The 44,510-nt window shown below is 64.5% G+C and carries 42 protein-coding genes; 24 read left to right on the top strand and 18 right to left on the bottom strand.

What is annotated here, in order from left to right; all coding sequences use genetic code 11:
* Positions 1-313: 313 nt before the first annotated feature.
* From D1604_RS14485 to D1604_RS14510, 6 genes are all read left to right on the top strand, one after another.
* Positions 314-949, top strand: coding sequence for a hypothetical protein (locus D1604_RS14485; RefSeq protein WP_199683802.1), 636 nt, complete (start codon positions 314-316; stop codon positions 947-949).
* A gap of 110 nt (positions 950-1,059) precedes the next feature.
* On the top strand, positions 1,060-2,136 hold the full coding sequence (locus tag D1604_RS14490; protein WP_158584947.1) for an AbrB family transcriptional regulator: 1,077 nt from the start codon (positions 1,060-1,062) through the stop codon (positions 2,134-2,136).
* Positions 2,137-2,380: 244 nt separating this feature from the next.
* A complete protein-coding gene (locus D1604_RS14495) occupies positions 2,381-3,004 on the top strand; it encodes a 2-keto-4-pentenoate hydratase (RefSeq protein WP_199683811.1) in 624 nt (207 codons plus the stop codon).
* Entirely contained in the window at positions 3,001-3,942 is a 942-nt protein-coding gene (locus D1604_RS14500) for an acetaldehyde dehydrogenase (acetylating) (RefSeq protein ID WP_119413868.1), read from the top strand. Before D1604_RS14495 ends, D1604_RS14500 begins: the two co-directional genes overlap by 4 nt.
* 2 nt (positions 3,943-3,944) lie before the next feature.
* On the top strand, positions 3,945-4,985 hold the full coding sequence (gene dmpG, locus D1604_RS14505) for a 4-hydroxy-2-oxovalerate aldolase (RefSeq protein ID WP_119413869.1): 1,041 nt from the start codon (positions 3,945-3,947) through the stop codon (positions 4,983-4,985).
* Between the two features lie 24 nt (positions 4,986-5,009).
* Positions 5,010-6,596 carry a tannase/feruloyl esterase family alpha/beta hydrolase gene (locus D1604_RS14510; RefSeq protein WP_199683820.1) on the top strand — a complete coding sequence of 529 codons (1,587 nt, stop codon included), beginning with the start codon at positions 5,010-5,012 and terminating at the stop codon, positions 6,594-6,596.
* A 99-nt stretch (positions 6,597-6,695) separates the two neighbouring features.
* On the opposite strand, the gene D1604_RS14515 is transcribed toward D1604_RS14510, so the two are convergent.
* Positions 6,696-7,700: a bile acid:sodium symporter family protein gene (locus D1604_RS14515; protein WP_119413870.1), complete on the bottom strand. Its 1,005-nt coding sequence runs from the start codon at positions 7,698-7,700 to the stop codon at positions 6,696-6,698.
* Between the two features lie 71 nt (positions 7,701-7,771).
* Here D1604_RS14515 and D1604_RS14520 point away from each other — a divergent pair, with 71 nt between their 5' ends.
* Positions 7,772-9,562 (top strand): gamma-glutamyltransferase family protein, encoded by a 1,791-nt coding sequence (locus D1604_RS14520; protein ID WP_119413871.1) that lies wholly within the window; start codon positions 7,772-7,774, stop codon positions 9,560-9,562.
* 10 nt (positions 9,563-9,572) lie between these two features.
* Here D1604_RS14520 and D1604_RS14525 read toward each other — a convergent pair whose 3' ends face one another.
* A complete protein-coding gene (locus tag D1604_RS14525) occupies positions 9,573-9,887 on the bottom strand; it encodes a non-heme iron oxygenase ferredoxin subunit (protein WP_233552120.1) in 315 nt (104 codons plus the stop codon).
* Positions 9,888-9,944: 57 nt separating this feature from the next.
* Between D1604_RS14525 and D1604_RS14530 the strand changes: the two genes are divergently transcribed.
* A complete protein-coding gene (locus D1604_RS14530) occupies positions 9,945-10,907 on the top strand; it encodes an asparaginase (RefSeq protein WP_119413873.1) in 963 nt (320 codons plus the stop codon).
* Here the strand turns inward: D1604_RS14530 and D1604_RS14535 are convergent.
* Positions 10,904-11,896, bottom strand: coding sequence for an FAD-binding oxidoreductase (locus D1604_RS14535; RefSeq protein WP_158584948.1), 993 nt, complete (start codon positions 11,894-11,896; stop codon positions 10,904-10,906). The two genes, D1604_RS14530 and D1604_RS14535, sit on opposite strands and share 4 nt — an antisense overlap.
* A gap of 98 nt (positions 11,897-11,994) precedes the next feature.
* Between D1604_RS14535 and D1604_RS14540 the strand changes: the two genes are divergently transcribed.
* The 4 genes from D1604_RS14540 to D1604_RS14555 are packed head-to-tail and all read left to right on the top strand — an operon-like array spanning position 11,995 to position 15,063.
* The gene (locus D1604_RS14540) at positions 11,995-13,155 is read left to right on the top strand and encodes a Rieske 2Fe-2S domain-containing protein (RefSeq protein WP_119413875.1); all 1,161 of its coding nucleotides are present in this window, start codon (positions 11,995-11,997) and stop codon (positions 13,153-13,155) included.
* A gap of 14 nt (positions 13,156-13,169) precedes the next feature.
* A complete protein-coding gene (locus D1604_RS14545) occupies positions 13,170-13,985 on the top strand; it encodes an alpha/beta fold hydrolase (RefSeq protein WP_119413876.1) in 816 nt (271 codons plus the stop codon).
* A 2-nt stretch (positions 13,986-13,987) separates the two neighbouring features.
* Positions 13,988-14,263: a hypothetical protein gene (locus D1604_RS14550; protein WP_119413877.1), complete on the top strand. Its 276-nt coding sequence runs from the start codon at positions 13,988-13,990 to the stop codon at positions 14,261-14,263.
* On the top strand, positions 14,263-15,063 hold the full coding sequence (locus D1604_RS14555) for a protocatechuate 3,4-dioxygenase (protein WP_119413878.1): 801 nt from the start codon (positions 14,263-14,265) through the stop codon (positions 15,061-15,063). Before D1604_RS14550 ends, D1604_RS14555 begins: the two co-directional genes overlap by 1 nt.
* A gap of 75 nt (positions 15,064-15,138) precedes the next feature.
* Here D1604_RS14555 and D1604_RS14560 read toward each other — a convergent pair whose 3' ends face one another.
* The 5 genes from D1604_RS14560 to D1604_RS14580 all read right to left on the bottom strand — a co-directional run bounded on the left by D1604_RS14560 (position 15,139) and on the right by D1604_RS14580 (position 19,205).
* Positions 15,139-15,666, bottom strand: coding sequence for a cupin domain-containing protein (locus tag D1604_RS14560; RefSeq protein WP_119413879.1), 528 nt, complete (start codon positions 15,664-15,666; stop codon positions 15,139-15,141).
* Positions 15,667-15,679: 13 nt separating this feature from the next.
* Positions 15,680-16,903: an FAD-dependent oxidoreductase gene (locus D1604_RS14565; RefSeq protein WP_119413880.1), complete on the bottom strand. Its 1,224-nt coding sequence runs from the start codon at positions 16,901-16,903 to the stop codon at positions 15,680-15,682.
* A 62-nt stretch (positions 16,904-16,965) separates the two neighbouring features.
* Positions 16,966-17,649 carry a GntR family transcriptional regulator gene (locus tag D1604_RS14570; RefSeq protein ID WP_119413881.1) on the bottom strand — a complete coding sequence of 228 codons (684 nt, stop codon included), beginning with the start codon at positions 17,647-17,649 and terminating at the stop codon, positions 16,966-16,968.
* A 9-nt stretch (positions 17,650-17,658) separates the two neighbouring features.
* The gene (locus tag D1604_RS14575; protein WP_119413882.1) at positions 17,659-18,516 is read right to left on the bottom strand and encodes an aspartate dehydrogenase; all 858 of its coding nucleotides are present in this window, start codon (positions 18,514-18,516) and stop codon (positions 17,659-17,661) included.
* A gap of 32 nt (positions 18,517-18,548) precedes the next feature.
* A complete protein-coding gene (locus D1604_RS14580; RefSeq protein WP_119413883.1) occupies positions 18,549-19,205 on the bottom strand; it encodes a GntR family transcriptional regulator in 657 nt (218 codons plus the stop codon).
* A gap of 154 nt (positions 19,206-19,359) precedes the next feature.
* On the opposite strand from D1604_RS14580, the gene D1604_RS14585 reads away from it, so the two are divergent.
* Positions 19,360-20,163, top strand: coding sequence for a TauD/TfdA dioxygenase family protein (locus D1604_RS14585; protein ID WP_119413884.1), 804 nt, complete (start codon positions 19,360-19,362; stop codon positions 20,161-20,163).
* A gap of 76 nt (positions 20,164-20,239) precedes the next feature.
* On the opposite strand, the gene D1604_RS14590 is transcribed toward D1604_RS14585, so the two are convergent.
* Positions 20,240-21,013: an IclR family transcriptional regulator gene (locus D1604_RS14590; RefSeq protein ID WP_119413885.1), complete on the bottom strand. Its 774-nt coding sequence runs from the start codon at positions 21,011-21,013 to the stop codon at positions 20,240-20,242.
* Between the two features lie 221 nt (positions 21,014-21,234).
* Here D1604_RS14590 and D1604_RS14595 point away from each other — a divergent pair, with 221 nt between their 5' ends.
* Together D1604_RS14595 and D1604_RS14600 are read left to right on the top strand one after the other, a co-directional pair.
* Positions 21,235-23,562 carry a TonB-dependent receptor gene (locus tag D1604_RS14595; protein WP_199683822.1) on the top strand — a complete coding sequence of 776 codons (2,328 nt, stop codon included), beginning with the start codon at positions 21,235-21,237 and terminating at the stop codon, positions 23,560-23,562.
* Positions 23,563-23,643: 81 nt separating this feature from the next.
* Positions 23,644-24,906, top strand: coding sequence for an MFS transporter (locus D1604_RS14600; RefSeq protein ID WP_119413903.1), 1,263 nt, complete (start codon positions 23,644-23,646; stop codon positions 24,904-24,906).
* 102 nt (positions 24,907-25,008) lie between these two features.
* Here D1604_RS14600 and D1604_RS14605 read toward each other — a convergent pair whose 3' ends face one another.
* Together D1604_RS14605 and D1604_RS16100 are read right to left on the bottom strand one after the other, a co-directional pair.
* Positions 25,009-25,527 (bottom strand): hypothetical protein, encoded by a 519-nt coding sequence (locus D1604_RS14605; RefSeq protein WP_158584949.1) that lies wholly within the window; start codon positions 25,525-25,527, stop codon positions 25,009-25,011.
* Complete coding sequence (locus D1604_RS16100; protein WP_373561217.1) at positions 25,476-25,676, bottom strand: recombinase zinc beta ribbon domain-containing protein; 201 nt, start codon at positions 25,674-25,676, stop codon at positions 25,476-25,478. The genes D1604_RS14605 and D1604_RS16100 overlap by 52 nt, the downstream gene beginning before the upstream one ends.
* Before the next feature lie 1,175 nt (positions 25,677-26,851).
* Between D1604_RS16100 and D1604_RS14620 the strand changes: the two genes are divergently transcribed.
* Positions 26,852-27,823, top strand: a complete 972-nt coding sequence (locus D1604_RS14620) for a hypothetical protein (protein ID WP_147399932.1) — start codon at positions 26,852-26,854, stop codon at positions 27,821-27,823.
* A 13-nt stretch (positions 27,824-27,836) separates the two neighbouring features.
* Here D1604_RS14620 and D1604_RS14625 read toward each other — a convergent pair whose 3' ends face one another.
* Genes D1604_RS14625 through D1604_RS14650 form a run of 6 tightly spaced genes read right to left on the bottom strand, consistent with a single transcriptional unit; the run spans position 27,837 to position 33,814 of the window.
* Positions 27,837-28,718, bottom strand: a complete 882-nt coding sequence (locus tag D1604_RS14625) for an RDD family protein (RefSeq protein ID WP_233552123.1) — start codon at positions 28,716-28,718, stop codon at positions 27,837-27,839.
* Positions 28,708-29,712, bottom strand: a complete 1,005-nt coding sequence (locus D1604_RS14630) for a stage II sporulation protein M (RefSeq protein ID WP_233552125.1) — start codon at positions 29,710-29,712, stop codon at positions 28,708-28,710. Before D1604_RS14630 ends, D1604_RS14625 begins: the two co-directional genes overlap by 11 nt.
* Positions 29,709-31,025: a DUF58 domain-containing protein gene (locus D1604_RS14635; RefSeq protein ID WP_119413892.1), complete on the bottom strand. Its 1,317-nt coding sequence runs from the start codon at positions 31,023-31,025 to the stop codon at positions 29,709-29,711. The genes D1604_RS14630 and D1604_RS14635 overlap by 4 nt, the downstream gene beginning before the upstream one ends.
* The gene (locus tag D1604_RS14640) at positions 31,022-31,978 is read right to left on the bottom strand and encodes an AAA family ATPase (protein ID WP_119413893.1); all 957 of its coding nucleotides are present in this window, start codon (positions 31,976-31,978) and stop codon (positions 31,022-31,024) included. The genes D1604_RS14635 and D1604_RS14640 overlap by 4 nt, the downstream gene beginning before the upstream one ends.
* Positions 31,965-33,191, bottom strand: a complete 1,227-nt coding sequence (locus D1604_RS14645) for a DUF4350 domain-containing protein (RefSeq protein WP_233552127.1) — start codon at positions 33,189-33,191, stop codon at positions 31,965-31,967. The genes D1604_RS14640 and D1604_RS14645 overlap by 14 nt, the downstream gene beginning before the upstream one ends.
* Positions 33,188-33,814: a DUF4129 domain-containing protein gene (locus D1604_RS14650; protein ID WP_119413895.1), complete on the bottom strand. Its 627-nt coding sequence runs from the start codon at positions 33,812-33,814 to the stop codon at positions 33,188-33,190. Before D1604_RS14650 ends, D1604_RS14645 begins: the two co-directional genes overlap by 4 nt.
* Positions 33,815-34,448: 634 nt before the next feature.
* Here D1604_RS14650 and D1604_RS14655 point away from each other — a divergent pair.
* The 6 genes from D1604_RS14655 (at position 34,449) to D1604_RS14680 (ending at position 41,762) form a co-directional block, all read left to right on the top strand.
* Positions 34,449-34,949, top strand: a complete 501-nt coding sequence (locus D1604_RS14655; RefSeq protein WP_158584950.1) for an RNA polymerase sigma factor — start codon at positions 34,449-34,451, stop codon at positions 34,947-34,949.
* Entirely contained in the window at positions 34,946-35,935 is a 990-nt protein-coding gene (locus tag D1604_RS14660) for a FecR family protein (protein ID WP_119413897.1), read from the top strand. The genes D1604_RS14655 and D1604_RS14660 overlap by 4 nt, the downstream gene beginning before the upstream one ends.
* 130 nt (positions 35,936-36,065) lie before the next feature.
* Complete coding sequence (locus D1604_RS14665) at positions 36,066-38,762, top strand: TonB-dependent siderophore receptor (RefSeq protein WP_119413898.1); 2,697 nt, start codon at positions 36,066-36,068, stop codon at positions 38,760-38,762.
* Between the two features lie 98 nt (positions 38,763-38,860).
* A complete protein-coding gene (locus tag D1604_RS14670; protein WP_119413899.1) occupies positions 38,861-40,537 on the top strand; it encodes an alkaline phosphatase D family protein in 1,677 nt (558 codons plus the stop codon).
* A 7-nt stretch (positions 40,538-40,544) separates the two neighbouring features.
* Positions 40,545-41,159: an acid phosphatase gene (locus D1604_RS14675; protein ID WP_119413905.1), complete on the top strand. Its 615-nt coding sequence runs from the start codon at positions 40,545-40,547 to the stop codon at positions 41,157-41,159.
* A gap of 318 nt (positions 41,160-41,477) precedes the next feature.
* Positions 41,478-41,762 (top strand): hypothetical protein, encoded by a 285-nt coding sequence (locus tag D1604_RS14680; protein ID WP_147399933.1) that lies wholly within the window; start codon positions 41,478-41,480, stop codon positions 41,760-41,762.
* 418 nt (positions 41,763-42,180) lie between these two features.
* Here the strand turns inward: D1604_RS14680 and D1604_RS15695 are convergent, their stop codons facing one another.
* Positions 42,181-42,384: a hypothetical protein gene (locus tag D1604_RS15695; RefSeq protein WP_147399934.1), complete on the bottom strand. Its 204-nt coding sequence runs from the start codon at positions 42,382-42,384 to the stop codon at positions 42,181-42,183.
* A gap of 202 nt (positions 42,385-42,586) precedes the next feature.
* On the opposite strand from D1604_RS15695, the gene D1604_RS14685 reads away from it, so the two are divergent.
* Positions 42,587-43,144 carry a hypothetical protein gene (locus D1604_RS14685; protein ID WP_119413901.1) on the top strand — a complete coding sequence of 186 codons (558 nt, stop codon included), beginning with the start codon at positions 42,587-42,589 and terminating at the stop codon, positions 43,142-43,144.
* 19 nt (positions 43,145-43,163) lie between these two features.
* The coding region (locus D1604_RS15700) for an RHS repeat domain-containing protein (protein WP_147399935.1) at positions 43,164-44,510 on the top strand (1,347 nt) is incomplete at its 3' end.

Here is a 44,510-nt window from a genome sequence, read left to right on the forward strand (position 1 = left end):
ACCGTTCGTATAACCTCCTTGGTTATACCAATCTAAGGCAATAGAAACCCCGTAAGCTCAATGGCTTGCGGGGTTTTTCTTTCTGGCTTTCGACTCCATTTCTACCGACGCTCACGGCTGATCTTTTGACGAGTTGTCGAATGGCTCAGGATCCCCCCCCAAAAAAAAAGCGCGTCGCGGGCCGCACATCCATCGGCGCCGTTCGCGCTCTATTAATTTGGATATGCAATAAGTCCTATTGAACTATGGCGGCTAATAAAAAATTCCCGCCGTGATTATGTTCTCATGCAGCCCATCAATGTGAAGGGATTGCGTGACCTTGAGAATTCGACCCCGACCAGATCGCATTTTGCCGATTGCTTTCGCTGTCGGGGTCATTGCGTCGTCGCCGGCTTCCGCTCAATCGACGAACCTCTCCGAGCCTTTAACGATCGAGGCGCAAGGTAGCTTCACCGTCGGCGGGCGCGTGGCGCGGACGCCTGGTGTCTACGAGAACAACGCGCCGACCGCCGCCGGACAGAGTTTTCACGGCGATCATCTTTACGCCTTCTACCAGATTCCTGAGTCTCCAAGGGCGCTGCCGATTGTCATGCTGCACGGCGCCTTTCAGTCGGCGCGAAGTTGGGAAACCACGCCTGACGGCCGCGAAGGCTTCCAGACGCTGTTCCTGCGTCGCGGCTTCCCGGTTTATCTGGTCGACCAGCCCCGGCGCGGCCGCGCAGGCGCCAGCACCGTCGCAGCGACGATTGAACCGACGCCCAACGACCAGTTGTTCTTTGATCAATTCCGTATCGGCCGGTGGCCGAAACTTTCGGCGCTCACAACCTTTTCTTCTGACCGCAAAAGTATCGTTTGGCATCCGACGGAAGCAGCGAATCCTGCGATCGCTAATCTAATTCTCAAGAGCCATTCTGATGGATGCCTCTGCGCTGCGTGTCTCAAGATGTGAGAGCAATCACCCTCGCGTTGGTGGCGAAGAGACAGCGTCGCAATCAAACTGAGCTCGACCTTGGCCTTACGAACAGGCCTGCGCCCGGTTTTATTGGATTTGGCACCCTGGTGAGCTTTCGCCGCAGTATTGGTCTAGCCGGCTTGATCGCCTTGACGGTCATTCTCGTGCTCGGCCTACAAGCAGCCCGGGCGCCTGCGGCGGTTCTGGCGGGGCCTCTGCTCGCCGGCTTGGTGTTCGCGCTCGGCGGATTGGCATGGCGGCCGGGGCCCAGCCTGTTGCTTCTCAGTCAGGCCGTTATCGGTTGCGCGATCGGAAGCGTGATGGCCCCGGCGCTGGCGGATGCAGCCCTTTGGAGCCGGGGCGGCGCGATCATGGTCGCCGGTCTCGCTCCATTGCTCTTGGGCATGCTCATGAGCGGCTTCGCGGCGCGGATGACCCGCATGTCGAGCGCGACGGCGGTATGGGGGCTGACGCCCGGCGGCGCATCAGCGATGATCGGATTGGCTGCGGCGGCAGGCGCCGATATCCAGAAGGTCGCCCTTTTTCAATATTTGCGTCTGCTCCTGGCGGCGCTGACGGCGCTGGCAGTCGCCCAAGCCCTGGTCGGACCTACCCCCGCTTCGACGCCCAAGGACTGGACCCCGGCTCTCGAGTTGTGCGGCGTAGTGATCATGGCCATTGCTGTGGGGATCAGCGCCTGGAGCGCGCAGGTTCTAAGGCGTCCGTCGCTCGCCATCCTCTTGCCGATCGGCTTTTCAGGCGTGCTCACAGCCCTCCAGGCGCCGTCTCTTCAGACGCCCCCGACCTTGGCGGCGGCGGCCTATGCCGTGGTCGGTTGGCGGATCGGTCTGAGCTTCACGCGTGCGACCGTGCTTGAGAACGCGCGGGCGCTGCCGATGATGACGAGCCTGGTTCTGGCGCTGGTCGCAGGGTGCGCCCTCATCGGTCTGGGCCTAGGTTGGGCTTTCGATATGGATCCGCTGACGGCCCATCTGGCGACCAACCCTGGCGGCGTCGATACAGTGATGATCATCGCCTTCGGAGGAGAGGGTGATGTCCCCTTTGTTCTGGCCGCCCATCTGCTGCGCTTTCTGGCCATCCTTCTGCTGGCGCGCTCGGTCGCGCAATGGATCGAGGCGCGCGGAGCCGTTCGAGCCTCAGCGCGGCGAGCTCCCAAGGCGTGAGAGATCGGGATGAGCGCGCCATCGCTTCTCCGATCAAGGGGCGCGATAACGGTTCGCAGAAATTGCGCGAGATATGAGAACGATGCCGACACCTCATGATGCGGCCGCGGCGCGGTTGAGGGCCGCCTATGCAGGTTCGCCGACGGCGCCGCTGCGGGACGCATTGGAGCCCACTGACATCGAGGGGGCTTATGCGGTCCAATCGATCAATACGCGGCTATGGCGTTCGGAGGGCCGAACTGTCGTGGGACGCAAGATCGGGCTGACCGCCGAGGCTGTTCAGAAGCAACTCGGCGTGGATCGGCCGGATTTCGGCGTCCTGTTTGCGGACATGCAGCTCGAGAATGGCGGCGCCCTGGACTGGGCGCGGGTTATCCAGCCGAAAGCCGAAGCCGAAGTCGCGCTGATCATGGCGCGCGACCTCGACCGGGTCGACGCCTCGCCTGAAGATGTCGCGGAGGCCGTCGGCGGCGTCGTCGCAGCGATCGAGATCGTCGACAGCCGCATCGCGGACTGGAAAATCACCTTCGCTGATACGGTGGCGGATAACGGGTCTTCCGCCTTTTTTGTTCTGGGACGGCAAGTCAGGCCTCTGGACGGATTGGATCTCGCCGCCGCCGCTATGACGCTGGAACTTGACGGTCGGACTGCTTCCGAGGGTGTCGGGGCGGCCTGCCTGGGGCATCCGTTGAACGCCGCCGCCTGGCTTGCGCGGACGCTTGCCGAACGCGGCGAGCCGCTGCGCGCCGGCGACCTCGTCCTGACCGGCGCGCTGGGACCGATGGTCGCCCTTACCCCGGGGGGGCATGTCAGGGCGACGATTGAGGGGCTGGGATCCGTAGAATTTCGGGTGGGAGAAACGGGATGAGCCGCACCAAGGTCGCCATCATAGGGTCGGGCAATATCGGCACAGACCTGATGATCAAGATACTGCGCCTATCGAAGGTTCTGGAGATGGGCGCCCTGGTGGGCATTGATCCGGAATCCGACGGCCTGAAGCGCGCCGAACGTCTGGGCGTGCCGACGACCTCGGGCGGGGTCGACGGGCTCATCGCCATGCCGGCCTTCGACGAGATCGAGATCGTCTTTGACGCGACGTCGGCCGGCGCCCACGCCGAGCACGACCGCAAGCTGAGGGCGCTGGGCAAGATCGTGATTGATCTGACGCCGGCGGCCATCGGCCCCTACACCATCCCGCCGGTCAATCTGGACGCCAATCTGGGCGCGCAGAATGTGAACATGGTCACTTGCGGCGGCCAGGCGACGATCCCGATCGTCGCGGCGGTCAATCGGGTCAGCCCCGTGCGCTATGCCGAAATCGTGGCGTCGATCGCGTCCAAGTCGGCGGGGCCGGGCACACGCGCAAACATCGACGAGTTCACGGAGACGACTTCTCGCGCCATCGAGGCGGTGGGAGGCGCGGGACGAGGCAAGGCTATCATCGTTCTGAACCCGGCCGAGCCGCCTCTGATCATGCGCGACACCGTCTATTGCCTGTGCGACGCCGCTGACGTTGAGCAGGTTCGTGCTTCGGTCGAGGCCATGGTCGCCGAGGTCCAGACCTATGTGCCGGGCTATCGTTTGAAGCAGGCGGTGCAGTTCGAGGCCATCGGCGACAATGATCCGCTCTACATCCCGGATCTGGACGCGCATTTTGCCGGTCTGAAGGTGACCGTCTTCCTCGAGGTGGAGGGCGCGGCGCACTACCTGCCGGCCTACGCCGGGAATCTGGACATCATGACATCGGCCGCCCTGAAGACCGCCGAGCGCATCGTGTTGGCGCGCGCCGAGAGGGAGGCTGCGTAAAGATGACAATCGCTCCTGAGAACAAGCTCTATATCCAGGACGTCACCCTGCGCGACGGCATGCACGCCATCCGGCACCGCTACGGACTGGATCATGTCAGGGCGATCGCCCGGGCCTTGGACGAGGCCAAGGTCGACGCGATCGAGATCGCCCATGGCGATGGCCTGTCGGGCTCCTCCTTCAACTACGGTTTTGGCGCGCACACGGATTGGGATTGGATCGAAGCCGTCGCGGAGGTGGTCCGTCATGCGCGACTGACGACCTTGCTTCTTCCTGGGATCGGCACGGTCCATGACCTGAGGCGGGCCTATGATCTCGGCGTCCGCTCCGTCCGCATCGCCACCCATTGCACCGAAGCGGATGTGTCGAAGCAGCATATCGAATACGCCCGCAACCTCGGCATGGATGTCGCAGGTTTTCTGATGATGAGTCACATGAGCGCGCCGGAGCCGCTGGCGGCCCAGGCCGGGCTGATGGAAGCCTACGGCGCCCATTGCGTCTACGTCACGGATTCAGGCGGCGCGATGACCATGGACGACGTGGCCGCTCGCCTTCAAGCCTATGATCGGGTGCTGAAGCCCGAGACGGAACGCGGCATCCATGCCCATCACAATCTGTCGCTCGGCATCGCAAACTCGATCGCGGCGGTGCAGAACGGCGCCGTGCGCGTGGACGCCTCCTTGACCGGCATGGGGGCGGGGGCGGGGAATGCGCCGCTCGAGGTCTTCATCGCCGCCGCCGATCTCTACGGATGGGATCACGGCGCGGATCTGTTCAAACTGATGGACGCGGCGGAGGACCTGGTACGGCCGCTCCAGGATCGTCCCGTTCGCGTGGATCGGGAGACGCTGAGCCTCGGCTACGCGGGGGTCTATTCCAGCTTCCTGCGCCACGCTGAAAAGGCGGCCGCGGACCATGGTCTGGACGTCCGGCGGATTCTGCTGGAGCTGGGGCGCAGGCGGATGGTGGGCGGTCAGGAAGACATGATCGTGGACGTCGCCTTGGATCTGGCGAACGGCCGCGATGTCGCGGCGCCGGTCTAGAGTTCAAGAGTGGAGGGAATAAGAATGCGCCGTTGGATCACCGGTCTTGTGGGAACCGCCTTCTGGCTGGGCGCAGCGTCGTCCAGCGCGCTGGCGCAAGCGATGGAGCCCCCGGGCGCGTCGGCCGATCCGGCCGCCGCATGCTCCGCCTTGGCGCGGCTGGATCTGACCCGAACCGCAGATGCGCCCGCCACCATCCTGTCCGCTAAGATCGACGAGGCGGCGAACGGCGGAAAGCCCTTCTGCAAGGTCAACGGCGTGATCATGCCGCAGATTCAGTTCGAAGTGCGGCTGCCCCTCGGCGAGGCTTGGAACGGGCGCTATTTCCAGACCGGCTGCGGCGGCTTCTGCGGCGCTGTGCCGGTTGAGAACTTCGCCGACGCCCAGCGTATGGGCTTCGCGGTCGCGGCCCAGGACATGGGTCATGTCGGCTCCGTGCTCAGCGATCCGCTTTGGGGAGAGAGCCTGGAGATGCGCCGCGACTACGGGCGTCGCTCTTCTGAGGTCGTCGCCGTGACGGCGAAGAAGGTGGTGGAGGCATTTTACGGGCGAGCGCCGGACTACAGCTATTTCCGGGGGTGCTCCACGGGTGGTCGTGAAGCCCTGAGCATCGCCCAGTACCTGCCCGAAGCGTTCGATGGCGTCATCGCCGGCGACCCGGCCTTTCCGGCTCGCCAGGGAGGCATCGCCAACCTGTGGGACACGCGCCAGTTGCTGCGGCGAGATGGATCGGAGGTCCTTCCCGCCCCGGCGTTGACGCTGCTGCATAAGGCGGTGATGGATAAATGCGACATGCTGGACGGGGCGGCGGACGGCATCCTGACGGATCCGCGGATGTGCGATTTCGACGTGCGGACTCTGGTCTGCGCCGACGGGGAGCGGGCGGCCTGTCTGGACGCCGAACAGGTTCTGGCGGTTCAGCGACTCTATGACGGACCGCGTAACAGCGACGGACGGCGCCTCGCCCCTAGCGGACGAATGTTCGGCAGCGAATTGTCCTGGGAAACCAAGGCGCGTGCAGGTCTGGCTGAAGGTTACGTCCGCTTCCTGGCGTTCGATCAGAATCCCGAGCCCGACTACACGATCTGGGATTTCGACTTCGATCAGGATGTCGAACGACTTGAGACGTGGGCCGCCGTCTATGACTCCGTCGCGCCCTATAAAGCGCCCGATCTGACGGCGTTCGAAGCGCGCGGCGGCAAGCTGATCATCTATCACGGCTTCGCTGATGCGACGGTCTCGCCGATCAACATGATCGATTTCTACGCCCAGGTCCGGCAACGCCAGGGCGGCGACGCCGTGGGAAACTGGGCGAGATTGTTCATGGTCCCCGGCATGTTCCACTGTCGCGGCGGCGATGCGCCCAATCAGTTCGACATGCTGGGGCCGATTATGGCCTGGGTCGAGCGCGATCAGGCGCCCGATCGCATCGTGGCGACGCAGATCGCTGATGGTCAGGTCAAGCGCACGCTGCCGCTCACGCCTTATCCGGAACTGCCGCGCTACACGGGGCAGGGGGATGTGAACGACGCCGCCAACTGGGCTGGGACGACCACGCCAGCCGCAAAGGCGGACGAGCGAGTCGATTGGAACTGGGCGCCGCGCGACTGACGTTGCGGTTTCGGCGTCCAAAAGCCGGGGCTCAGGCCCCGGCTTTTTTTGATTCTGGAGGTAGACTTCAGGCGAAGGCGGTCCGGGCGGGCGCGAGCCTCAGGCCGGGGCGTCCTGCTGAAGCCCTTCGAGCGGCTCATTTTCCTGACGTGCGGCGTAGCGTTGGGCCATGACGGCGCAGACCAGCAGCTGGATCTGATGGAAGATCATCAGGGGCAGGAGAATCGCGCCCGCCTGGGCGGCCGGAAAGATGGCCCCGGCGATCGGCACGCCAGAGGCCAGGCTTTTCTTGGAGCCGCAGAACACCAGAGCGGCTTCGTCGGCGCGGCAGAGCCCGGCGCGCCGGGCGATCCAGGTTGTCAGGCCCATGATGAAGGCCAGGAGGGCGCAGCAAAGAACGATCAGGATGCCCAGGTCGAGCGCTGACACCTGAGACCAGAGACCTTCGACGACCGAGGCGCTGAAAGCCCCGTAGACGACGAGCAGAATGGAGCCACGATCGACCTGCGTGGTGAGGGCCTTGTGCTTACGAATCCAGGCGCCGACCCATGGCTGAAGCAACTGACCGGCGACGAAGGGGGCCAGGAGCTGCAGCATAATCTTCCAGATTGCGTCGATCGAGACGCCGGCTTTTCCCCCGGCGGACATCAGCACGGCGACCAGCAACGGGGTCAGGAACACGCCCAGAATGTTGGACAGCGAGGCGGCGCAGACCGCCGCCGGCACATTGCCCCCGGCCATGGAGGTGAAGGCGATCGAGGATTGTACGGTCGAGGGCAACAGCGTGAGAAACAGCAGTCCGCCCGCCAAGGCGCTTCCGAGCAGGACCGCCGCCAGCGGCTGAAGCGCGAGCCCGGCCAGCGGAAAGATGACGAATGTCGCCGCCAGTACGATCAGATGAAGCCGCCAGTGCAGGAGGCCGGCCACAACGGCTTCACGCGACAGCTTGGCTCCATGCAGGAAGAAGAGAAGGGCGATGGCCGCCGTGGTCACAAGGCCCAGACCCTCGGCGAATGCGCCCCGCGCCGGCAGAAGGGAGGCGAGGACGACTGTGCCCATCAGCGCAAGGCTGTAACGGTCGATGTAGGAAAGAACGCGACGCATCGCTCACCTCCAATTGCGTATTTTCTGTAATATTGTCATACAAAGATAATAGCAACACGACGGGGTGGGACATGTTCACGACGCGGCCGGATATCTACGGCGTATTCGGAATGGCGTCGTCGACGCACTGGATTGCGTCCCAGACCGCAATGGCCATGCTCGAGCGCGGCGGAAACGCCTTCGACGGCGCCGTGGCGGCGGCGTTCGCTCTTTTGGTGGTCGAGCCGCACCTATGCGGCCCGGCAGGCGAGGTTCCAATCCTGTTCCGCCCGGCGGGCGAGGACGAGCCCCAGGTGCTCTGCGGCCAGGGTGTTGCTCCGCGCGCGGCGACGATTGAAGCCTTCGCCCGCCTGGGCCTGGACATGGTGCCCGGTTCAGGATTGATCGCGGCGGTGACCCCGGGCGCGTTCGACGCCTGGATGAAGCTGCTTCGTGATTACGGAACGCTTGAACCGACGACCGTCCTCGAACCGGCCATGGGATACGCGCTTCAAGGTTTCCCCATGAGCGCGGGCGCCGCCGCCGCGTTGGCGGACGTGGCCGATGCGCTGCGCACCCATTGGACTTCATCCTTGCCGGTTTGGCTGCCTGGAGGCCGGCCGCCCGAGGCGGGCGGCTGGTTCCGAAATCCGGTTCTGGCGGAAACATGGAGGCGACTCCTCGGCGCGCAAGGCTATGGAAGCCGGGAAACCCGCATCGATCGCATGCGCCGGGCCTGGAGCCAGGGTTTCGTGGCGGAAGCAATTGACCGTTTCGCCTCGGCCGCTCCGCTCATGGACGCCAGCGGACGTCCTCACAAGGGTCTGATCACCGGCCAGGACATGGCCGAATGGGAGGCGACCTATGAAACTCCGGTGTCGATCGATTACGCCGGGTGGCGCATCTACAAGACGGCGACCTGGGGGCAGGGACCGGTCCTTTTGCAGACTCTGTCCATTCTCAAGGCGTTCGATCTCGACAAGATCGACCTGGAGACGGCCGAGGGCGTCCATCTGATCCTTGAAGCGCTCAAGCTCGCCTTCGCCGACCGGGAGGCCTATTACGGGGATCCCAAATTCGTCGATGTTCCGCTCGAGACGCTGTTGTCCGACGCCTATGGACGGGAGCGGGCTGCGCTGGTCGCGCCGACGGCTTCGAGCGTCATCCGGCCCGGACTGATCCGGGGGTTTGAAGATCAGGCGCGTCGGGCCCTGGGGCAGGTGAGGGAGGCTTCCGATCTTAGCGGCGGCATCGGCGTCGGAGAGCCGACGATGATCCACCTCCAGCCCACGCGGCGACCGGGCGACACCGTGCATCTCGATGTGATCGACCGGTGGGGTAATGTGGTCAGCGCCACGCCGTCAGGCGGGTGGCCCCAGTCGTCTCCCATGGTGCCGGAGCTCGGCTTCGCCCTGAACACGCGGGCGCAAATGTTCTGGCTGGAAGACGGCCTGCCCGGCTCTTTGGCTCCAGGAAAGCGGCCGCGGACGACGCTGACGCCGACCTTGGCGCGCGGGCCGGACGGCCGGTGGCTGAGTTGCGGCACGCCCGGCGGCGACCAGCAGGATCAGTGGCAGGCGGCCCTGATCTTGAGGTATCTGCATGGCGGCAAGACCTTGCAGCAGGCGATCGACCAGCCGCTGTTCCATAGCCTGCATTTCCCGTCCTCCTTCTTCCCGCGCGAAGCGCTTCCCGGACTGGCCGTGGTGGAGGAAAGCTATGGATCCGAGCTCATCGCGGATCTGCGCCGTCGAGGCCACGAGGTGCAGACGACGGCGGCGTGGACGGCGGGGCGCCTGACGGCGGCGCTGCGGGAGCCCGACGGCGTGCTGCGGGGCGCCGCGACGCCCCGGCTGATGCAGGCTTACGCCGTCGGGCGCTGAGCGCAGACGTTCAGCCGCGTCGAAGAAAGACTGCGCCGTCCTCGACGACGATGGGGAAGGTGCGCAGCGCCTGTTTACAGGGAAGTGTCAGGGCCTTGCCGCTGCGGACGTCGAAACTTCCCCCGTGCAGCGGACAGAAGACGGTATGGCCTTCCAACCTGCCTTCCGAGAGCGAGGCGATGGCGTGGGTGCATTCGTCGTCCACCAGATGAAAGCTGCCTTCGCTGTTGCAGAGCAGAAGCGGGTCCATGCCCTCGAGTTCGATGAGCTGCATTTCGCCGGGCGAAAGATCGTCGACGGAACAAAGACGGGTAAGTGCGCTCACGCTGGAAATCCTTCCATAGTTTGTCATACAATCATATAAAATGTAGGAGGGATTGCAATGCATCTGGTGATGCTCGATGCGGGAGGCACCATCAGCGCCGTGGACCGGGGGCGCGGCTTCGATGGGGGTGCTCTCGGCGACGATATCCTGGCGCATTTGGCCGAGGCCGCGCCCTGGGCGACGATAGAGGCGTGCTCTGTCTATCGCGGCTTGAGCGAGGCCATGACCTTTGGCGACGCCATGAGCGTGGCGCAGGCGGTCCGTGGGGCCTGCCTTGACCCCGCCGTCGACGCCGTGCTCGTAGCCCATGGCACGGATGCGATGGAGGAGACCGCCTTTCTGTGCGACCTCATCGTTCCGGCCTCCAAGCCCGTAATTTTCACCGGTTCTCAGCGCGCGCCCTCGGAGCCGGGCTATGACGGCCTGCGAAATTTGGCGGACGCAGTGCTGACGGCGGCCAGGCGAGGCGCCGCGGCATCCGGCGTCCTGGTGGTGTTCGGCGGATGCGTCCTCTCGGCGACGCGGGCGCGCAAGGTTCACGCTCAAGCCTTGCAGGCCTTCGGTCCCGATGCGGCGGTGGTCGGCCGGTGTGGAGCGGCGTCGCCGCTCGCTGCGCGCCGGCCGAGGCCCGCGTTGCCGTTGTCCGACGCGCCGGCGGCTGCGGTCGAAATCGTCACTCTGGGGCTGGGGTCGGATGGTCGTCTGGTGACAGCGGCGGCGTCCCGTCTGGAAGGGATGGTCATCCAGGGCCTGGGCTGCGGCAATGCTTCGCCCGGCGTCATCCAGGCGGTGGAGAAGGCGGTCGAGGCGGGGCGATTGGTCGGGGTTGTTGCGGGCTGCTTCGAGGGCGAGGCCGCGCCCGTTTACGCTTCAGGGCGCCGGTTGTCGGACATCGGCGCGATTTTCATGAAGGATATGGACGCACGACGGGCGCGGATGTTGATCGCCTGCGCCCTGGGCGATCGCCGAACGACCTCCGAGGCCTCGGCCTTGATCCTCGACTGGCTGAAAGACCGCTAGGCTCGGGGCGCGAAACGCTCGGCGCGGATGGCGTGGGACGCCACGCCGGCGCCTCTGAGGAACTGCTGCGCCGCGATCACCATGGCGGGCGGCCCGCAGAGGTGTACGGCGCAGCCCGGTTCCAGGTCCTCTTGCCGGAGCAGATCCACCGCCGTGCCGGTCTCGGCGCCTGTCGCCGTTCCTCGCATTACGGCGATCCTCACCTCGAGGTCGGGCCGATCGGCTTCCAGGGCCCTCAGCTCTTCCAAATGGAAGAGGTCGAGCGGCGCGGTGCAGCCGAAGCAGAGCAGACGGCGGCCGGATCGTCCGCGCGCCGCGCGGATCATCGACAGGAGCGGAGAGAGGCCGGTGCCGCCGCCGATGAAGATTTGGCGTGGGCTGCGTTCATCGAGCGCAAAGCCGCCCAGGGGCGCCTGAAGGCGGACTTTTTGCCCGAGCTCGGCCTGGTTTTCGAGCCAGCCGGATACGGCGCCGCCGGCGACATGGCGGATTAATAGCTCCATCTCGGGCAGGGCGTCCGGCGTGCTGGCGATGGAATAGGGCCGAGCGACCCTCAGTCCCGGCGGTCGAAGACGGACGTACTGGCCCGGCGCGAACGCCAGATTCTCCGCGTTCTCCAGGTGCAGGACGAGTCGCGTGGTCGTGGGGTTGAGGCGGTCCAGGCCGATGACCTCCGCCTCATAGCGACCGGCCGCCGACGGCGTCGGATGAAGCGGATAATCCAGTTCGAAGACCGCGTCCGAAGCGAGACGCGTCTGGCAGCCGAGCCTTAGGCCTTCGGCCTGCTCTTCGGGCGACAACAGGGCTGTCGGATCGGCTTGGACTTCTCCCGACGTCGCCCGACAAAGGCAGGCTCCGCAGTCGCCGGACAGGCAATCATGCCGCATGGGCAGGTCCAGGCGGGCCGCCGCTTCGGCGAGGGCCTCTCCGGCATCTACAGGAACGGTGACGGCGGCTCCGTCCTGGAACTTCAGCTGTGCGTGAAACATGGCGCCTCTCTGCATCTTGCTACTTTGTCATACAATCATATAATCTCAGATCAAGAGCTGGCGCGGTTGTCAGCCGAAGTGCGCGGAGGGAGCAGGGCATGAGTGAGGAATCGATCGTCCGGGAGGACGTCGCGGAGATGGTCGGAGACTGGCGCGGTTACGTGGAGGCCAAGCTGGGCTTCCGAAACCACTGGTACCCTGTCCGCTTCTCGAACGAACTGGGCGAGGGACAGCTTCAGGTTGTCGAACTGCTCGGAGAACGGCTGCTGATCAAGCGCATCGACGGCGTTGTCTATTCGATGCGGGACCGATGCCTGCACCGCGGCGTACCGTTGTCGCAGAAGCCGGACTGCTTCACCAAGGACACCATCACCTGCTGGTACCACGGCTATACCTACCGGTTCCAAACCGGCGATCTGGTCAACATCCTGGCGGTCCCGGACAGCCGCTTGATCGGTCGGCGTAAAATCGTCACCTATCCGGTGGAGGAGGCCCAGGGGCTGATCTTCATCTTCCTCGGCGATGAGGACATGGTTCATCCTCTGGCCCGTGATGTGCCGCCCGGCTTCCTCGACGAAGACCTCATGGTCCTGGGCAAGCACCGCGTGGTCGACTCGAACTGGCGCCTGGGAGCTGAGAACGGTTTCGACGGCCTGCATATCTTCATCCACAAGGATACGACGCTGCGCCACTACCGCACGTTCAACTTCCCGATCGGCCATACGCCGCGCCCGGGGGCCGTGCAGGTGGTCGAAGATGAAGAGGGCCCAAAGGGCGTCACCGACGACTTCAGTCAGCACGATCCGGTTTGGGACGGGGTGATCGACGGCCAGGTCGTGATCAGCGGCCCCCGTTCAGAACAGGTGCACGGGACCTCGGCCTCGGTGGGCACATCGATCTGGCTGCCTGGCGTACTCAAGGTGGACAGTTTCCCGAACCCTGGCCTGACCCAGTTCGAGTGGTATGTGCCGCTGGACGCCAAGCGCCACCTCTATGTCCAGACCATCGGCAAGAAGGTTCAGACCGAAGAAGATCGCAACGCCTTCGCCAGCGACTTCGAGAGCATCTGGAAGCCGCATGGCCTGGACGGCTTTAACAGCGACGACATCTGGGCGCGCGAAGTGACGGAACCCTTCTACGCCGACGACTACGGCTGGGTCGATGAAATGCTGTGCGAGCCCGACAGCACACTGCTGGAGTGGCGTCGCGTGGCGAGCCGGCATGGACGGGGCATCCAGACGCCGGAGAAGCTTCGGTGAGGGGGGGCGACGATATGCATTCGAAGTTCATTCAGGCCGGAGGCGTCCGTACCCACTATCTGGAAGCCGGCGAGGGCGACCCGCTGGTCCTGGTCCACGGCGGCGGCGCAGGCGCGGATAGCCGCGGCAACTGGAGGGCGACCATCGCTCATTTCTCCAGAACGCGTCGAGTCATCGCGCCGGACATGATCGGCTTCGGTCTGACTGACAAGCCGGATCCCGCCGGCTATCTGTACGACCAGCCTGGCCGCAACCGACACATGGCGGATTTCCTCGACGCCATGGGATTGGTCGGCGTGGACATCGTCGGCAATTCCATGGGCGGGGCGACCGCGATCGGCGTGGCGCTGGACCGCCCCGATCTGATTGGCCGGATGGTCCTGATGGGGAGCGCAGGCCTGCCCATCCCTGAAAAGCCGTCGCCGCAGTTGATGCACAACCTTCAGTATGACTTCACGGTGGAGGGCATGCGCCGCGTCATCGGCGGCCTGACGGCGCCGGGTTTCGTCCCGACCGATGAGATGGTGCGGTACCGTTTCGACATTGTTGACGATCCGGCCTCGCGCGCGGCTTTGGCGGCGATAAATGCGGAAACCCGCAAGGGTACGCTGAACTACGCCGAGGAACAGCTCCGCACGATCAAGCAGCCGGTTCTGGTGGTGAACGGCAAGGAAGACGGCGTCTCCATCCTGCCCCGCGCCTATCGGTTCCTCGAACTTCTTGAGAACAGCTGGGGCCATATTGTCCCCCACTGCGGTCATTGGGCCATGATCGAGGCCCCGGACGACTTCAACGCTGCGGTTGAACGCTTCCTGACGCGGGAGGTCTGATCGTGGGAGGGGAGGCGGCGCCGGCCGCCATCCACGCCCTGATTGAGCACCTGGTGGCGACGCCGACGGATCGGACGCTGATTCAGACGGACATCGACGGTCTCATGGACCGTTTCGGAGTCCCTCTCGAACAGCGTGCGGTTCTTCGCCAGGGCTCTCGCGATGAGCTTTCGGCCATCGGCGTGCACGGGAACTATGTGATCAAATGGCTGATCTGGTCGAAGCGGCCGACCATGCCTTTCTTCCCGATCAGTCACTATTTCGACAGGAGGGAATGATGGGACGCATTGTCGGCGGCTTCGCCATGTCGCACGTCTTAGGCGCGCCCCAGGGCGTTGAAGCGCAGTCCGAACGGGTTTTCGCAGGCATGAAGCGTCTGGGAGCTCAACTGCGTGCGCTCAAACCCGATGTGCTGGTGATGATCTCCAGCGATCATCTCAACAACTTCAGCCTCAAGCGGCCTATGCCGGTCGGGATCGCCGTGGATGACGCCTTTACGCCCTACGGCGACATGGGTCTTCCTCTCCATCCGATCCGGGGGGCGCCGGATTTCGCCCGGGGCCTCGTCAAGGCTCTGAAGGGCAGGGCAGTCGCTTTCAGCGAGGTGAGGCCCGATCATGGGATGATGATCCCTCTGGGCATTGTCGATCCGGACCGCAACCTGGCGGTGGCGCCCTTCTACCTCAATACCGTTTTCGCCGAGGCGCTGGAGCCAGCCCAGTCCTATGACCTAGGCCGCCGACTGCGCGCCTATGTGGAGACGTCGAGGCCTAAGAACGAAACCGTGGCGATCCTGGCAGGCGGGGGGCTGTCCCATTGGCTCGGCGTGCCGGAGGAAGGCCGCGTCAACGCCGAATGGGACGAGGACTTCATCGCCGACCTGATTGAGGGACGCGGCGACGATCTCGCCCGTCTCTCCAACGCCGAAATCCTGCGCGAGGCGGGCAATGGCGGGCTTGAGGTCAATGCCTGGATCGCCCTGGCCGGGGCTATGCCCGGTTGTCGCGGAGAGCGTCTCTTCTATGAGGCCGTGCCGGAATGGGCGAGCGGCATGGGGGGCGTCGCGCTCACGCCCTGAACCTGACAGCACGGGTGAGAAAAAAGGCGGGCGGAGTTCTCTACTCCGCCCGCCTTTCTTTATTGCGGCTTTGGCTCAGGCGAGATGAGCGTCGCGTCGTTCGAACAGGGCGCTGTCCGCGAACCCGGCCGTCTCAGGACGTCCCTTGCCGAGCATGACCTGCAGGAAACAGGGGGCGTCGGAGTCGTTGACATAGCCATGAATGACGCCGGGCGGGCAGGAGATCATTTCCCAAGGTTTCAGGGTCTGCGACAGTCGGCGGCCCGCCTCGTCCTCGATGAAGACGACGCATTCGCCCTGAAGGACGAAGAAGACCTCCTCCACCTCGTGGGTGTGCGGTGCGTTTCCCTGGCCGGGAGGAACGTTCATGATCGACAAGGTGAAGGCTCCGGCGGGAATCACGCCTGCGTCGTCGTGCTTGCCGGAAGCGCCGGCGCCGACGAAGCGATGCTGGGCGCGATGATAGCCTTCGATGCTCGCGTCCGAGAAGGCGTTCCAGTCGGCCAGGGTGTCGCTGAAGCGTTTGACGTAGCGTCCCATGATGTCTTCCAGAGACGCCTCGACGAGATGGGCCGGGCGGGCGTGACGAGCGATATGGTCCATGTCGTTGTTTCCTCTAGAGGACGGCTTCGGCGGCTGCGAAGCTGTCGATCATGCAAGATTTGCGGATGAAGGCGTCGTGCTGGTCGGGGTCGGCCGAGGCGTGGCGGATGTCCTGGAGCTTGGCGGCTCGAACCTCCGGATCCTGCTCTTCCAGCAGCGTCTTGTTGGCGATGCTCTGCGACTGGACGCCGTCGATCTGGGCCTTTCGCCGCTGGCGCGTGTAGCGATCGAGGAGCGCCGCGGCGTCAGCCTTGTCGAACCAGATCGCGGCCAGCTTGTCGGCCAGGTTGACGGCGTCGTGGATGCCGCCGTTCATGCCCATGCCGCCGACCGGATTGTTCACATGAGCGGCGTCGCCCGCGAGGATCACCCGACCGAGATTGAAGGTTTGGGCCACCCTTTGATGCACCCGGTAGATGGCGGTGGTGACGATGTCATAGGCGCCGGGCTTGGGACAGAAGCGCTGCAGTCGGGCCTCCACCGCCTCCGCCGAGGTCGCCGCCTCATCCGTGGTGTCGGGATCGACGGGGCTGACGGCGCGCCACATGCCTTCGCCGTCCTCGCCGCGCGCCATGAAGAGGTTCATCCAATCATTGGGTGCGGAGAAATAGTTGCGATTGGAGATGTGTGCGCCGAGCGTCGAAAAGTCGTGGCGCGTGTCGATCTTGAGGAAACGCTCCGGCCAGGTGAAGCCCTCGAATTCGATGCCCGCGAGCTTGCGGACCGTGCTGCGCCCGCCGTCGCAGCCGACGAGATAGCGACCGGTCAGGCTGATTGGGCGCCCGTCCGGATCGCCAATGATAGCCGTCACGCCCTGATCGTCCTGCGAGAAGCTGAAGAGTTCGTGACCCATAAGAAGTTCGACGCCTTCATCCGCCTGGAGGCGCTCGAGAACTGTTTCGGCGATCTTCCACTGTTCCCATTGCAGGACATAGGCGTGCTTGGGCGGGGACTGCATGGCGCGAAGATCAAAACGGCCGACGAGTTGGCCCGAAAGCCGGTCCAGATAGTGGAAGACGGGTGAAACCAGGCCCTGATCAAGGCCCGCCTCCAGAAGCCCGAGTCGTTCCAGCATGGCGATGGTGGGCGGATGGCAACTCGCGGCCCGGCAGTCGTGATCCGGGCGCGGCAGCTTCTCGATCAGGGCGACCTTGACGCCCGCCTGGCGCAGCGCCAGGGCCAGCACCGATCCGACTGGGCCGGCGCCGATGATTAGAACGCGATCGTCGACAGACATCTTCAAACCCTCCTGCTCAAGGCAGGATAGGAAGCCTATGTTTGTATGACAATCATAAAATATTAGATAGCGTCGTCCTTGGCCGCGAACTTCTGTTCGATCGCGAGCCGGGCGTTTCGGATATGGGCGACGTAGGCTTCGGCGGCGGCGTCCGCATTGCGTTGAACCGTCGCCTCCACGATGGCTCGCCACTCTTCCATCCCGCTTTCAAGGCGACCCGGCGAGGACATGGCGGCAAGGCGCAGATAGCTCACGCGATTAAGCAGCTGTACGCCCGTATCGCGGTAGACCGGACTGCCGCAGTGGGTCAGGAAATGCTCATAAAGACGGGTGGCCTCACGCGCCAAGGCGAGAGCATCACGCTTTGCGAAGGTCTTGCGCATGATCGCCCAGGATTCGGAGACCTGCTTCATGGCGGCGGCGTCCGCTGCGGCGATGAAGCGCCGCAGGGCGACCGGCTCGACCATCTCTCGAAGCTCATAGATGTCGTGGGCGTCCTGCACCGTCAGGATGGCGACGCTGATATTCCGTCTCGGACCGACGCGGATAAGGTTCTCCGCCTGCAGCTGGCGCATGGCTTCGCGAACTGAGGTCCGGCTGACCCCGAGAGCGTCGCAGAGCTCGCGCTCGACCAGGCGGGCGCCGGGCTTGTACAGGCCGGCGGCGATCGCGTCTCTCAGTTTGCGCGCTGCGTGCTCGCGGACCAGCGTCGGCCCCTCTTCGATGCGCAGGTCTTCGGTTTCCATGAAGCTCTCTCAGGCGCGGGTTTCGGCGAACCGATCCGCATGGGTGAACATCGCTATCGTCTTAACACCCGGCAGTAGCAGCACAGGCAGACCCGCGTCCAATCTGACGCATTGAAGCAGGCTGTAGGCCGTAAGGGCGGACGTTTTGGGGTTGCTCGGCGCGGCAAGCGCCAGGACTTCGAATCTGAACCGGCCGAAGGCTCCTTCCGCCTCGATAACGCCGAGGGGATCGGTCACCTTTCGCGACGACACCAATTTGACCTGGGTCCGGTCAGGGCCGAGGGCGCTGAGCGCCACGGCGATCGCGACATTGGCGTTCTTGGGATAGTCGCGCGCGGCCTGCCGGGCGGATCCTTGGAAAAAGACCACTTCCTCGACCTCGTGATCCAGGTCGATCGTCTGTTCCGCCAGCGTCCCGCGCCACGCATGAGGCGGCTTGTAGGAGAGGTAGGTGACCGCGTCGACGCCGGCCAGGGCGGCTGCGGTCAGGCCATCCAGGCCCGCCACGGCCCCTGCGCCAAGCAGAAGGCGCCCGCCGCCTTCCGCTTCTGCCTGGGTCAGATCGGCGAGCACCGCGTCGTCTGACAGGATGCCGATGGACGACAACAGCACGTCGATCCCGGCTCGCAGCAGGGGGCGGCAATAGGCGAGGGCGGCCTCATGGCCGGCACACTCGATCACGACCTCGGGGCGCGCCGCGATCAGGGCCTCTACATCATGAACCGCCGCCGGTGCGGATCGGCCCGGGCGCACCAGAACAGCGACAAGCCGATCAGTCTCGCCGAGACGTTTCAGGCAGGCTTCGATCTCCGCGCCGATGGCGCCATAACCAATCAGGGCGAGACGGGGCAGGGCGATTGTCGTCATAATATTTTGTATGACGATATTACGGAAGAAGTTCAACCGGCTGCGGACTTGTGGAATTCTTCCAGGGCGTCCAGGAACCTCAAAGTCGCCGTTTCCGCGCTATCGGGCGATTGGGAGCGCACAGCTTCTAGGATTTCCTCGGTGGCCGCGAGCGTGCGTTCACGGTTGGTCGGATCTTCGAACAGGCGAAGGCGCAGAAAGCGGAAACTGTCGTCCACAAGCGCCGAGCATCGGCGGAGCGTCTCGTTCGAGCAGGCCTCTTGCAGGGCGCTGCGGAATTCTCCCTGGGCGATCGCAAAGGCGCGGTGTCGACCGGCGCGGTGCGCCGTCCGAGCCCGGTCAAAGGCGGCTTGAGCTTGGCGAAGGTGGTGAGGCGTCGCCTCCATCGCCGCGCGTCGGGAAACTTGGACATCCAGCATCCGACGGACTTCCAGCCGGTCGAGTATCTGTTTCAGATCCGCCTTGTTGAGCGCGTAGCCGCGATCCAGAGGCACGAGCACGCCCTCGCGCGAGAGCTGAAGCAAGGCTTCGCGTACCGGCGTGCGGGAGACGCCGTATCGCGCGGCCAGTTCCACTTCCACGAAGCGATGATCGGCCGGGAGCAACCCGTCCTCCAGATCGGCGCGCAGCCGATCATAGACCTGATCGCGAAGGCGCAAGGGGGCGGGGATGCGGGCGCTTTGCGGCAAGTCGGTGCTCTGAAGTTACCAAGATTTGAGAGATCGGCTGTCCAAGCGGCCCAGGGAGCGATTGGACAGCTGAGACATACGGTATACGGCATACAGTGCAAATCAACGGTCTTGCGGCGCCATCGTCCGCAGCCCGCATGTCTCAGAGGGCGGAATGTACAAGAGCATCACGGTCGAACCTTTGACGCCGCGCATCGGCGCCATCATCGGCAATGTCGATCTGAAAGCGATGAGCGATCAGCAGTTCGACGAGGTCCGCCAGGCGATCGGCGAACATCAGGTCATCTTCTTTCGCGATCAACCGCTTGATCCGGCGTCGTTGAAAGACGTCGGACAGCGTTTCGGGCCGCTCCAGATTCATGCGCTCAAAGGCCTGCCGGATCATCCGGAGGTTCGTAAGCTGCACGCGGATGAGAACTCCAAGCACGTGGCCGGCGAAGAATGGCATACGGACATGTCCTGCGCCGCCGTCCCGCCGATGGGCAGCATCCTTTATCTGCACACCCTGCCGACCCTAGGCGGAGACACGGCCTTCGCTTCGATGTATGCGGCTTACGACGCGCTTTCGGATCGTATGAAGGCCTATCTCGAAGGCCTGACGGCGACCCACGACGGTCGCTTGGCCTTCGGCCGGTTCGATCCGGAAGGAAAGTTCCCGATCGCCGTGCATCCGGTCATCCGCACCCATCCGATCACGGGCCGTAAGGCGCTTTACGTGAACCGCGGGTTCACGGCGCGCATCAATGAACTGGATCAACCGGAAAGCGATGCGATCCTGAAGTTCCTCTTCGACCATTGCGCCAATGAATACTTCCAGGTGCGTTTCCGCTGGGAGCCGCACTCGGTCGCCTTCTGGGACAATCGATGCACCCAGCACTTGGCCATCTGGGACTACTACCCCCAGGTCCGCTCCGGATACAGGGTGCAGATCGAGGACGGCGACCAGACCGTCGTCTGACGCCAGAAGTCCGAGCGGCCTGGAGCCCCGTCGCAATCCTGCGGCGGGGTTTCCTCGTTAAAGCATGAAGGCTGGGCTAGGCCGCCGTTGCGGCATCGGCGGGGCACAGGGTTACGGGCAGAGCTGACACGGCCTCCGCCGCCTTGGCGAGTTGGAGGAGGTGACGTGTTCGGGCGCGGGGATTGAATCTCTGCTGGCTTCCGGAAATGGACACGGCCGCCCATACATGACCCTCGCGGTCACGAAGCGGAATGGCCAGGCAAGCAAGTCCTTCGATGACTTCGCCGTCTTCCATCGCCCAGCCCTGGCGCCGGACCTCCGCAAGTTCTTCGCGTAGATGCGCGGGGTCGATGATGGTTCTTGGGGTGAGCGCGACAAGTGCTCCGGCCGCCAGGTACTGTTCCAGATCGGCGTCCGCCAGAGACGCGAGCAGCACCTTGCCGACGCCCGAGCAATAGGCTTCCAACTGCATGCCTTCGCGTGTGAACACCCCTTCGCCTGCCTTGCAGACGTAGGTGACCATCTGGTCTTCGAGGACGCCGAGGTGGGCGGTCATCCCGGTTTGGCGTGAGAGAAGGCTGAGGATGGGGCGGACCAGATCGGCGAAAACGCGCCGACGCGGCATCGCTTCTCCGATCTCCAGCAAGGCGGGGCCCGGGAGATAGCGGCCGGCTTGCTGGCGAATGATCAGGCCGCGGCTTTCAAGAACCGCGCCGAAACGCCGCGCGGTGGAGAAGGGCAGGCCCACATCGTCGGCCACCTGGGCGAAGGGGCGTCGGCCTTGATCGGCGCCTAAGGCGAGCAGGAGGTCCAGCGCTTTGTCCAAGGTCCGCGAATTGAGTTGGGTCATGAACTCTCACCTCTTGAGAACCGGTTTGAGGGAAGTGTTGCCCTAATATGAAAGTCGTGACTACCTCACATCGTCATATCGTCACACAAAGTCGAGGGGACGGAGTGGGCGGGAAGGCGGACGTGGTCCTCAGCTAGGAGGGCCACGTCATCTCCTGAGAGGCAGGTCACCGGGTTCGCCTGAGGACTTGTTCAACAGCACGGGGTCGAGAGGGGATCCGATTGCCGACAAACTGGTCATCGCCGCATCAGAACGGCGAGGCCGCGTCGACATCAGTGAATGTTTTCGACCGCCGCACAGAGGGTAAAGCGGTGGAAAAAACTCATAAGTTCATGCTCCTGACCGCATGCTCGGTCGCAGCCATATCCGCGTGGTCGAGCGCGGCCATGGCCCAATCAGAAGAGGCCGAAGGTCAGCGCGCCGCTCAAGTGAGCGATGTCGTTGTGACCGCGACCCGACGGGAAGCAAGCACCAAGGACACGCCCGTGGCCGTCGTGGCGCTGACCGGGGCCGCCATCTCGGAAACCCAGGCGTTCAGTATGGACGCCGTCACCCGTTTGAATCCATCCGTTCAGACGAACAACCGCGGCATCGGCGATAACCAGATCATCATCCGGGGGGTTTCGTCGTCGGGCAAGCCGACGGTGGGGCTGTACTTCGATGAAACGGTCATGACCGGCATCGGCCTGGATGGCGGCAGTGACAATCAGCCCAACATCCAGCTTCATGACATCGCGCGGGTCGAAATTCTGAAGGGTCCGCAAGGGACTTTGTTCGGCGCCAGCTCGATGTCCGGCACGATGCGGATCGTCACCAACAAGCCCGACCCATCGGGGTTTGCGGCCGGATTCAGCGCGTCTGCGGCGACAGTCTCCGACGGCAACCCGTTTTACCAGGGCGATGGCTATCTCAACCTGCCGTTGGTCGAGGATAAGCTGGCGATCCGGGCCGTAGGCTGGGCGGACAGCGGCGGCGGCTATATCGACCGCGTCGGGCCGCTGGAAGCCGAGAACGTCAATGACCAACGGGTTACGGGCGGCAGGATCATGGCCTTGGCTCGACCCAATGACCGCATTACCTTGACGGGTACGCTTCTGCGGCAGAAGCAGGAAGCGGACGGGTCCCAGTATTTCGAAAATGACCTCGGACCCTATCGGACTTCGGCGCCGACTCAGGAGAATTTCGAGGACACCACGGATGTCTACAGCGCTGTCGCGGACATCTTTCTGGATCACGGCACCCTGACCGCTTCAACCTCGTTGCTGAAGCGCGACATGGCCTTCCTGCGTGACAGCACGCCTACGGCGCGCCGTTTCGGCATTCCGGGCGTTCTCGCCTACAGCCAGGGCCAGGAGCTGAGCAATCTGTCCACGGAACTGCGATACGCCTCTGATCTGGACGGTCCGCTTCAATATGTGATCGGCGGGTTCTACAGCAAGCAGGAGTCCGACACCTATTCCATGGCGGTCCTGGCGGACCCCGCCACAGGTCTTCCCCCATGCGTCACCGTAATGGAATGTCGCGCCAACGGCTTCGCCACCTCCGACATCAACTCCGCCCGCACTGTGTCCACGGTGGACCAGTATGCGCTTTTCACGGAATTGACCTACCAGGCGACGGACAAGCTGAACCTCACCGGCGGCATTCGCTACTACAATGCGGATATCGGGGAGTTCAAATCAGTCTCGCAGGCCCTCAGGTTCCCGACCTCGCCGGTGCAGACGGTTGATCGGATCGCGCTCGACCAGTCGAGCCGCGAAGACAACATCAGCTACAATTTCGCCATGTCCTACGCGATCACGCCGGACACCACAGCCTACGCGCGGATCGCTTCCGGCTTCCGCCCGGGCGGCGTCAATGATGCGGAAGGCGCGGCGCAATATGGCGTCACGGTGCCGGCCGCCTATACGTCTGACGACCTGTGGAACTATGAAGTCGGTGTGAAATCCTACCTCGCCGATCGACGCTATTATGTCGAACTGGCGGCCTATCATATCGACTGGTCCAACCAGCAGGTATCGGTCACTGACCCGGGTGGGACCTTTGCGTTCATCGCCAATGCGGGCAAGAGCGCCGTCGACGGCGTCGAAGCCCAGATCACGGCCCGCCCGTTCGAGGGTCTCTTCATCAACCTGGGCGCGACCTACACCAACGCCCGCTTGACCGCGGACCTTCCAAGCACCGCCGAAACGGCGGGCGAAAAAGGCGATCGGATTCCCTACTCTCCGAAAATCTCCTACGCGGGACAAATCTCCTATGAAGCGCCTTTGGGCGCGGACGCGACGTGGCGCATCGGCGCCAACTTCAACTATCGCGGCTCCGCCTATACCAGCTTCAATGACCAGGATCCCAACATGGCGCGGCTGGACGATTACTTCCTGCTGAACCTGTCGGGCGGGGTCACCTACAAAGGGTGGACCGGCGGAGTCTTCGTCGAAAACGTCGCCGACGCCGTGCCTGAGATCGGCTTGCGCGTCACCGGCGACGGTTTCCGCGTCTACACGACGCGCCCCCGGACGGTCGGCCTGCGCCTGAGCCGAGAATTCTAAAGTCGCAGACGGACAGGGGGGGCGCTAGGCGGTCCCCCTGTCCTGTGATCCTTTGTTCTTTTGGTTCAGGCTTTCGGCTTCATGTCCATCTCCACGCTTTCGTCGCGTCCCTTCACCCGAGGCTGGTTGGTGGTGGTGGTCGCCCTGTTCGGCATATCGACCGGTCCCGCCGCCTTCGGGTTGGCGTCCATGGGCTTGGTCAGCGGTCCGCTGGCCGAAGAATTCGGTTGGAGCCTCTCCCAGATCAGCGGCGCCGTGTCGTTGATGATGTTGTCGACGGCGGCCTGCATGCCTGTTGCCGGACGTCTCGTGGACCGCTGGGGACCGCGCAAGGTGCTTTTGCCGTCGTTGATCATCCTCGGGGTGGCGTTTCTGCTGGCGCCCTTCATCCGAAGCTATTGGCAGTTTCTCGCCCTTTATCTCCTCATGGGGACCCTGGCCGTCGGCACCAATAGCGTCGCCTATATGCGGATCCTCTCCTCCTGGTTCGATAAGCGCAGAGGTCTGGCGATCGGCATAGCGGGCAGTGGAACCGGGTTGGGGTTCGCCTATGTGCCGGCCTTATCGGCGGCGCTCGTGTCCGAGTTCGGGTGGCGCGGCAACTACATCGGCTTGGGGTGCATCCTTTTGTTCGTCACCCTGCCGCTTGTCTATGTGCTCCTCAAGGAGACGCCCGAAGAAGTCGGCCTGAAGGCCGACGGGGCCGAGGCGGATATGGATGCGCCGGCGCGGGTCGAAGGCATGAGCCTGAGGGAGGCGATGCGCACGCGCGATTTCTGGGTGCTCGGCAGCGTCTTCGTCGGCCTCGCCTTCGCGCTCTATGGTCTGATGCCGCACCTCGTGCCCTTGATGATGTCTCGAGGCTTGAACGAAACGGCCGCGGCGTCGATCGCATCCCTTTTTGGCTTGGCGGCCTTTGGCGGAAGGTTGCTCATTGGTTTCCTTCTCGACAAGTTCGACGCTCGAAAAATCGCTTTGCTCTTCTTCTCCCTTTCGGCGGTCGGGCTGTTCTCTCTTAACTTTCCGCTGCCTTATTGGGCTTTCATCGGCGCCGCTCTCCTGCTTGGAGGAAGCCTGGGGGCCGAGGTCGACATGCTGGCCTATTTGATCAGCCGATACTTCGGCCTGTCGGCCTTTTCGCAGATATTCTCCGTCATGTTCTCGGCCATTATGGTCGCCATGGGGCTGGCGCCGTTAGTCTTTGGATTGGTCTTCGATCAGACGGGATCCTACGCCGCCATTCTGGCGCTAGGGGGCCCGATCTGCGTCGCCGCTATCGGTTTGGTGCTTCTTCTGAGGCCCTATGGTGAACGACGTCGCGGTGCAGCGCTCTCGACGACGTGAAGATATGCGGGGGCATCCCCCTCCGATGGCTATGCAGCCTATATGATGATCATTAGGCCATGAAGCGGATCGCAGGTGTGAGGTATTGTCTAAATCCTGCTCCTACCCCAATACTACAGTATCATCGCCGTCCTGGTTCACCAGGGCGGCGATTTTGCCTTTGACCGTCAGCGCAAACTTCCCACGTTCCGGCAACGGGGTGACCACGACGGTTTCGATCAACCGGCGCACAAGGTCCCTGGCTTCAGCCGACGCCTCGCTGTCGCTACGATGTAGGGCGTCCTCCAGCGAGGCGACGACCTGTCGATACTGATCCGCCAGTCGCGGATGTAGGGCGATCACAGGCTTTTTGTCTGTCTGCGCGAGCTGTGTCTCAAGCGCCGCTCGCTCCTTCTCCAGGGCGGTCAGCCTTTCCGTAACGGCTGCGCCGCTTAGAACGCCGTCGGCCACCTGATCGATGAGCCGGTTGGCTCGTCGCTTAACTTCCGCCAGGCGGCTTTCCTGGTTTGAGCGCTCTTGGGTCGCTAGGCGCGCGTCGTGCTCCAAGACCTTGCGCGCTTCGTCCACGGCTAGGGCGACGCGCTCGGGCGACAGAAGTTGCGTCTTGATCGCTGCCAGCACCCTCTCTCGATCTCTGCGCCTTTTGCGCCGCGGCCATTGCTGCAGATCGACGCGCTGCGTTCCCTCCGCCAAGAGCAAACGAAGCGTTGGTCCGCCCCGCTGCGGATCATGGGCCCGCCGCAGACGCCGCAGGACATCTTGCCGCTCAGGAGGTGCCTGGGACGGACGGAAGCGAGGGAGGAGGGCTTGTAAGCCTCCTGTTGCGTCGGTTGCTCCGCTCAAACGCGGCCAGTTGGCGCCCAGTGGGCTGGTCAGACCGAGGGTGTCGGACGCTTTTCTTGAACTGCATCACAGCAACTCGTTGAGCGCGGGCGTCAGCTGCTCAATGCCATAGCGCTCGGAGGCTGAGGGGCAGACCGCCGTCTGACTTGTCGGTGTCGTAGGTCGGAAAATCAGCGTCGCGCCGCCACCCGGCCTCCCGGTCCCTGGGGACGTCCACTCGTCGCCAGGCATAGCAACTGGCGGCCCAGCCGAAGGCCGAATGTGTGTAGATCACATAGGTCCAATCATGGATCCCGATACGTTCCAATCACTGACGAAGTGAACCTGTCCAGTCACAAGCCGAGCGACCTCGGCGCGCTCGACGCGATACGGGTTCGGCAGTTCAGGAAAGAGGGAGCGAGGGCCGGTCATGTCAGCGCCTCACGTGCGCGGCTGATCTTGATCGATTGGCCGGCAGTGTCACCCGGTCAGCTTTTGGACGCCCGGATCGACAGGCTCCTGGCCGCGGTAGAACGAGAAGGAGAGGACCGGCTGGAAGCCAGTCTGCGGCTCTTCTATCTCCACGGGCACGGCTGCCTGACGCCTGATCAGGCCTCAAGATTTGGACTGGGCCTTTGGAGCAGGATGGACTCGGCCGAACCGGGGCTGCCTGTCGGTCATGGTCTCTATCTGGTGACCCTCGCGAACCTGCCGCACCCCCCAGCGATCGATGTTGAGGCTCGTCTTGAACTGAGGCTCTACGGGGCGGCCGAGCTTCCGGAGCCGCTTGCGTTGGACTGGCCGTGGCCATGGTGGACCGGTTTGGGTCCTCGGAAGCCGCCGATGCATGGATCGCTGAAGGCTCGGTGGATGCTCTGCCCGAAGTCCGCGCGGCTGCCGCGGGAGATCCTGATCCGGATGAGGATTGAGGGCGCCGGCAACGGGCATGTCCAGTTTCCGGCTGGCCAGAGATGTCCGCTCTTGGCGCGTCAGCGACGTCGTGGAAGGCCTGCCTGACTCAAAGCGGCGGTTCGGAATGTCGGGGTTGATCTGGGCATGAAAGCTCTGGCCAAGCCGCCGCTAGATCGATAGGCCGGATACGATAGCATTCGGGGGCATGATCATGCGTGGTGAGGTTCTGACATTCGATCAGGCAACCGGGATGGGGGCGATCCTGGGCGACGATACGGCGCGCTATCTGTTCAATGCTACGCAGGTGCGGACACCCTTGCCGCTAACGCGCGGGCAGAAGGTGGATTTCGTGCCCGGCGCGGATCTGCAGGCGACCGAAATCTTCGCACTTCAGGCGGTCGCTCCGCCAACCTGGGCCGGGCAGTCCGTTAGCCGGGGTGGCCAGTTCGACCTCGGTCGGGTGATCCAGCGCACCTTCACAACCATTCGCGAAAACGCAGCGATCTTTTTCGGCGCGGCGACGGTCATGGTCGGGGCGCCTAGCGCCGTCATGGGCCTGGGCCAGAGCACGGTCGTCACCGACGGCGGCGCTGCCGGCTTCCTGACGATGGCGGCGGGCTGGGTCTTCTATCTGGCGGGACTTTACATGGTTCAGGGCATGGTCGTGAAGGCGGCCATCAACGGGTTCAACGGCAAAACCACGTCCTTCAGTCAGGCGTTCGACGTCGGCGTGAAGATGTTTCTGCCGCTGCTGGGGCTGGCCATAATCGCCGGCCTGGGCACGGGATTGGCCTCTCTGGCCCTGATCGTGCCGGGCGTGATCGTCGCGGTGATGTGGTCGGTCGCCTCGCCCGCCGTGGTGGTTGAGCAGCGGAGCATATTCGAGAGCCTGCAACGCAGTCGCGACCTGACCCGCGGCTATCGCTGGAACGTGTTCGGCCTGATGGTCATCTATGTGATCCTGTCGTGGATCATCGGAGCCGCGGTCGGCGCGCTGGGGTTGGCGACCGGTGGCGGCTTCTTCGACGGAAGCCCGAACCTGTGGGTCAATGTGGCGTCCGACGTGGTGGTCAACATCCTGTCGGCAGTGGTCGCTTCGGCTGGGGTGGCGGCGCTCTATTACGAGCTGCGCACGGTCAAGGAAGGGGCGGGGCCGGAGGCCCTGGCCGCGATCTTCGACTGATGGGGCCGCCACGTCAGACGTCGTGCTTGTCGCGACGGCGCACGCCCATCAGCAGCTTCTGCTCCAGCCGCCCGCGCACGGCGGCGTAATAGGCGCTGAGGAAGGCGCGGTCCGTCTGGTGCGGATCACGCGACCATCCGATCTTGCCCATGATGCGGTCGGCGACGGCGCGCATGGTCTTGCGCTCGCCGGTGCGCAGGATGGATTCCAGAACGTGCAGCTCCTTGGCCCCATAGGCGTCCAGCTGCGCCAGGGTGAAGTCATATCTCGCCAGTTGTTCAGACCCGTCATCGGCCATGTCGCGGGTCAGCTTGCGGCGGGGCGTCCGCACCACCCAGGTGCCGCCGACCAGGTCGCCAAGGCGCAGTCGGTCGCGGTTGAACAGGGGAAAGAAGACGAAGATCGCCGCCCAGACGAAGGCCAGCAGATACATCCAGCTGTCGACCCCGCCCTGACCCGCCTGGGTCACCAGAAGCGATAGCGGCAGGAAGACCTCCAGCTCACGCATGGCGTTGCGCGCAAACACCGATTCCGCCCGGAGCCGTCCGCCGTCGCGCGAGGCGACGCGCAGGCCCATCGCCCGTTTGCCGGGCGTGGCGGCCGCCGCCGACAGCTCGAAGGCGGTGAAGTAGAAGTTCCTCAGCAGGAAGAAGACCACCAGCCACAGCACGGCGACCAGTTCCGCCCCCGCCTGTCCGGCCGCGCTGACGGCCCCGACGCCGGTGAAGATAAGAGCCAGGGTGAAGGCGATCAGCACGCCCATGATGATTGCGGCGTCCAGCAGAAAGGCCGCCGCCCTTTGCCCCGCGTCGCCGATGTTCAGCCGCAGGTCCACGCCTTCGGGCGTGACGAAGGGGCGCTCGGCCTTGTCGATCCTTGCGGCGTCAGCGGGCACGAGACGCCTCCCGTCTCGGACCATAGAAGTAGAGCCCCCAGATCAGAGCTGTGATGCCGGCCACGGCGTATCGCAGGCCGGTGTCGGCGATCAGCTGCCGTCCGAAGCCCTCCAGCAAACCGGCGAGCAGCAGCATGACGATGACCCCGCCCATGACCACGCCGGCAGTTCGTCCGGCTTGAACGGCGGCGTCCAGTCGGTGCGCCCGGCCGGGGAAAGCGACGGCCCAGCCGATCTTCAGACCCGCGGCGCCGGCCAGGATGACGGCGAACAGCTCGGTCACGCCGTGGATCAGCAGCCAGCCGCCCAGCTCGACCCCCAGGCCGCGGCTGGCGAACAGGGCAAAGAAGGCGCCCAGCGTCGCGCCGTTGTAGAGGATCAGCAGTCCGGTCGGCAGACACAGGGCGAAGCCCAGCGCAAAGGCGACCAGGGCGACCTTGGCGTTGTGGGTGAACAGGAAGGCCGCGAACACCGACAGGCCGTCGGCGTTTCCTGTCCCGTCCAGAGTGGCGCGCAGGGTGGCGGTCGAGGCGCCGGGATCGCGTCCGCCCGCCAGATCGCCCGGCACAAAGGCGTAGAACCACTCGGGATCGTGCATGACCAGCCAGCCGCCGACGACGGCGCCCAGCAGCATCAGGGCGGCGGACACCAGGGTCTCGCGCCACAGGCCCTTTACCGAGGCGGGCCAGTCATGGCGGAAGAAGGCGGTCAGCCGGTCTCGCAGCGTCGCCCGCGAGCCGTAGACGAAGAAGTAGGCTCGCGCCGACAGCGTCTCCAGATAGTCGATCAGCCCCTGATCCAACGAGGTCTCGCGCGCCACGGACAGGGCCGACAGGGTCGAACGGTACAGCACCGGCACGGCCAGGATCTCTTCATCGGTCAGTTTGGACGCCGAACCCTTTTCCGCCTTCTCCATCAACCGCTCCAGGCGGCGCCAGTCCTCTTCGCGCGCCTGGCGGAAGCGTTGGCTTTTCAGCAGGGGAGCGTCAGTCACAGCAGATCCCTCCGCTTCAGGTCCAGATAGGCGTTGACCGCCTCGGGCCCGACCTGATCGGCGGGGGCGTCGACGATGTGGGCGCCCATGCGGCGCAGACGGCTGATGACTGTCTCGCGTTCGCGCAGCAGGCTGGCGGCCACGACGGCGCGCGACACGTCCTCGGCCGTTTCCGGCGCGGCGGCGGCAAGACCCTCCAACTCCTCGTCGCGCAGAACGACGAACAGCACCAGGTGGCGTTTCAACAACCGGCCCAGAGACTCGATCATCAGCTCGGCGGCGGTGGAATCGGTGAAGTCGGTGAAGACCACGATCAGGGATCGGCGCTGAAGCTGTCCCGACAGGGTGGCCAGGGCCAGGGTGTAGTTGGTCTCGTGCGTCGAATAGTCGACCCGGCCGACGACGGTCTGCAGGGTGCGGAAGGCGTTCATGCCGCCGACGGCGCCGGTCGACAGGCGGGGCCGGGAATCGAAGGCGAACAGGCCCGCCCGGTCGCCCGAGCGCAGGCAGGCGTAGGACAGCAGCAGGGCCGCATGGATGAAGCGGTCCACGCGCGGCATGCCTCCGACTGGCTCGCAGGCGGCGCGTCCGCAGTCGAGAGCCATGATGACGTTATGGTTGCGCTCGGTGCGGAACTCCTTGGCCAGCAGGGCGGCGTGGCGGGCCGACTGCTTCCAGTCGATGGCGCGCCGATCCATCCCGGGCTGATAGTCGCGCAGGGCCTGGAACTCGGCGCCTTCGCCGATGTCCAGCTGGGCCTTGCTTCCGAACAGGGCGTCGCGGGCGAACAGACGCACCGCCTGATCGCGCACCCACTGCAGGTCGGTCAGCACCGGCGCCGACAGATCCAGGCGGAACCTCTTCTGCTTCCAGGCCAGACCCATCGGTCCGCGCCAGCGCACCCAAAGCTCATGCAGGGCCGCGTCGCCGCGTCGCTCGGGCGTGAAGGGGAAGGCGAAGGCGGCGACGTGGTCGTGCACCTCGGCCCGACGCGGCGTGCCGTCCACGCCCAGCTTGGCCTCGCCCGACAGGGCGGCTTCGACCTGACGCGGCGCTCGGCCTTGCGCCGCGAAGCGCGCCGTCAGCCCGACCAGGCCCGGTCGCCCGACGGCGGCGCGCACCGGCTCGGGCGCGTCCAGCGTCAGGCCGGAGCGAGAGCCGGTCAGCAGGGCGTCCAGCGCGAACAGCGCCGCCACGCCCGCGATCCAGACCGGACCGGCCAGCCAGCCGACAGGCGTCAGCACGCCCGCCAGCAGGGCGACAGGCGCTCCCGCCGCCAGGACCGTCACCGCGCGTCGGCTGGGATAGATCACCGGGGCGCCGCCACCTGATCCACCAGGCCCGTCAGCACCTGCTCCACGCGGCGGCCCTCGATTTCGGCCGCGGGCGACAGCACCAGGCGGTGGCGCAGGGCCGGGATCGCCAACGCCTTCACATCATCGGGGATGACGTAGTCGCGCCCGTCCAGGGCGGCGCGGGCGCGGGCGGCGACGGCCAGCATGGCCCCCGCGCGCGGCGAGGCGCCCGTCTCTACATCGGCGGAGTCGCGGGTGGCCCTCACCAGGTCGGCGATGTAGCCGACGACCTCGTCCGTCAGCCGCACCTGGGCCACAGCGTCCACAGCGGCGGCGATGGCGGCGGCCTCGGCCACGGTCTCGACGCCCAGGGCGACCGGGTCCATCTGGCCGGTGCGCGACCCGTGGGCGGCGATGATGGCGCGTTCCTGCTCCAGGTCGGGGTAGTCGAGGACGTGCTTGAACAGGAAGCGGTCCAGCTGCGCCTCGGGCAGGGGATAGGTGCCCTGTTGCTCGATCGGGTTCTGGGTGGCGACGACGGTGAAACGCGGGCTCAGCGCATGGGCCTGGCCGTCGATGGTGATGTTGCGCTCCTGCATGGCTTCCAGCAGGGCGGCCTGGGTCTTGGGCGGGGTCCGGTTGATCTCATCGGCCAGCAGCAGCTCGCAGAAGATCGGCCCGCGCGTCAGGGTGAAGCTGGACGTCTGGAAGTTGAACAGGTTCGACCCCAGGATGTCGCCCGGCATCAGATCCGGCGTGAACTGGATGCGGCCGTAGTCCAGCCCGACCGAGCGGGCGAAGCTGTGGGCCAACAGGGTCTTGGCCGTGCCGGGCGGGCCTTCCAGCAGGACGTGGCCGCCCGCGAACAGGGCGGTCAGCAACAGGTCGACGGCGCCGTCCTGGCCCACCACGGCCTTGGCGATCTCGGCGCGGATGCGCTCGGCGATCGTCTTCACCTCATTGACGTGCACGGGTCAGCTCCTGGTTCCAGCGATAGAGGGCGGCGGCGACCCGCATCAGGTCGCCGGGGGTTTTGGCGGCCCTGGCCTGATCGGCCAGGACGGAATAGGTCGCGTGCGCGCCGGTGGTCCGGCTGACGCGGTCGAGGAAGGCGTCGAGTTCGTCCTCGCTCAGGCGGCGCGGGGCGCCGATGGCGAGGGCCACGGCGGCGCGGGTCAGCAGGGCGTAGGGCGCAGCCATGTGATGTTCGCGCCGAGCCAGCCGCACCAGCCCCGCCGTATTGTCGGCCAGCCCGCGCTTGCCCAGGGCGATGACACGGCCGCTCTCGCGCGCGGGACCGAAACGCACGACGGCCTGATAGCCGGCGAAGACCGCCAGCGCCGCCAGCACCAGCGTCATGCCCAGCAGCGGTGGCTCCAGCATCAGCCGCAACAGGCTGCGCGTGCGCTGCATTCCGTGCAGCGTCAGGTCGAAGATGACCGGCGCGTCCTTCGCTCGCACGACGTCCAGCAGGGCGACGGCCGTGCGCGCGCCATTCAGCGTCTTCAGCCCGTGGGTGCTGAGCAGGTCGGCGTCGGCCAGCACATAGACTCGCGTGGTCGCGTGCATGGCCAGAACCGGGCTGCCCTGATCGTCCGTCACGACAGGAACCCAGTCGGAGCCGGACAGGGTCTTCAGCGCATCGACATCCACCGGCGCGCCGAAGGGCGTGCCGTCAGGGCGCTTCAAGGCCACGGTTGCGCGGCCTTCGCGCGATTGCAGGCGGGCGCCCTGCCGCAGGTGCTCGCTCAGCGGCGCCAATGAGACCCGGGCGGGCAGCAGGCCCATTGTGCGAACCCAGCCAGGGTGCTCGGGGTCGGGCGCCGCGCTCCACTTGGGCAGGACGATCAGGGTCGCTCCGGCATGGTTGATGTCGTCGATCTGCTCGGACTGGGTGCTCGACGTCGGCGTTAGGACCAGCAGGCTTTCGTCGGAGGACGGCGTCAAGCGGCCTCGGCTCATCGTCACTGGCACGCCGAGGTTTCGCAGCAGGACCGGCGCCCCGCCAAATCCGGTCGAGCTACGCGACAGGGCGTGGCCGCCGCCGTCGTCGCCGGACTTCAGTTCGGGTGCATAGGCCGACAGCAGGCCCAGCCCGGCCAGCGCCACGACGCTGACCAGCAGCAGACTGATGAGGACGACGGGTGAAAAGGCGTTCCCGGCCGCCTTGGCGGAACGGCTCATGCGCGCCAGCCCTCGGGCAGGGCGAAGGCCTCATAGGCCTGGCGACAGTCGGCGAAATCCTGAGCGCCCACGGCGGCGCCGCCGAACAGGCTGCGTTCGACCACCCGGCCGATCCGTTCAAAGGCGGGGCGCGCCGCCTCGGGCAAGGCTTTCAGGCGGGCGATTTCGCGCGCCGTCAGCGACGCCCGCAGGGCGCGCGGCTGGTGCTTCTCGATGTCCTGTACGCTCTGCAGCAACAACAGGTGGGCGGCGTCGGCGTATTGTCCGCGTGCAGCCAGTGCGTCCGCCTCGACCAGCAGATCGCGGGCCGCCTGAACGTCCGGCCGCCAGTCGGCTTCGACCGGCGTCGCAGGCTTATCAGGCTTGGCGTCCGGCTTCTGCAGTCGCAGAATCTCGCGCACGATGGCGTAGAGGATCAGTCCCGCCAGCAGGGCCAGCCCGATCCAGAACACCCATTTCAGCACCGGCGCGAGGAACTGCAACGCTTCGCCGATCCAGCGCAGCCAACCGGGTGTCTGCGGCGGGTCGAAATGAGCGCGGTCGAACTGAAATGACGGATCATTCAGCAGAATAGCGTGGGCCTCAGCGGCTTTTTCGTAGGAAGCCGAAGCCTCGCCCTGCATTCCAGCGCCCCTTCGCTGCGTTATTCCAAGCCATAGAGAGGGGACTGCTCAAGTCAATCGCGAGAAACGTTTTGGCTGTCCGTTTATCTCTTTGGCAATCAGGTGCGCTGCTGGCTGATGGCAGGCTTGGTTGTATGAGTTTCGTCATAGCGGCGTCTATTCTGACGGACGGCTGCAGCCGGCGTCGGCCATGCGCCAGACTGCCGCTGAGCATGAGGCTCCGGTCGTGCAGATGCCCAAATCGCGACAAAGGTGCCGTCCTGTCGTCGGCCAATCTGGGGCGTTTGCTACCGCCCTCCCGTTCAGGGCTGTGGCCCGAAAAAAAGCCAGCGGGGTATGAAGGTGTGGTGGTGGGGTAGCGGTCGCGGCTTATTAAATGTCAGCTATTGGGACACCGACCAACGTCCACTCATGGCGCTCAGCGGCAGTGTCGAATAGCCGAACCCCGCGGGCGATAATCTATCGGTGGGTCGGGCCGCGCCGGACTGAGATACGGCGAAGGGGTCTTTACAAAACTGGTGCGATGATGTGGGCGATCTGTCGCAAATCCCGGGCAAGTTAGCTGTGGGAATGAAATTGCGGCAAGGCTATGGGAACCCGAGGCGGGGCAAGCGGCGGGCGTGACGGCCGCTCATTGAACTATCTGCTGGCTCGTTACGGGGTGGAGATCCGCACCGCACTGGTCCGGCGCTATGCTTCTCAGCAGGATGGAGTGGACGACGCCCTTCAGCAGGCTTTCCTGCGGTTCAGCACGCTGGAAAACCGGGAGGGTGTGGCGGATCCCAGGGCCTTTCTGTTCGTCATGGCGCGCAACGCCTTGAAGGACGCCATCCGCCGCGCCGACAGCCAGAAAAGGCGCTGGAAGGCGATGGCCGATACTGCGCTGCCGCCACATGAACTCAGCCCCGAGGAGGTCCTGTTGAGGCGCGAGGAACAGGAGGCGCTGGATCGCGGCATCCAGGCACTGGATTCCGATGCCCGGGACCTTTTGCGGATGAGCCGGATCGAGGGGCTGACCTATGCGGAGATCTCGCGGTTGACGGGACGTTCGCCGGCGGACATCAGTCGCACGATCGCGCGGACCCTGATCGAATTGCGCTGCGCTGTTCGGACACGAGGGACGGAGGCGGCATGACGGTGCGACATGATGCGCCGCCCATCGAACAGGCTCTGGAATGGTTGGCGCGGCGTTGCGGCGGCCCCGTCAGCGCGACGGATCGGCGGGCGTTTGAGGCGTGGTGGGCGGCTTCGCCGGATCATGCTGCGGCCTATGCCGAAGCCGAGGCCCTGTGGGCGCGGCTCGATTGGTCAGAAGCGTTGAACCAGCAGAGTTTGGGCGACGCGCAAACCGTCTCGGTCGTCCCAGCGCGCGTGCCGTCGCGTCTCTGGACGGTGCCGTCGCGCCGGGGGCTGATGGCCATGGCGGCGGGGGTAGGGGCGTTGGCGATGACGCCTCTGGCGCTGCAACTGGCCAGTGGCGAGCGACGCCGGTTTGCGACCGAGGTGGGTGAAATCCGTCATCTGTCGCTGGAGGACGGCTCGCGCGTGTCGCTGGGCGGGCGCTCGGTTCTGGCGACCCGTGTCGACGAGGGGGTAAGGCATATGCGGCTGGATGCGGGCGAAGCCTTCTTTGATGTCGCGCGCGACGAGACACGGGTCTTCACTGTCGTTGGAGCAGGGCTGAAGGCCGAGGCGCTGGGCACGGCGTTCGAGGTCCGTCTGGGCGAACTGGGACCGGAGGTTTTCGTCGAAGAGGGACGGGTGCGGGTGACCGCCATAGCCGCTGGCGAGCAGACCGTCATCGGGGCGGGAGAGCGCGCGGCCCTGCGCGGCGGGGTGCTGAAACGGGCGGCGATCAATCCGGCAGGCGTCGCGCCGTGGCGGCGTCAGCGCTTCAGCTTCATTGATCAGCCGCTGTCGGAAGTGGTGGCTGAGGTGAACCGCTATTATCGGCCCGGCGTGACGATCGTCTCGCCTCAGTTGGGTGTGCGCAAGGTGACGGCGGCCTTCACTATTGAGCAGATTCCGCAAGCGCTGGAGAGCCTGGCGCAGGAACTGAACGGCCATCTGGTGCGACGCCGCAACGCCGACGGCGAAATCCAAATGATGCTGAAAAGCTGAGTTATCTTGAAGCTTTAATGAAATCGGGGTGCGGGCTGGAAGGGCGAGCGTCGGCTTGCGTCTAGGCGGTGTTGAAGCTGTTGGGGGCCATGTCGGCTGCAGGCTTCACGCAACGTCTAGGGGATAGAGTTTGACCGTTCATCGTTCCAGGCTGAAGGCCGTCGCCACGTCTTCCGCCGCCGTTTTCGTGCTTGCCGCCGCCGCCATGCCCGCCATGGCTCAGGCCCCATCCCGCCCGGCCGCCGCCGCCCAGGTTTACACTATCCGCATCGAGGCCCAGTCTCTGGACCGGGCGGTGGTCGCACTGGCTGAACAGACGGGGACGGTGATCGTCGCAGCGGGCGTGACGCTGGATAATCGTCGTTCGAGCGTGCTGACCGGCTCGATGACGGCGGCTGAGGCGCTGGCGCGCCTGCTGGAAGGCGCCAATCTGACGTTCCGGCGCGACCCGAACGGCGCCTTCGTCATTGTTTCCGCCGCCGAGGCGCGGGCCGAGGCCACCCAGATCGGGGACGTGGTCGTGACCGCTCGCTTTGATCCGCTAAGCCGCCTTCAGAAGGGCGCGACCGACAGCTTCACCGGCCTGGACCGTTCGCTGCTGGAAACGCCGCGTTCGGCCTCGCGCGTCAGCTCGGACACCATCGCCCGCTATGGGATGGAGAACGTTGACGATCTGGTCGCCGCTGTGCCGGGCGCCTATACGGCCAGCTTTTTCGGCGTTCCGGGCAATCTGAACGTGCGCGGCACCCTGGCCGACACCTATTTTCAGGGCTTCAAGCGGATTGAGAACCGGGGCAGCTTTTCGTCCAACCTGGGCGCCGCCGCCTACGTCGAGGTGCTGCGCGGACCGTCCTCGCCCATCTATGGTCCCGGCAAGGTCGGCGGCCTGCTGAACTTCGTGCCCAAGTCGGCGCGTGGCGTCGATGCGCGCTATGCCGATGAGATGAGCGGCGGCGTCAATGTCACCGTCGGTTCTTATGGACGGCGCAATGCGGCGGCGGACATCGTCGTGCCGGTGGGCGAGGGCGGCTTCGCCTTCTATGTCGAGCGCGAGGATTCCGACTCCTATTACCGCAACGTCCATCCTGAACACCTGAACCTTCAGGCCACCTATGTCGGCGATTTCGGCAACGGCTGGTCGGGCGAAGTCAATCTGATGCACTTCAAGGAGTCGGGTCGCATCCAGTCGCCGGGCTGGAACCGGGTCACGCAGAACCTGATCGACAACGGCGTCTACATCACCGGCCGCGATATCGATCTGGTCGATCTGGATGGCTCAGGCATGATCGAATACGGCGAGATCGACGCCGCCTTCGGCGCCTGGGGCGGCACGTCCAACATTCGCCAGATCCTGGAATACGGTGGCAAGAACAATCCGAAGTTCGCCCTTGATGAAGGCGTCGGCACGACCAGGCTGAGCCGCCGCAACGTCATGGCGGACGACGCCGACTATAACGACAGCCGCACCTTCACCGCCTATGCGGGCCTGCAGAAGGAGATGGCGAACGGTTCGGTACTGGCCTTCAAGGCGTTCGTGGACGACATCGAGAACCAGCGCTTCAACAGCTTCGGTTTCGCCGCCGACTATGACGCCCGCGCCATCGAAGGCCGCGTGACCTACAGCTTCCCGTCGCGTTTCGGCCAGCACGTCAGCGCCGACACTGTCGTCGGCGCCGGTTATCGCGACCATACGGCCAAACAGTATGAAAGCTTCCTGTCCGGCTATATCGCCCTGAACCGCCGCGACCTGTCGCACGGTTCGACGGCGGGCGATCGCATCGCCGCGCCCCTGATGAAGAACGGCGAGCAGATGTGGGACTCGCGGCACGAGATGGAGTGGAACAGCCGCTCGCTCTTCGCCATGAGCGACATCACCATTTTCGACCGTTTCAGCATCCTGGCCGGGCTGCGCTGGGACGATTACGACGTGAAGGCGATCAACAAGGGCGAGACGGTCTTCGGCCTGAAGGACACGTGGGTCGAGAACAGCAAGGACGCCGTCACCTGGTCGCTGTCGGCCCGTTATGAGACGCCGTGGGGCCTGACCCCCTACATCACCTTCGCCGAGCCGCGCTCGCTGGAGTCGACCCAGACCGGCGGCGTGTCGGTCGGGACGGCGTCGAGCAATCTGTTCATCTCGCCGTCGGAGCTGAAGGAAGTCGGGGTCAAGTTCTCGCTGTTCGACGGCGCCCTGTTCGGCGGTGCGGCCTATTATGAGCAGTTCCGCCGCCAGACGGACATTATGGGCAATGTCAGCGGCACCACCTCGGACGGTTTCGAACTGGAGGCCCACTGGCTGGCCACCGACAAACTCAGCTTCACCACGGCCCTGACGCTGCAGGAAACGCGGGTGGATGCGCCGGGCAAGGGCAAGGGCGAGTATCTGGAGTTGCGGCCCGAACAACTGGGCTTTGACCCGGTCCTGGCCTATGGCGGCACCTTTGCGGTGAACAATGCGGGCAGCTTCGCGGAACTGGCCGACGGCTATGTCGTGCGCACCATGCCCGACACGGTGTTCAGCCTGTTCGGCGCCTATACGACCGACCCCTTCAACCTGATGGGCGTCGAGGCCAGCGCGGGCTTCACCGCCGGGGCCACCTATGTCTCGGAAACGGGCGGCATTCTGGAAAGCAGCCTGCGTCTGCCTGGCTATACGCTGGCCAAGGCGGCGGCCTATGTGAAGGTGCGCAACGTCACCGTCTCGGCCAACATCGATAACCTGTTCGACGAGGAATATTTCACTCCTTCGGCCGAGGTCTACAAGGAAGTCGCCGTCATGCCCGGCCTGCCGCGCATGTTCCGGGTGAACCTGGCCTATCGCTTCTAAGGTCCGATGATCTGTCCGGCGGCCGGAACGACCGGCCGCCGGAATGCTGTATTCCGCGCCGCCCGCACGGCGCATCTCGAACGAAAAGAGTATGTTCGATGACGCAGACCCTTCGTCTGTCGCGCCGCGGCGCCCTGGCCCTGATGAGTGGAGGCGCGGCGCTGGCTGGCCCCGCAGCCGCACGTGCGGCGCTTGATCCGGCGGTCTTCACCCATGGTGTCGCCGCCGGTGACCCGACGCAGGGCGGCTTTGTCATCTGGACCCGCGCGACGGGGCAGAGCGGCGCAGCCAAGCTGCGTTGGGAGGTCGCCGAGGACGAAGGTTTCACCCGCATCATCCAGTCCGGAACGGTTCAGGCTACGGTCGCGCGCGACCACACGGCCAAGGTCGATGTGACGGGTCTGCGCGCCGGGCGTGAATACGTGTATCGCTTCCACAGCGCCGACGCTGTCTCGCCCGTCGGGCGCGCTCGCACCTTGCCGGGCGGGGAGGCGGAGCGGGCGCGGCTGGCGGTGGTGTCCTGCTCTCACTACGGCTTCGGCTATTTCAACGCCTATCGCGCCATCGCCGAGCTGGAAGAGCCGGTGGACGCGGTGGTCCACCTGGGCGACTACATCTATGAATACGGCGTCGACGGCTATGGCGGGCCGGAGAGCCGCGCTCTGGGCCGTGAACATGATCCGGCGCATGAGATCGTCACCTTGGACGACTATCGCCGCCGCTTCGCCCAGTATCGCACCGACCCAGACTTGCAGGCCGCCCACGCCCGCGCCGCCTTCATCACCGTCTGGGACGACCATGAAACGGCGAACAACAGCTGGATGGGCGGAGCATCGGCTCATGATGAAGATACGGAAGGGTCCTGGGACCAGCGTCGCGACGCCGCGATCCAGGCCTATTTCGAATGGCTGCCCATGCGTGATCCGGCGCCGGGCCGTCCGGCCCATGTGCTGAACCGCGTCTATGACTTCGGCGACCTGCTGTCCCTGATCGCGGTCGAGACGCGCCTGACCGGCCGCACCCAGGCGCCCAGCGCCACGCGCGATATGATCTTCGATGCCGAGGGCCGCCCCGATGCCGCCCGTTTCGAGGCCGAGGTGCTGAACCGCCCCGAACGCTCCATGATGGGCGCGGCGCAGGAGCTATGGCTGGAGGACGCCCTGACCGCCTCGGTCCAACGCGGAACGACGTGGCAGATGCTGGCCAACCAGGTGATCGTGGCCCGGATGCGGGCGCCGGACTTCATGTCGGTCATGCCCGAGGATCTGCTGCAGGAGGCGATGTCGCGGCCCGGTTCGCGCCGCTGGCTGGAAAGCACGCGTCTGGGTCTGCCAATCAATCTCGATGCCTGGGACGGCTATCCGGCGGCGCGCCTGCGCCTGTATGACGCCGCCCGTCGCAGCCGGTCCAATCTGGCTGTCCTCAGCGGCGACACCCACATGTTCTGGGGCAACCGCCTGCATGATCCGCGTGACGAAAGCTTCGTCGGCGTGGAGTTCGGTACCGGCAGCGTCACCTCGCCCGGCGGCTATGAAACCATCAGCCCGGACGCCCGCATTTATGAGATCGCGGAAAAGGCTTTGGTCGCAAAGAATCCCGACGTCCGCTTCGCCCACGTTCGCGATCATGGCTTCCTGATCGTCGGGATCACCCGCGAGGCTCTGACCTGCGACTACCACCTCGTGGCGGACATCAAGGCGCGCAATAGCCGGGTACGCCGTTTCGCTCGCATCACGACCGACCGCGCGGGCGGTTTTCAGGTGACGGAGGATTGAGATGCGCATGCGGATTTTGAGTGTCGCCGCGCTCGGTCTGATGCTGTCGGCCTGCGCCTCCGGTCATGAGCCGTCGCTGTGGCAAGGTTACGCCGATCATCCCGCGGGATATCTGGCGACGAACAGCGACTTTGAGGCGCTCGCCTTTCTGCCGCCGCCGCCGGAAGACGGTTCCTTGAGGGAGCAGAATGATCTGGCGGTCTATCACGCGACGCGAGCGATGAAGGGGCGGGCGCGATGGAACCAGGCGGCGGCCGACGCGGAGATCGTCACGCCATCGGCGCCCGAAGTTTTCAGCGAGGCGCTCGGGGTTCCTTTTGATCCCAGCCGGACGCCGACGCTGGCGCTGCTGCTGGGCCGGATGCACGCCGACCTTGAGGTGATCCAGGCCTCGGCCAAGGCGCGCTATGCCCGGCCGCGTCCCTTCGTGTCCGAACCAGCGGACATCTGCGTCGAGGCGGCTCCGTGGTTGGCCGAGAGCGGTTCCTACCCCTCAGGTCATGCGGCGATGGGCTGGGCGTGGGCGTTGATCCTGGAGGAACTCGCGCCGGACCGTGCTGAAGCGATCCTGACGCGTGGCCTGTCGTACGGCGACAGTCGCACGATCTGCGGCGTCCACTAAGGCACGCGATGACCACCGGCATGTCCCGGCTGTCATAGCGTCCGTCGGCAAGACCAGCCTCAACGTCGGCCTCCATAGCGGACGCCGGGAAAGACCGCCATGACTGTTGACGCATTCGACAGCTGAACAGTCCGTTCGACCTTCTTACCGCAGACACGCGAAACTCGGTCGGCGGCGCGAACCGGCTTCCGCCGTTCTCGGACGTTTTTTCCCTAGAAGGAGACCATGATGGAAACCTCCTTAGGGAGGTGCACACATTACGCACAGCTGCGATCGCATGCGCGTCTTCAGGTCAAGTTGGAGGACAGTGGTTTCACGATGACCGAGTACGTGCGAAGGTTGATCGAGGCGAATCTAGAGGGGCATCAGGATGACATGCTGCGCCTGATGGTTCATCGGATGACCTTGATGTCGATCCAGGTTGGCGCGATGGCCAAGGAAAAGTTCGACGATGACGAATACCATCGCTTGCGAAAGATGGCAGTAACCATGGGTCGCGCCGCGTTTGGTCCTCTCCCAGTTCGTCCCTACGATTTCGAAGAAATTCTGGAAGAAGAGGAACGGATTCCTCGGCCTTCATGCAGTGCTCGACCCACTAAATGATGTCTGGTAGCAGAACGTCAGTTCTACAGCGTTACTGACTTACTTCGCCGAGCAAGCGCATCGATGACTGACCTGCTGTTGCTTTTGCGGCTGGGCCTTCAACGATCACGCAGAGCGGAGTCGTCCGGCCGCGACCGATAGCGCAGGGATCTTAAGATTGACGCGCGTGATCCAACTAGCTTTGCCGAATGTTGAGCCCAACCGCGCGAATGCCTTCGCCGCCGAATATCCGGCTCGAGCCGAGACGGGCGATCGTCTCGATATGGTACCCGGTTACGCGGCACCCGACAGCCGACCAGCAGTATCGGTATAAGGCACAGGCGCTCGTCAAAGTCTGACGTGCGCAGGGCTGGGCAGCGTTTGAGGACTGTACGGTTGTTATCGATGCCCGGTCAGCGCGGCTGGTAAGTGGGAAGGATCAAAGAATCGGTGGATATTGGTGCGTAAAGGCTGCCATCTTGATCTTCTCGGCAAGTTTTCCGCGGGAGATTTGGTTGGTGCTCTCCTTGGGTTTCGTCACTCGCTCGCCTCGCCAGACCACGAAGCTTCTTGCGTGAGGATTTTCTTGGCCCTGTCCGGTCCACTTGGCGGTGTCGGTTTCTACCCCAGCTTGGGTAGCCATCCATGAGTATCCCCTAGCTGGTCTAGCAGCAGGGGCTGGCCTTCCGCCTCGGGTAGCTAAACAACGCATCATACTTGCATTGGCGACGGCCTAATCGTCGTGCTGGCAACCTCCAATCGTTGACATTGGCGTGAATAAAGCGAGCCGAGCTTGACTTCACCCCTCATTGGAGCAGCCTCGATCTTCGGATTGGGGGGGGGAAATGACGCGTTGGTTAGCCTTAGCTGGCGCCGCCGGCCTGATGGTGGTGGCGACGGGGGCTGCAGGGCAGCAGACTCAGACTTATACCTACGACGTCCACGGCCGACTGGAGGCGTCCATCCAGGCACCCGCGAGTGGCGGCTCAAGAACGCTTTATAGTCTCGATAAAGCGGACAATCGAGACAGTCGCATAGCCGGTGTCTATGGCGCCCGGGCGGCGAATGATCGGCTGGGAAGCGCGGAATGGATGCTGCCCTCACAGCGGATCACGTCGCCCGACAATCGCTTCTATCTGATCCTGCAACCGGGAGACGGCAATCTGGTCCTCTATGGCCCGGGCGGCGCGCTATGGGCGAGTAATACGGCGAAGGGGCGCTCGACTGCGCTGGCGATGCAGGCAGACGGCAATCTGGTGCTGCGCGGCTCGACCAATGAAGCGCTGTGGTCGACGGGGACGAACGGAAACACTGGCGCTGTTCTGATTATCCAGAACGACGGAAATCTGGTGGTCAAGTCTGGCGCTACCGTATTGTGGGCGTCGGGGACCGGCGGACACTGAGACTTCGGGGGAGGCATCCATGAAAACCACGCTCAAACTCGCCCTGCTGGCCAGCAGCGCCTTGTTCGCTATGCCAGCGCTGGCGCAAACTCACCCAATCCCCCCAGAACATTATGTGCTCGATGAGAGAGGTATGGACCTCGTGAGCGGCAAGTGGATGCCAGTCTCAGGAGCTGTATCCATCGGCCCTCCCGGTGAGGGCTTGAGTTACAGACAAACTCTGCTCGACAATGGCATTTGGTGGGATCACGCCGCTGGCGGCATTGTCTCCTGCGGTATCGGCGTAAACTGTGTAATCACTGTCGATGGAGTTACAGAGTCATTTATACCAACTGGCGTTATGACATTCGCGTCAAAGGAGAACACCGGATCGACACTGATCTATCATCAATTCAATCAACAGTTTGTCTACACGCGAAGCGACGGTACAGCCTACGCGATGGAGCGCAAGAACGTCGCGCCTTTCGTAGATGGCGTCGTAACTCGTCGCATCTCTCCAAACGGAGTAGTGACCACCTACAATTATGCCTCCGTTAGCGGGTGTACTTATCTCGACCCTCCAGAAGACGATTTAGATCTACCAGGCGGGGGCGGTCCCCCCATATGCGTTCCGTGGACGAATAGTCGCCTTCAATCATATCATACCAATACCGGCTATATGATCCATTATGAGTATGCTTCGAACATTTATTCGGATTTAGATCATAGTTGGTTCATACTCAAAAAAGCTACTGCTCTTAACTTGGCTGTGGACGCCTGCGCGCCGCTTGCGAGTACATGCGCGTTTACGCAAAACTGGCCAAGCGTATCCTTGTCTATCGCTGAACCATACCCTGGCACTCAGGAGCGAACCTACACCGACCAAACGGGCAAAACGATCCGATATCAGAGCCAAAATGCCGCCTCGACCAAGATATTTGTGGGCACGGACCCTAACCCTGTCATCATCTATGAACGGCCGTATCCCTACGACCATTATGCCGTCACCAATGCAACCGGACGGTGGGAATATCGGCTCTCGGACGCCGGCTCAATCAGAACGATGGAGGTCACTGGACCACTAGGCCAGAAGCGCACGCTTGTCACAGACCTGACAGTCGGACGCCCGCATTCCTATACCGAGGTCACATCGACCTCGCCCCCCGCCAGCCGCACCTGGAACTGGACCTATAATGCGGGCCGCGTCGCCACCGCGACGAGCCCGGAAGGCGAAACAGTCAACTACACCTATGACGCCCGCGGCAACGTTACCCAGATGCGGCAGGTCGCCAAACCAGGCTCGGGCTTAACGGACATCACCACCTCGGCGGTCTACCCGGCGACGTGCGCTAACGTCATCATCTGCAACCAGCCGACCTCGACGACA

The sequence above is a fragment of the Brevundimonas sp. LPMIX5 genome, from assembly GCF_003576505.1.
Lineage (GTDB): Bacteria > Pseudomonadota > Alphaproteobacteria > Caulobacterales > Caulobacteraceae > Brevundimonas > Brevundimonas naejangsanensis.

Excerpts from the sequence above, each read along its gene's own strand:
- D1604_RS14660 (WP_119413897.1), top strand. The coding sequence starts at position 34,946 with ATGACGGTGCGACATGATGCGCCGCCCATCGAACAGGCTCTGGAATGG.
- D1604_RS14540 (WP_119413875.1), top strand. The coding sequence starts at position 11,995 with ATGAGTGAGGAATCGATCGTCCGGGAGGACGTCGCGGAGATGGTCGGA.
- D1604_RS14670 (WP_119413899.1), top strand. The coding sequence starts at position 38,861 with ATGACGCAGACCCTTCGTCTGTCGCGCCGCGGCGCCCTGGCCCTGATG.
- D1604_RS14620 (WP_147399932.1), top strand. The coding sequence starts at position 26,852 with ATGCGTGGTGAGGTTCTGACATTCGATCAGGCAACCGGGATGGGGGCG.
- D1604_RS14560 (WP_119413879.1), bottom strand. The coding sequence starts at position 15,666 with ATGGACCATATCGCTCGTCACGCCCGCCCGGCCCATCTCGTCGAGGCG.
- D1604_RS14575 (WP_119413882.1), bottom strand. The coding sequence starts at position 18,516 with ATGACGACAATCGCCCTGCCCCGTCTCGCCCTGATTGGTTATGGCGCC.
- D1604_RS14555 (WP_119413878.1), top strand. The coding sequence starts at position 14,263 with ATGGGACGCATTGTCGGCGGCTTCGCCATGTCGCACGTCTTAGGCGCG.
- D1604_RS14680 (WP_147399933.1), top strand. The coding sequence starts at position 41,478 with ATGACCGAGTACGTGCGAAGGTTGATCGAGGCGAATCTAGAGGGGCAT.
- D1604_RS14515 (WP_119413870.1), bottom strand. The coding sequence starts at position 7,700 with ATGCGTCGCGTTCTTTCCTACATCGACCGTTACAGCCTTGCGCTGATG.
- D1604_RS15695 (WP_147399934.1), bottom strand. The coding sequence starts at position 42,384 with ATGGCTACCCAAGCTGGGGTAGAAACCGACACCGCCAAGTGGACCGGA.
- D1604_RS14675 (WP_119413905.1), top strand. The coding sequence starts at position 40,545 with ATGCGGATTTTGAGTGTCGCCGCGCTCGGTCTGATGCTGTCGGCCTGC.
- D1604_RS14565 (WP_119413880.1), bottom strand. The coding sequence starts at position 16,903 with ATGTCTGTCGACGATCGCGTTCTAATCATCGGCGCCGGCCCAGTCGGA.
- D1604_RS14545 (WP_119413876.1), top strand. The coding sequence starts at position 13,170 with ATGCATTCGAAGTTCATTCAGGCCGGAGGCGTCCGTACCCACTATCTG.
- D1604_RS14520 (WP_119413871.1), top strand. The coding sequence starts at position 7,772 with ATGTTCACGACGCGGCCGGATATCTACGGCGTATTCGGAATGGCGTCG.
- D1604_RS14645 (WP_233552127.1), bottom strand. The coding sequence starts at position 33,191 with ATGAGCCGTTCCGCCAAGGCGGCCGGGAACGCCTTTTCACCCGTCGTC.
- D1604_RS14650 (WP_119413895.1), bottom strand. The coding sequence starts at position 33,814 with ATGCAGGGCGAGGCTTCGGCTTCCTACGAAAAAGCCGCTGAGGCCCAC.
- D1604_RS14570 (WP_119413881.1), bottom strand. The coding sequence starts at position 17,649 with ATGGAAACCGAAGACCTGCGCATCGAAGAGGGGCCGACGCTGGTCCGC.
- D1604_RS14585 (WP_119413884.1), top strand. The coding sequence starts at position 19,360 with ATGTACAAGAGCATCACGGTCGAACCTTTGACGCCGCGCATCGGCGCC.
- D1604_RS14535 (WP_158584948.1), bottom strand. The coding sequence starts at position 11,896 with ATGTTTCACGCACAGCTGAAGTTCCAGGACGGAGCCGCCGTCACCGTT.
- dmpG (WP_119413869.1), top strand. The coding sequence starts at position 3,945 with ATGACAATCGCTCCTGAGAACAAGCTCTATATCCAGGACGTCACCCTG.
- D1604_RS14500 (WP_119413868.1), top strand. The coding sequence starts at position 3,001 with ATGAGCCGCACCAAGGTCGCCATCATAGGGTCGGGCAATATCGGCACA.
- D1604_RS14530 (WP_119413873.1), top strand. The coding sequence starts at position 9,945 with ATGCATCTGGTGATGCTCGATGCGGGAGGCACCATCAGCGCCGTGGAC.
- D1604_RS14510 (WP_199683820.1), top strand. The coding sequence starts at position 5,010 with ATGCGCCGTTGGATCACCGGTCTTGTGGGAACCGCCTTCTGGCTGGGC.
- D1604_RS14600 (WP_119413903.1), top strand. The coding sequence starts at position 23,644 with ATGTCCATCTCCACGCTTTCGTCGCGTCCCTTCACCCGAGGCTGGTTG.
- D1604_RS14590 (WP_119413885.1), bottom strand. The coding sequence starts at position 21,013 with ATGACCCAACTCAATTCGCGGACCTTGGACAAAGCGCTGGACCTCCTG.
- D1604_RS14685 (WP_119413901.1), top strand. The coding sequence starts at position 42,587 with ATGACGCGTTGGTTAGCCTTAGCTGGCGCCGCCGGCCTGATGGTGGTG.